This window comes from Streptomyces sp. NPDC003284, assembly GCF_053589675.1.
Genome location: NZ_JBSFSI010000003.1, coordinates 1 through 57671, shown reverse-complemented (window position 1 = coordinate 57671; position 57671 = coordinate 1). Strand labels below are relative to the sequence as shown.

General features: G+C 72.8%; 36 protein-coding genes, 8 tRNA genes, 1 pseudogene and 1 riboswitch (1 of these 46 running past the window's edge). Of the genes and pseudogenes, 21 read left to right on the top strand and 24 right to left on the bottom strand.

The window, feature by feature from the left end:
- Nucleotides 1-142: the final stretch of a hypothetical protein gene (locus tag ACWDYF_RS07250; RefSeq protein ID WP_381739070.1), read on the top strand. Its footprint begins 743 nt before the window's first position; only the last 142 of its 885 coding nucleotides appear in the window; its start codon lies off the left edge, out of view; it ends in the stop codon at nucleotides 140-142.
- A gap of 534 nt (nucleotides 143-676) precedes the next feature.
- Nucleotides 677-883: a developmental transcriptional regulator BldC gene (gene bldC, locus ACWDYF_RS07245; protein ID WP_003949541.1), complete on the top strand. Its 207-nt coding sequence runs from the start codon at nucleotides 677-679 to the stop codon at nucleotides 881-883.
- 466 nt (nucleotides 884-1349) lie between these two features.
- Here the strand turns inward: bldC and ACWDYF_RS07240 are convergent, their stop codons facing one another.
- The 16 genes and pseudogenes from ACWDYF_RS07240 to ACWDYF_RS07165 form a co-directional block, all read right to left on the bottom strand.
- The gene (locus ACWDYF_RS07240) at nucleotides 1350-1646 is read right to left on the bottom strand and encodes a DUF6274 family protein (RefSeq protein ID WP_389462850.1); all 297 of its coding nucleotides are present in this window, start codon (nucleotides 1644-1646) and stop codon (nucleotides 1350-1352) included.
- 217 nt (nucleotides 1647-1863) lie between these two features.
- Nucleotides 1864-1938, bottom strand: a tRNA-Asp gene (locus tag ACWDYF_RS07235).
- 92 nt (nucleotides 1939-2030) lie between these two features.
- Nucleotides 2031-6020 (bottom strand): ATP-dependent RNA helicase HrpA, encoded by a 3990-nt coding sequence (hrpA, locus tag ACWDYF_RS07230; protein WP_389462851.1) that lies wholly within the window; start codon nucleotides 6018-6020, stop codon nucleotides 2031-2033.
- A 117-nt stretch (nucleotides 6021-6137) separates the two neighbouring features.
- Entirely contained in the window at nucleotides 6138-6557 is a 420-nt protein-coding gene (locus ACWDYF_RS07225; RefSeq protein ID WP_389462852.1) for a hypothetical protein, read from the bottom strand.
- Between the two features lie 112 nt (nucleotides 6558-6669).
- Nucleotides 6670-7338 carry a histone deacetylase gene (locus ACWDYF_RS07220; RefSeq protein WP_389462853.1) on the bottom strand — a complete coding sequence of 223 codons (669 nt, stop codon included), beginning with the start codon at nucleotides 7336-7338 and terminating at the stop codon, nucleotides 6670-6672.
- 78 nt (nucleotides 7339-7416) lie between these two features.
- Nucleotides 7417-7490 (bottom strand) — tRNA-Phe (locus ACWDYF_RS07215).
- Between the two features lie 24 nt (nucleotides 7491-7514).
- Nucleotides 7515-7589: transfer RNA gene (locus ACWDYF_RS07210), tRNA-Asp, on the bottom strand.
- Between the two features lie 198 nt (nucleotides 7590-7787).
- Nucleotides 7788-10817: a tetratricopeptide repeat protein gene (locus ACWDYF_RS07205; protein ID WP_389462854.1), complete on the bottom strand. Its 3030-nt coding sequence runs from the start codon at nucleotides 10815-10817 to the stop codon at nucleotides 7788-7790.
- A gap of 285 nt (nucleotides 10818-11102) precedes the next feature.
- Nucleotides 11103-11447, bottom strand: coding sequence for a trypco2 family protein (locus ACWDYF_RS07200; RefSeq protein WP_389462855.1), 345 nt, complete (start codon nucleotides 11445-11447; stop codon nucleotides 11103-11105).
- A gap of 491 nt (nucleotides 11448-11938) precedes the next feature.
- On the bottom strand, nucleotides 11939-13309 hold the full coding sequence (locus ACWDYF_RS07195) for a protein kinase domain-containing protein (protein WP_451584264.1): 1371 nt from the start codon (nucleotides 13307-13309) through the stop codon (nucleotides 11939-11941).
- A 23-nt stretch (nucleotides 13310-13332) separates the two neighbouring features.
- Nucleotides 13333-15471: an AIPR family protein gene (locus tag ACWDYF_RS07190; protein ID WP_389462857.1), complete on the bottom strand. Its 2139-nt coding sequence runs from the start codon at nucleotides 15469-15471 to the stop codon at nucleotides 13333-13335.
- 387 nt (nucleotides 15472-15858) lie between these two features.
- Nucleotides 15859-16448 (bottom strand): annotated as a pseudogene (locus ACWDYF_RS07185) (IS5 family transposase); the annotation flags it as partial.
- A gap of 578 nt (nucleotides 16449-17026) precedes the next feature.
- Nucleotides 17027-17100: transfer RNA gene (locus ACWDYF_RS07180), tRNA-Phe, on the bottom strand.
- Nucleotides 17101-17124: 24 nt separating this feature from the next.
- Nucleotides 17125-17199 (bottom strand) — tRNA-Asp (locus ACWDYF_RS07175).
- Nucleotides 17200-17238: 39 nt separating this feature from the next.
- A tRNA-Glu gene (locus tag ACWDYF_RS07170) sits at nucleotides 17239-17311 on the bottom strand.
- Nucleotides 17311-18969 (bottom strand): metallophosphoesterase family protein, encoded by a 1659-nt coding sequence (locus ACWDYF_RS07165; protein WP_389462858.1) that lies wholly within the window; start codon nucleotides 18967-18969, stop codon nucleotides 17311-17313. Before ACWDYF_RS07165 ends, ACWDYF_RS07170 begins: the two co-directional genes overlap by 1 nt.
- 105 nt (nucleotides 18970-19074) lie before the next feature.
- Here ACWDYF_RS07165 and ACWDYF_RS07160 point away from each other — a divergent pair, with 105 nt between their 5' ends.
- The 6 genes from ACWDYF_RS07160 to ACWDYF_RS07135 all read left to right on the top strand — a co-directional run bounded on the left by ACWDYF_RS07160 (nucleotide 19075) and on the right by ACWDYF_RS07135 (nucleotide 26592).
- On the top strand, nucleotides 19075-19425 hold the full coding sequence (locus ACWDYF_RS07160; RefSeq protein WP_018566395.1) for a metallopeptidase family protein: 351 nt from the start codon (nucleotides 19075-19077) through the stop codon (nucleotides 19423-19425).
- A 121-nt stretch (nucleotides 19426-19546) separates the two neighbouring features.
- Complete coding sequence (locus ACWDYF_RS07155; protein WP_389462859.1) at nucleotides 19547-20077, top strand: hypothetical protein; 531 nt, start codon at nucleotides 19547-19549, stop codon at nucleotides 20075-20077.
- 218 nt (nucleotides 20078-20295) lie between these two features.
- Nucleotides 20296-22509, top strand: a complete 2214-nt coding sequence (locus ACWDYF_RS07150) for a DEAD/DEAH box helicase (protein ID WP_389462860.1) — start codon at nucleotides 20296-20298, stop codon at nucleotides 22507-22509.
- A gap of 122 nt (nucleotides 22510-22631) precedes the next feature.
- A complete protein-coding gene (locus tag ACWDYF_RS07145; RefSeq protein WP_381739085.1) occupies nucleotides 22632-24161 on the top strand; it encodes an amino acid permease in 1530 nt (509 codons plus the stop codon).
- A 112-nt stretch (nucleotides 24162-24273) separates the two neighbouring features.
- Nucleotides 24274-24346 (top strand) — tRNA-Lys (locus ACWDYF_RS07140).
- Between the two features lie 233 nt (nucleotides 24347-24579).
- Complete coding sequence (locus ACWDYF_RS07135; RefSeq protein WP_389462861.1) at nucleotides 24580-26592, top strand: tetratricopeptide repeat protein; 2013 nt, start codon at nucleotides 24580-24582, stop codon at nucleotides 26590-26592.
- A 41-nt stretch (nucleotides 26593-26633) separates the two neighbouring features.
- On the opposite strand, the gene ACWDYF_RS07130 is transcribed toward ACWDYF_RS07135, so the two are convergent.
- Nucleotides 26634-28385: a translation initiation factor 2 gene (locus ACWDYF_RS07130; RefSeq protein WP_389462862.1), complete on the bottom strand. Its 1752-nt coding sequence runs from the start codon at nucleotides 28383-28385 to the stop codon at nucleotides 26634-26636.
- 275 nt (nucleotides 28386-28660) lie between these two features.
- Between ACWDYF_RS07130 and ACWDYF_RS07125 the strand changes: the two genes are divergently transcribed.
- The 8 genes from ACWDYF_RS07125 to ACWDYF_RS07090 all read left to right on the top strand — a co-directional run bounded on the left by ACWDYF_RS07125 (nucleotide 28661) and on the right by ACWDYF_RS07090 (nucleotide 36049).
- The gene (locus tag ACWDYF_RS07125) at nucleotides 28661-29131 is read left to right on the top strand and encodes a hypothetical protein (protein WP_389462863.1); all 471 of its coding nucleotides are present in this window, start codon (nucleotides 28661-28663) and stop codon (nucleotides 29129-29131) included.
- A 125-nt stretch (nucleotides 29132-29256) separates the two neighbouring features.
- Complete coding sequence (locus tag ACWDYF_RS07120; protein ID WP_381739107.1) at nucleotides 29257-29763, top strand: SigE family RNA polymerase sigma factor; 507 nt, start codon at nucleotides 29257-29259, stop codon at nucleotides 29761-29763.
- An 11-nt stretch (nucleotides 29764-29774) separates the two neighbouring features.
- Nucleotides 29775-30254 (top strand): cellulase, encoded by a 480-nt coding sequence (locus ACWDYF_RS07115; RefSeq protein WP_389462864.1) that lies wholly within the window; start codon nucleotides 29775-29777, stop codon nucleotides 30252-30254.
- 93 nt (nucleotides 30255-30347) lie between these two features.
- Nucleotides 30348-31787 carry a mannosyltransferase family protein gene (locus tag ACWDYF_RS07110; RefSeq protein WP_389462865.1) on the top strand — a complete coding sequence of 480 codons (1440 nt, stop codon included), beginning with the start codon at nucleotides 30348-30350 and terminating at the stop codon, nucleotides 31785-31787.
- Between the two features lie 152 nt (nucleotides 31788-31939).
- Nucleotides 31940-33148, top strand: coding sequence for a dihydrofolate reductase family protein (locus tag ACWDYF_RS07105; RefSeq protein ID WP_389462866.1), 1209 nt, complete (start codon nucleotides 31940-31942; stop codon nucleotides 33146-33148).
- Between the two features lie 46 nt (nucleotides 33149-33194).
- Nucleotides 33195-33268 (top strand) — tRNA-Met (locus tag ACWDYF_RS07100).
- Nucleotides 33269-33678: 410 nt separating this feature from the next.
- Nucleotides 33679-33836: riboswitch (cyclic di-AMP (ydaO/yuaA leader) on the top strand.
- 11 nt (nucleotides 33837-33847) lie between these two features.
- Nucleotides 33848-34927 carry a M23 family metallopeptidase gene (locus ACWDYF_RS07095; protein WP_389462867.1) on the top strand — a complete coding sequence of 360 codons (1080 nt, stop codon included), beginning with the start codon at nucleotides 33848-33850 and terminating at the stop codon, nucleotides 34925-34927.
- Between the two features lie 177 nt (nucleotides 34928-35104).
- Nucleotides 35105-36049: an aldo/keto reductase gene (locus tag ACWDYF_RS07090; protein ID WP_389462868.1), complete on the top strand. Its 945-nt coding sequence runs from the start codon at nucleotides 35105-35107 to the stop codon at nucleotides 36047-36049.
- A gap of 7 nt (nucleotides 36050-36056) precedes the next feature.
- Here the strand turns inward: ACWDYF_RS07090 and ACWDYF_RS07085 are convergent, their stop codons facing one another.
- The 4 genes from ACWDYF_RS07085 to ACWDYF_RS07070 form a co-directional block, all read right to left on the bottom strand.
- A complete protein-coding gene (locus ACWDYF_RS07085) occupies nucleotides 36057-37526 on the bottom strand; it encodes a PrsW family intramembrane metalloprotease (RefSeq protein WP_389462869.1) in 1470 nt (489 codons plus the stop codon).
- A 46-nt stretch (nucleotides 37527-37572) separates the two neighbouring features.
- Entirely contained in the window at nucleotides 37573-38439 is an 867-nt protein-coding gene (gene trmB, locus ACWDYF_RS07080) for a tRNA (guanosine(46)-N7)-methyltransferase TrmB (protein WP_389462870.1), read from the bottom strand.
- A 239-nt stretch (nucleotides 38440-38678) separates the two neighbouring features.
- A complete protein-coding gene (gene lhgO, locus ACWDYF_RS07075; RefSeq protein WP_018566416.1) occupies nucleotides 38679-39899 on the bottom strand; it encodes an L-2-hydroxyglutarate oxidase in 1221 nt (406 codons plus the stop codon).
- A 236-nt stretch (nucleotides 39900-40135) separates the two neighbouring features.
- Nucleotides 40136-41560, bottom strand: coding sequence for a hypothetical protein (locus ACWDYF_RS07070; protein WP_026252295.1), 1425 nt, complete (start codon nucleotides 41558-41560; stop codon nucleotides 40136-40138).
- 692 nt (nucleotides 41561-42252) lie between these two features.
- On the opposite strand from ACWDYF_RS07070, the gene ACWDYF_RS07065 reads away from it, so the two are divergent.
- Together ACWDYF_RS07065 and ACWDYF_RS07060 are read left to right on the top strand one after the other, a co-directional pair.
- Complete coding sequence (locus ACWDYF_RS07065; RefSeq protein ID WP_389462871.1) at nucleotides 42253-44331, top strand: asparagine synthase-related protein; 2079 nt, start codon at nucleotides 42253-42255, stop codon at nucleotides 44329-44331.
- 546 nt (nucleotides 44332-44877) lie between these two features.
- Nucleotides 44878-48327 (top strand): AfsR/SARP family transcriptional regulator, encoded by a 3450-nt coding sequence (locus ACWDYF_RS07060; RefSeq protein ID WP_389462872.1) that lies wholly within the window; start codon nucleotides 44878-44880, stop codon nucleotides 48325-48327.
- A 66-nt stretch (nucleotides 48328-48393) separates the two neighbouring features.
- On the opposite strand, the gene ACWDYF_RS07055 is transcribed toward ACWDYF_RS07060, so the two are convergent.
- The gene (locus tag ACWDYF_RS07055; RefSeq protein WP_389462873.1) at nucleotides 48394-50358 is read right to left on the bottom strand and encodes a sigma-70 family RNA polymerase sigma factor; all 1965 of its coding nucleotides are present in this window, start codon (nucleotides 50356-50358) and stop codon (nucleotides 48394-48396) included.
- A gap of 329 nt (nucleotides 50359-50687) precedes the next feature.
- Nucleotides 50688-51482: a TetR/AcrR family transcriptional regulator gene (locus tag ACWDYF_RS07050; RefSeq protein ID WP_026252296.1), complete on the bottom strand. Its 795-nt coding sequence runs from the start codon at nucleotides 51480-51482 to the stop codon at nucleotides 50688-50690.
- 395 nt (nucleotides 51483-51877) lie between these two features.
- Here ACWDYF_RS07050 and ACWDYF_RS07045 point away from each other — a divergent pair, with 395 nt between their 5' ends.
- Together ACWDYF_RS07045 and ACWDYF_RS07040 are read left to right on the top strand one after the other, a co-directional pair.
- Nucleotides 51878-53254 carry an NAD(P)/FAD-dependent oxidoreductase gene (locus tag ACWDYF_RS07045; protein WP_018566422.1) on the top strand — a complete coding sequence of 459 codons (1377 nt, stop codon included), beginning with the start codon at nucleotides 51878-51880 and terminating at the stop codon, nucleotides 53252-53254.
- A 231-nt stretch (nucleotides 53255-53485) separates the two neighbouring features.
- Entirely contained in the window at nucleotides 53486-55195 is a 1710-nt protein-coding gene (locus ACWDYF_RS07040; RefSeq protein WP_381739123.1) for an ATP-binding SpoIIE family protein phosphatase, read from the top strand.
- 94 nt (nucleotides 55196-55289) lie between these two features.
- On the opposite strand, the gene ACWDYF_RS07035 is transcribed toward ACWDYF_RS07040, so the two are convergent.
- Nucleotides 55290-56561, bottom strand: a complete 1272-nt coding sequence (locus tag ACWDYF_RS07035) for an MFS transporter (protein ID WP_381739141.1) — start codon at nucleotides 56559-56561, stop codon at nucleotides 55290-55292.
- 186 nt (nucleotides 56562-56747) lie between these two features.
- Between ACWDYF_RS07035 and ACWDYF_RS07030 the strand changes: the two genes are divergently transcribed.
- On the top strand, nucleotides 56748-57299 hold the full coding sequence (locus ACWDYF_RS07030; RefSeq protein WP_018566425.1) for a MarR family winged helix-turn-helix transcriptional regulator: 552 nt from the start codon (nucleotides 56748-56750) through the stop codon (nucleotides 57297-57299).
- Nucleotides 57300-57671 lie beyond the last annotated feature (372 nt).

Genomic DNA, 57671 nt, shown 5'->3' with positions numbered 1-57671 from the left:
GCTGGAGGGCGACCACTCGGCCGCGGACGTGGCCGAGGGCGTCGAGGCGCTGCGCCGGGGGGACGGGGCGGCGGCCGCGGAGGCGTACGGACGGCTCGTGGAGCGGTGGCGCGCGGTGCGTGACCGGCGGTCGGCCAACTGACGCTGTGTCAGAGAGTGACCTGCATCACGGCTCGAAAGGCGTCGAACAGCGTACGGTCAAGGGTCTTTAGCGGAGCTGACGGGACGTACGGCACGATCCGGGCGTATGTGTCAAGGGTGATGGACTGCACTTACCTGACCCTTGCCTAGGTTGCCCCCCCTCATGCCAAAATAGGACAAGGAGTCCGGGGAGGGCTCCTTCCGCCCGCTTATGCTCCGTCTTGGGTGGGATCTCAGCATTGCACGCTTTGGGGGGTCTGGTGACTTCCTGATCGCCCTGTGACTGATCGTCACAGTGGTGTGACTGTCCGCTATGGCATGGTCCATCGGCATCCGTCGCTGATGAACACCTGGGAGGGCAATTCCATCGGTTTGGCCGACGCGGCTGGACAGATGGTGTAGTTGTAGTGCCGAGGACAAGCCGTTCGTCCTATAACCGACTCGACTCGCGTCCGCCATTTCGGGCAACGCGGGTCAAGGTGCAGAATTTAGAGGAAAGAACCGAGAAGGTTCGGTTCTCCCGAGGAGGCCGCTCATGACCGCTCGCACCCCTGATGCCGAGCCGCTGCTGACCCCGGCTGAGGTCGCCACCATGTTCCGCGTCGACCCCAAGACGGTCACGCGCTGGGCGAAGGCCGGCAAGCTCACGTCGATCCGCACGCTCGGCGGGCACCGCCGCTACCGCGAGGCCGAGGTCCGCGCTCTGCTCGCGGGCATCCCGCAGCAGCGCAGCGAGGCCTGAACAACTTCATAACCGGGCAAACCGGCTGGTCCCCCAACCAGTCGTCGCGTCCGGGACCAACAGCTCCAAGCGACGCGGGTCCTGCCCCAACAGGTCCCACGCCCAAGCCTTCAGAGCTTTGTCGGGCAAGTGAACAGGGTGCGTCGTCGATCGCGCTGGACTCCGCCGGGTCCAGCGCGATCTTTTTTGTGCGGTCGGCGGGGGTGCGGGCCGGGCCGGTGAGCGGCCTTGTCCGAGGCTGGGGAGGCGTGTCGGATCCCTGGTGGGGAGCCCTGGAGTGCGGTGCAATTGCACATATTAAATTGACTGCTTGTAGGCGGGGTGTAAGGACAGGGCTTTCAGAAACTCGTGCGGTGACACCCGTCACATCGCAAGGCGCTTGTTGCCGGCCCTCGCCGTGCGCTAAAGAAGCCTCCGGTCTCATCGCGCCCTGCGCGGACGGGAGTTCGGGAACCGGGGCGTTCGCTCACCCGGCCGAGGAGCGGTCGGGTTCCACGGCCTCCGGCGCGCCGGGCGCCTCCGGCGGTTCCAGCACCCCGACCGCCTCCCGGGGCGTCAGAGCGCCGCTCAGAGGCTTCTGCCGGGCGTCGGGGAACCGCGGGGCCTTCGCCGCGGAGGCCGGCGGCCCCGGCGCGCTCTCCATCGCCAGCCGCAGCAGCCGGTGGCAGGCGGGGCAGCGGCTGGTGAGATGGCCGTACGAGGACGCGGCCGCGAGGTGCGCGCGGAGGAGTGCCCGGGTCTCGTGCCTGGCCGACGCCGCCATACGCCACCTCCAGCGGGCCGTGCCGCGACGGACCCTGCCTCTGGGGTACCGAGGGAATGTGACTCCGTCAAGAGACCGCGGAGCGGGCCGCGTCGGCGCGGAGGGCGGCGCGGGCACGGTCTGCCGCGTACCCGAGGGGTGCGGCGGGCGCGGCCTGCGGGGTCGTGCGCCCGGACACGAAGAAGGCCCGCATCCACCGGGATACGGGCCCTACTTGCGGTCCTGACGGGATTTGAACCCGCGGCCTCCACCTTGACAGGGTGGCGAGCACTCCAAGCTGCTCCACAGGACCTTGTTCGCGGCGCCGAACTCGCGTTGCGCTGCGAGAAGAGACTCTACAGGAGGCGGGCCGCCTGGTCGAACTCACTCAGTGTGCCGGTGGCATCACGGTGCCGCGGCGTCGATCGCCTTCACGATCCGCTTGTCGGAGACGGGGTACGCCGTGCCCAGCGCGTGCGCGAAGTAGCTGACCCGCAGCTCCTCCAGCATCCAGCGGATGTCGCGCACCTGCTGCGGCACCGGGCGGCCCTGCGGCAGCTGCTCCAGCAGCCACGCGTACTCGTCGCGCATCTCCCGGACCTTCTCCATGCGCGTGGTGTCCCGCTGGACGCTGGTCGGCATCTGCTGGAGCCGCCGGTCCGCCGCGACCAGATAGCGCATCAGGTCGGGCAGCCGCCGTATCCCCGCCTCGGTGACGAAGCCGGGCTTCACGAGGGCGTCCAACTGCTGCCGTACGTCCGTCAGATTGGCCAGCAGCGCGGGGCTGCGGACCGCCTTGAGGCGGCGTTCGCACGCCTGCCAGGCGGCCAGCACCTGCTGCACCTGGCCCACGGTCCGTACGGTCAGGTCCACGATCTCGGACCGTACTTTGTCGTAGAGCTTGCGGTACGACTCCTCGTCCCAGGCCGGTCCGCCGAAGTCGGCGATCAGCCGGTCAGCCGCCGCCGTGGCGCAGTCGTCGAACAGAGCCTGGATCGACCCGTGCGGATTGGCCGACAGTCCGATCTTCTGCTGGTTGGTCAGCTTCTCGGACGCGAACTTCGCCGGGTTCACCGGGATGTTGCGCAGGATCAGCCGGCGCGTGCCCCGCCACATGGCCTCGGCCTGCTCCGCCTCGGTGTCGAAGAGCCGCACCGAGACGGTGCCCGCCGCCGGTCCGTCGTCCACCAGCGCCGGGTACGCCTTCACCGGCTGACCGGCCCGGCGGGTCTCGAAGACCCGGGTGAGCGAGCCGATCGTCCAGTCGGTCAGCCCCGAGCGCTCCAGCGACTCGCCGCCGCTGCGCTCCGCGGTCGCCGCGGCGGCCTGGGACAGGGCCTGGCGCGCCTTCGGCCGGAGCTTCAGCTTGAGCGCTTCGAGGTCCTTGTCCTCGGCCAGCTTGCGGCGCCGCTCGTCGACGATCCGGAAGGTGATCTTCAGATGGTCGGGGACCTTCGCCCAGTCGAAGTCCTCGGCCTCGAACGGCACCCCGACCCTGCGCTTCAGCTCGCGCGCCATGGTCGTGGTCAGCGGCTCCTGGAGGGGCACCGCCTGCTCCAGGAACGCCTTCGCGTAGTTGGGCGCGGGGACGTAGTGCCGGCGGATCGGCTTGGGCAGCGAGCGGATCAGCTCGGTGACGACCTCCTCGCGCAGGCCCGGGATCTGCCAGTCGAAGCCCTCGTCGGTGACCTGGTTGAGCACCTGGAGCGGGATGTGGACGGTCACTCCGTCCGCGTCCGCGCCCGGTTCGAACTGGTAGGTCACCCGGAACTTCAGCGCGCCCTGGCGCCAGGAGTCCGGGTAGTCGGCCTTGGTGACCGCCTGCGCCGACTCCCGGACGAGCATCTCCCGCTCGAAGTCCAGGAAGTCGGGCTGCTCGTGCCGCTTGTGCTTCCACCAGGAGTCGAAGTGGGCGCCGGAGACGACGTGCTCGGGCACCCGCTGGTCGTAGAAGTCGTACAGCGTCTCGTCGTCGACGACGATGTCCCGGCGCCGGGCGCGGTGCTCCAGCTCCTCGACCTCGCTGAGCAGTCTGCGGTTGTCGGCGAAGAACTTGTGGTGGGTGCGCCAGTCGCCCTCCACCAGGGCGTTGCGGATGAACAGCTCACGGCTGGCCTCCGCGTCGATCCGGCCGTAGTTGACCTTCCGCTGGGCCACGATCGGCACGCCGTACAGCGTCACCTTCTCGTACGCCATCACCGCGGCCTGGTCCTTCTCCCAGTGCGGTTCGCTGTACGTCCGCTTCAGCAGGTGGCCGGCCAGCGGCTCGACCCACTCGGGCTCGATCTTCGCGTTGACCCGCGCCCACAGGCGGGAGGTCTCGACCAGCTCGGCGGACATCACGAACCGCGGCGGCTTCCTGAACAGCGCGGAGCCGGGGAAGATCGCGAACTTGGCGTTGCGGGCGCCCAGGTACTCGCCCCGGCCGCCGTCCCTGCGGCCCTGCTGCGGTGCGGAGTCCTTGGACTCCTTCACGTCCTTCATGCCGATGTGCGAGAGCAGACCGGCCAGCAGGGAGACATGGACGCGGTCGCCGGGGGCGTCGTCCTCGTTGAGGTGGATGCCCATCTGCTTGGCGACCGTGCGCAGCTGGGAGTAGATGTCCTGCCATTCGCGGATGCGCAGGAAGTTGAGGTACTCCTGCTTGCACATCCGGCGGAAGGACGAGGAGCCGCGCTCCTTCTGCTGCTCGCGCAGATAGCGCCAGAGGTTCAGGAAGGCGAGGAAGTCGCTGGACTCGTCCCGGAAGCGGGCGTGCTGCTGGTCGGCCTGGGCCTGCTTGTCGGCGGGGCGCTCGCGCGGGTCCTGGATGGACAGCGCGGCGGCGATCACCATGACCTCGCGCGCGCAGCCGTTCTTGTCGGCCTCCAGGACCATCCGGGCAAGACGCGGGTCGACGGGGAGCTGGGCCAGCTTGCGGCCGGTCTGGGTGAGCCGCTTGCGCGGGTCCTTCTGCGCCGGGTCGAGCGCGCCCAGCTCCTGGAGGAGCTGCACGCCGTCGCGGATGTTGCGGTGGTCCGGCGGGTCGATGAACGGGAACTTCTCGATGTCGCCGAGGCCGGCCGCGGTCATCTGGAGGATGACGGAGGCGAGGTTGGTGCGCAGGATCTCCGCGTCGGTGAACTCCGGGCGGGCCAGGAAGTCGTCCTCGCCGTAGAGCCGGATGCAGATGCCGTCGGACGTACGCCCGCAGCGGCCCTTGCGCTGGTTGGCGCTGGCCTGCGAGACCGGCTCGATGGGCAGCCGCTGCACCTTGGTGCGATGGCTGTAGCGGGAGATCCGGGCGAAGCCGGGGTCGATGACGTACTTGATGCCGGGGACGGTCAGGGAGGTCTCGGCGACATTGGTGGCGAGCACGATCCGGCGGCCGGTGTGCTGCTGGAAGACGCGGTGCTGCTCGGCGTGCGAGAGGCGCGCGTACAGCGGCAGCACCTCCGTGGAGCGGTACTGCTTCTTGGTGAGCGCGTCGGCGGTGTCGCGGATCTCCCGCTCGCCGGAGAGGAAGACCAGGATGTCGCCGGAGCCCTCGGCCATCAGCTCCTCGACGGCGTCGGTGATCGCGGTGATCTGGTCCCGGTCGGCGTCCTCGGAGTCCTCCTCCAGGAGCGGCCGGTAGCGCACCTCCACCGGGTACGTCCGCCCGCTGACCTCGACGATCGGGGCGTCGCCGAAGTGCCGGGAGAACCGCTCGGGGTCGATGGTCGCCGAGGTGATGACGACCTTCAGATCGGGCCGCTTGGGCAGCAGCTGGGCGAGATAGCCCAGCAGGAAGTCGATGTTGAGGGACCGCTCGTGGGCCTCGTCGATGATGATCGTGTCGTAGGCGCGCAGCTCGCGGTCGGTCTGGATCTCGGCGAGCAGGATGCCGTCCGTCATCAGCTTGACGAAGGTGGCGTCCGGGTCGACCTGGTCGGTGAACCGCACCTTCCAGCCGACGGCCTCGCCGAGCGGTGTGTCCAGCTCCTCGGCGACCCGCTCGGCGACCGTGCGGGCGGCGATCCGGCGGGGCTGGGTGTGCCCGATCATGCCGCGCACGCCCCGGCCCAGCTCCATGCAGATCTTCGGGATCTGCGTGGTCTTCCCGGACCCGGTCTCACCGGCGACGATGACGACCTGGTGGTCGCGGATCGCCGTGGCGATCTCGTCCTTCTTCTGGCTGACCGGCAGTTGCGCGGGATAGGTGACGGCGGGCACGCGCGAGCGCCGCTCGGCCATGCGCCGCGCGGCCTTGTCGGCCTCGGCGTCGATCTCGGCCAGGACGGCGGCGCGCGCCTCGGGCTTGCGGATCTTGCGCGCGCCTTCGAGCCTGCGCCCGAGCCGGTGCGCGTCACGCAGCGTCAGCTCGGTCAGACGGGTGGCGAGGGCGCCGAGGGCGGGGGCGGGATGCGTAGACATACGCATCCCAGGATCTCACCTCGGGGAAATCTCGCGCGAATGATTTGTCGCGAATGATTTGTCCGGCCGCGGCGGACGGGGAGGAGACCGGCCGGGGCCGGACGCGGGCGGCCGGGGTCAGCAGTTGCGGTGGCCCTGCTTGAACCCGGACTTGAAGCCGTCCTTGTAACCGCGGTTGTAGTCCTTCCCGGAGTCCTTCTTGAGGTCCTTCCTGGCGTCCTGCTTCAGGTCCTTGTGCAGGTCCTGCTGGAGGGCGGCGGGCTTCATGTGGTCGCCGGGGAACGAGCGCCCGTCGTGGTCGCCGCGTCCGTTGTGGTCGCAGCCGCGGTGGCCCTGTTTGAAGCCGTCCTTGAAGCCGTCCTTGAAGCCGCGCTGGTAGTCCCGGTCGGACTGGGGGACCTTGGCGCTGGTGCCGGCGTGGGTCTCGCTCGGTGCCGCGGCGGCTGCCTGCTGGAAGCTCACCGGGCCGAGAACGACCGATGCGGCGATGAGGGCCGAGCCCAGAACGACGGCCCTTCGTCGGTGCGTGGCGGACATGAGTGCCCCCTAGGGTCGGTGGGGCGAGGGATCGATGAGCGGCCTATGTGGCCTTTCTCACGTTTCACGCTAGTCCGTTGTGGGGATGGCGCAACCGCGGCAGCGGCCTTCGCTACGGCGTGGGGCGCAGCAGTCCGCGGACGGCCCGCTCGGACCACTGCCCCGCCGCCCCCGGACAGGCGGCGAGGTACGAGGCGACCGCGTCGGTGTCCCAGGCGCCGGCCGACAGCAGCCCGTCGGCCAGGAGCCGGAGATAGGCGGCCGACGGCGCGTTCCAGGGCACCTCGTCCATCGCCCAGGGCGCGGTGAACGTGAGGACGGGCAGCCCCTCCAGCCGCCCCGCGCAGACCAGGGTCTCGTAGCGGCCCCGGCCCAGTACGGACCGGCCGCGGGCGAGCACGTCGGCCAGGTCGAGGCGCCCGCCGGGCTCCCGGTACATCTCCTGGGCGGCGACATCGGAGAACTGCTCGGCCGACAGCAGGTGCGCCCTGGCCAGGACGCGCCCCTGGGCCCGTGGGTCGTAGAAGGCCCGGCCGCCGCCCCACACCGGCGACTCGGTGGCGAAGTAGAGGGCGCCGGTGAGTTCGACGGCGAGGGACCGCGCGGGCAGCCGCGGATCACGGCATCCCGGGCAGTCCCGTCCGGCCCCCGGCGGACGGCCGCCGCGCAGATAGAAGGCGAGCCGCTCCAGCTGCATGTTCGAGCCGTAGGAGGTGTACCAGACCTGCTCCGGGCTCGGGCCGGTCGGCCGCACCGGGTCGATGGGGTGCAGAGCATTCACGCCGGTCCGCTCCTCACACACGAACGAGCCCCTCTCCGAGGACTTCGGAGAGGGGCTCGATGCCCTGAAGGGCTGCGGTGGCTGGGGCCGGGGTCGAACCGGCGACCTATCGCTTTTCAGGCGATCGCTCGTACCAACTGAGCTACCCAGCCACGAGGTTTCACGTGAAACCTCAGCGGTCCTGACGGGATTTGAACCCGCGGCCTCCACCTTGACAGGGTGGCGAGCACTCCAAGCTGCTCCACAGGACCAAGCTGTTTGTGTGCAACAGTGTTGCACACGATCTTGCGCGCCCCCAACGGGATTCGAACCCGAAAACGTTACCTTTCTGACCTGCGGATTCGCCAGAAAATCGGATATTAGACCTTGTTTTCATCCCTCTGCGTCTTGTTCTGTCTGCCTCGATCAAGCCCTCGCGCTGACATGTCAGCACGGCTCAGAGGGCATTGCTATAGCGAATAGAACTCCCCATCGCTCGGTGCTACCCCTCCAATACAAGGAGAGAAGCGCCTACCGGCAGTCGCACGACCGGAGACATCGGGTTGAGACTGACCCCTCCACCGAGGTGACCACTTACGTTCGCCCTGGACTAACGGCACCCATCCGGCGATGACATCCGGGGCCGACAAGGCCATACTCAGGACCGCTTCGGTCGGCTCCACAGGAGCAAGCCCAGATGTGATGATGAGTAGCACTCCGCCTTGCCGTTTGCACAAGCGTTCCATGTCACGCGAGACCTCGGACGACCACTCCTCAAGGCCCAGCTTCACAGTCAGTTGCCGTCGAAGCACGGTCGCCGCCCCAGGGATGGCGTTCAGCGCATGTCCGGCAGGCATCATTCCTTGGCGCTGATGGATGGCAGACGGCGCCATACGCCATTGCCCGTCCTCGCTCTGAGCCAGCTCTACGGATTCCACGCCCGCGTTCACCAGCAGGATCAATGGGTTCTTGTCGTCCAAGGTGATCTGAGGCGTGTGAGTCGCGCTCGCCGTCCAGGTCAGACGAGGTTCTGATGGGCCAATGATCTTGAAAATGCCGACGCTGCTGTCGCGACGAGTGCCGTCGTTCTCAGTCCATTCGGGGTAGCGGCACATGCCCAAGTGGTAAAGGCTGGCGGTGGCACCCCAAGGTTGCTCGAACACGCGCAGCGCCGGCACCCCCGCTCCTAGCGAAAGCCCACAGTACTGACAGTCAAGCGGCCACAACCCCTCCATTACGTCGGCCAGTTGCCCTTCCGCCAACTGCTCCTCGGTGCTCCTGCTCACCGCCAGGGCTTGGAGCCCGCCCCTGTCGGCTTCCGCGCGGACAATCCGCCAGTCCGGCATCAACAAGGGTGTACGCTGCCGTGCTTTGCGGAACCATGACTCGGCGCTCGCCGCATTGCCCTCCCAGGCCAGTACGGTGCCAAGCGTGATCATGGCATCAGGATCGCCCTCCTTAGCGGCGGCCAAGGCGCTTTCCCGTGCCTGAATCAGGTAGTAAGCCGCTGCTTCTTTCTGCTCTCGGTACGCAAGCCAGCCAGCAAATGACAGCGCCGCTGCGGACAAGCCTCGATCGGCCGCCTTCTGCAGCCAGGTCCCTCGATCGTCCAGCACCGTGTATCGCTGCCGAAGCAAGTTGCCGTACTTCACTGCACACTCATCATCGCCCTGCTCCGCGCCACGTTCCCAAAGCTCGGCAGCGGCTTCGTCCTCACCGTCTTGCGAAGCCAGATCACCGAGCAGCCGGAGTGCCTGCGTCCGGCCCGACTCGACTGCCTTCTCCAGCCACTCCCTGCCCTGACTGGAGTCGTCTGCGGCCACGAGGAGAGCACCGAGATGCAGCATGGCGGTTCCATCACCATGCATAGCGGCTTCTCTCAGCCACCGCTCCCCAGCGCTCCGCTCCCCGCTCTCAATGAGTACGGCAGCAAGGTTCACCATCGCCGTAGTCTCGCCCGCTGCAGCCAGAGGCAGTAGCGCTTCTTTCGCGATGTCAGAGCGTTCCGCAGTCAGCGCCGTCCAGGCAACTAGGGACCGACCTTGTCCCTCTGCGAGATCCAACGCCTTGCGCCATACCGACTCGTCCAGTTTTACGGACGTCTCCTGTCCCTGAGGGGCTCCAGCGACCAGGTAATCGAAGGGGCGCCACCCACCGCCCTCTGAGGGAACCAGCAAGCTTGTGATGCCGAGAGATTCACGAGTTGCCCACTCCCACGCTTCCTTGATGGGCTCGGGCCGCAACGCTGCGCCGCCGGCTCGCTGCAAACAGGCACCGTGCAGTTCCTCAATGGCATCAGCAGGCAAGGGGCCCGCAAGGCCGGTACGCGCGAGATCCACCGCAGCAGCCACCAGTGCCGCTCCTCGGGGATGACGGTCGTCACCTGCCTTCCACCTCTCCAGCAACTGTGGACCAGCAGCGAGATACTCAGCGAGCCCGTACCCTTCACCCGCTTCAAGAGCCTGAATGACCCGCGGGTCCTTCGACCGACCCGCTTCCACCCGCTCCGCTTCGGACCACGTACGTGGTACCTGTACATGGCGAGCCTGACGCAGAAGACGACCAGCCGCCCTTGAGCCGTACGTGGGTCCGCCCAGTGATACCGCAGCACTGTCCAGCTGCAGTAGATCGTCGTACAAATGCGACCGCAGTGTGGCCACCACGACCACACCCCGCCGTTGAAGCTCTGCCAGCAGGCCCGCCGTAAGGCCTGTGCTATGCAGGTGCCCCTCCAGGTCATCGAGCCACACCAAGTGCCGGGCGCCAGTACGACAGGTCGCAGTCAGTCCGCTCAAGTCCGTGGCTGGCTCAGGACGGCAGACAAGCCAGTCCGGACAGACTCGCTGGACGGCTTCGAAGGCCGACCGGGTCTTGCCCGCTGCAGAAGGGCCGGTGAGTAGAACAAGGCCTCCGCTCCCAACCGCCTCGGCAAGTTGACTCTCCAACTCGTTGTCGAAGTCTCGCGGAAGCCAGTCCACCATCCTGGGGAATCCGGACACTTCCCGTACCCGGTGCACCCCAAAGTGGGCAGCTGAAGCTGCCGACACCTCTTCCCAATCGATCGTGCCGCCCATGGCCGTGGCGACGTTGACGGAATCGGTCACGTCGTGCAACGAACTGCCGGTGGCGCTCCGTACTAAGGGTTCGAGCGCCGGGTGTACTCCCGTATGGCGCTGTACGAGATCCACGAACACTTCGTCTTCCAACAGCAGGCGAGCAGGCACGACTTCTAGTCGGCCATGTCCCCATCCCCCTGGGTCTTGGACGGCAACACCGATCACGTGGCCGTGCAGCATCGCAGCAGCTCCGGACATGCCCTGCCACGGCGAGCCGTCCGCTACCGGCCGCGGGGCAGAGTGCTCCCCATCAATAACGTAGCGTCCCCGTAATAGGGCCGAACCCGGCTTGAGCATGCCGACAAACTGCTCCGTGTCCGGCCGGTTTTCCCGGCGCTGCACCCGAGGAAAGCCAAGAACTTCACATCCAGACCATGGGTTCATGTCTCCCGGCTCACCCCACCGAACGGTTTCAGGTCCGTCACCGACAAGGTCTGACTACGCCAACAACAGTGCAGCGTCAGATCGTTCGCCATCGCCGCACCACAGCACATCGCAGATACGGGGCCCTAGCCCGCGCGGTACCGCGACACGCACAGGCTTGTCGCCCAACAAATGTGCTGCAGTCAGCACGAGCCTGGCCCCTAGCAGGAGCCCGGTGCCCTGCCCCTCCCCCTCAACGACTGCGATGTTCAGCCGCGCAGAGGTTCCCATGAGCGCCCCTCACCCCTAAGATAGCCGCGGCCCGTCATCGAACTCCGAAAGATCAGCGGCTTCGGGGTTGCCGATGACCCAGCTGCTGCCATCCGCTGCGTTCTTCGGCGCAAGAGTGAGCGTGACCCGGTGCGATTTGTGCCTACTCACAGCGGCACCGGTCTCGCCAGACACCACCCAGGCACGAAAACCCGCCTTGGCCTGGGCATCCCTGCGCAGCTCAACGGAGAACTCCATGGTCAGTTCCCGTACATCAAAGAGAGGCGCCTGGCCACTGGCCGCAGTCGCAGCAGCAACCAACTGCTGCCGCAGAACGGCGACTGCCTGCGTGAGTTCGATCTCGGAAAACGGCTCGCTCATACTCTCCCCCACGCCACGACTCCCCGGATCCCTAACCCTACCTGCGGCCACCTCGGCAGCCGACTCCTTTACCGACTCCCATCGAGCTCACGAGCATTTCGTCCCACGGCTCACGCCGGCTGCCCTCAGCGCGGCGGATGCGGACTGGGCATGGTTGCCGGTGGTCCAGGTGTCGTCGATGAGCAGAATGTTGTCGCCCCATGGGCTGGCTGAGGTGTACCGGGCGGGCGAGACTGCACGGCAAAGGGTCGCCGCTTCCGGGGCCGCCGTGAGCAGGTCTCGGTAGCGAGGACGAGTTGGGCCGACTATCTCGGCCGCCATGTCGCGCAACGGAGGAGCACTACGCTTACTGGTGCTGGGAGCGGTGGTGACGTGCCAGCAGAAGGCCCCGCAGTTCTCCGACCAGCCGTAGCCGGGCCCTTCAACCGCCTCGCTACTGCCCCGGCGTTGTGTCGGGGGAGTGCCGACGGGCTCGGCGACCGACTGCAGTGTCAGCTGGACCGCATCTGACGGCGCAGCTGATTCAGTGCCGCGCGTACGCGATCCGTCTCCGGAGACTCCGCCCCCAGGGTGTGGAGTAGGTCGTGGTAAAGGGCAACCAGTACGTTGAACGCCTCCGACAGTCGGCCCGCAGAGTGCAGCAGCAGACCGTGCCGACGACGGGTGGTCAGGACGAACGTGTCAGTGGGCGATAAGGCACCATCCACCGCCTTCAGTACGGCTTCGAATGCCTCCAACGCTTGCGCCATCTCGCCCAGCTTCATTAGGCAATAGGCGATCTGACCACGGGCCTTCAGCCCTTCCGTGCTGTTCTCCGCTCCTCGGGCGGCGAGCGGGGCCACGTACTTGCGGTACAGCAGCAGCGCACGCCCGTATTCCTCCTCCTCGAACACAGCGTCCGCCTCCCGGAGACTGTCCGCGTCCGCAGCCGGTGCCCCCTTACTGGCCGAAGGCACGGCGAACCACGCGGGCTCCGGATGTACGAGACGGCTGAGCCCAGACTGCTCCCCTCCTGCCACCCCTATGCCAACCCATCGGTGCCCTCTCGGGAAGAACGGAAGGAGACGCTTGAAGACCTCCTGAGCAGTCGCAGGCCGGTCTTCTGGGCGCTTGGCGAGCAGGTCCAGCACCAGAAGGTCCAGATCGGGACCAGCCTCCGGACGCAGCTCCCGCACGGGAACGGGAGGCTCGTGCACATGGTGGTAAAGAAGACTGGCCGCATTGTCCTGCGTAAACGGCGGTCGCCCGGTCAGGAGTTCGTAGAGGATGCAGCCCAGTGCGTAGAGATCGCTCCGTGGGGTGACCTCGACCGCCCGCGCCTGCTCGGGGGACATGTACCGGGGCGTGCCGACGGGAAAGCCCTCCGGGGTCAAGGGGGTGTGGTCGCCTTCGAGCAGCGCGGAGACACCGAAATCCAGCACCATCGCGAGACCGCTGTCCGCAACCATGATGTTGGCGGGCTTCAGGTCGCGGTGGACGAGCGGCACACTCCCGGTGTAAGTCAGCACCGAGCACAGATGGGCCCCCAGGCAGGCCGCCCACGGGATGGGCAGTCGGCCAAAGTCCCGGCAGATGTTGTTGAGCGGGGATCCGAACAGCCGCTGCATGACGATGTAGAGGCGCCCACCGCCCGCAGGATCGGTGACGATGTCATAGATCTGCGGGATACCTGGGTGGGCGAGCCGCGCCATGATCTGGGCCTCGCGGCGGAAACGGGCGACTCCGGCATCGGAGCGAGTGGAGCCCTCCCGGGGGTGAATGAGCTTGATGGCGACGTGCCGGCTCAGTTCAGGGTCGCGTCCCGCCCAGACCTGTCCCATCCCTCCCCTGCCAATGAGTTCTCCGAGTTCGTAGCGTCCCACGCGACGGTGTACCCCCGGCACGCTCACTCGCCCGTGTCCCGGGGAACCTCGGCATCCTGAAGGGATTCGGAGTCCCAGAGCGCTTCGGCGAGGTCGGAGAGGCAGCCTTCGCCGGGGACCAGCCAGTAGCGAGGTCCCTGGACAGCACTCCATGCCTCGCGCCAGTCGGCACGCTGCCAGATGTGACGGATCAGTCCGTTGATCGAGTACAGACGCCCGTCCGCTGCCCAACGCAGCGGCTGCCGGGCGTCATTGTTCCAGGTCGCGAGGTAGCGAAGAGGGTCCTCGTCGAGCCAGTGGCCGATGGCCGCTTCTTCCACTGCCCCTGGCTGGTACAACACCTGCGTCCCGTCAAGGATCCGTCGGTGGGCGACGAGAATCCGGGCGGATCCCGGCCTCCTCCGCGGTTTCGGCGGGGACGCGACCACAAGCTGTGGGGTCCGCTCCACGTCGGCGAGGGTGTGCAGGGCCGCCTCTGCGAGGTGGCGGCACCGCCCGGCCTCCCGGAAGGTCGTCGCTACGAAGGAGTTGCGGCCGAAGAGGTCGTCCACCAGCGGGATCAGAGCTGCCAGCACCGAGCGTACGAGACCGGGCACCTCGTCCAGAAGCTGTTCCCACTCGGCGTCGGGATCGTCGATCCCCTCGGCTCCGCGGAGCCGGAAAACAAGATGGGTGACGAGCAGGGTTCCGCGCTCCGCGATGGCGGCCGAGCGCCCGTTTAGACGGGGTCTCAGTTCGTGGAGGGCTTCACGGACGGCGCGGAGCAGGAGGACGGAGCGCCAGATCTGAAGTGCGCTCGGCTGTCGTCCGAACAGGCGGGTGTAGGCCCCCTCCGATGGCGCTTCCCACAGGCGCTCCGTCGACGCATTGGCCAAGGCGCTGAGGGAGGCGTCGGGATGGCCGCATGCGAGCGCCACGGCCGCCTCCTCTACCGAGCAGCCCGCAGCAGGAGTGGGGACCAATTCGCCCCGCCTGAAGACGTACTCCTTGTCGAGGCTGGTCCGAAAGTCGTCCCGGATATGTCCCTGCACCGGGTCGAGGGCAACAAAGTCCCTCGACCCGGTGTGGTGTTGGGTATTTGTCGCGGCACCGACGGAGCGGGCGAAGCCCTCGGGTGCGTTCGCTAGGGAGATGAACCGTACCTGGACACTGGCCCGCACGACGTTCTCCGGATGTATATCGTGCGCGTAGTAGATGGAGGCGACAGTCTGGGCGCCGTTGACGACCGTGGCACCTGTGAGCCGCAGTCGTACGGGAGCGCCTTCGGCGGGGCGGGAGAAGAATTCAGTCTCGATGGAGTCGCACAGCACTGTGATGCCGTTGTTGAAGCACCAGAAGTTTTCGGGGGCGGTCCGCAGCGTCTCCACGATCCCGAGGTTGGGCGGGGTCATGCCGAGGGGGTTCCGGATGTTCCGGTCGAACAGGCGGGCACCGTGCTCCTCGTACCAGAGCGCGACCTCGCCGGCATCGATCAGCCCGACGACCGCCCGATGGGGGAAGTCCCGCGCGAGCCAGCTGCCGGGCAGGGTGGCGACGAGTTCGACGCTCCGAGGCAGGGAACTTTGGTGTGCGGCGGAGTGGAAGTCGGGGAGCGCCAGGACGTGACACTCGACCTCGGAGCCGAAGTCCGCGGCGGCTTGCTCGATCAGTCGGCGGGCCTGTTCCTTCGTCGCCTGTTCGCCCATGACGGCCACGACCAGGTGCACACGGCACTCCGGTGATTCGAGGATGTCCCGGACACGGGCGGCGTGCCGCTGCACCCGGTTGTTGAACCGGTCGAAGTCGCGGTTGTCCAGTTGCCGAAGACCGTGCAGCAGTTTCAGGGCACCGTCCACCCCGAAGCTAGCGGTGCCCTTGTCGCTCCACTTGGCCTGGACGAGCCACAGGTCGGGTGCCGATGAGGAGTACCCGATGGCATCGATCCCCTGGTCGTCTCGCCCGTCGGTGACCGATGCAGCGGCCTCGTCCGGCGTGCAACCGGTGAGCAGTTGGAGCGACACGGCGGCCAACGCGCGCGAGACGAAGACCCGTTCGGACTCGAAGGCCGACCGCTGGTGCATGTCCCCGAGGTCGATGAGACCGGCGTACTCGCGGGTGAGGAAGTCCCGGACAACCTCGGCGGCCTGACCGCGTGCCGTCCCCGCGTTTTCGCCCGCACCCATAATTTCCCCCGGTATGGTCCGACGGCCGCAATCCTACGTGCGCGGGGCGACCTGGCCTGCATATAGTCGGTAGGCGTGGACACGACATCGCCACAGCTGACATCTCGTACGGAGCCAGCCGCTCCGGCAGTCCGGGCTCGATCTGCACCCGCAGGCGCCGATTGGTGTCCTCGTGCTTGCCACGCGGGGTGCTGGACCTACGAGATCGCCTCTCCGATGGTCTCGACACGCAGAACACCGGGAACGTGTGAGTCTGCTCAGCAGCCTCACGCAGATTTTCGGGGCACCGACGCATCACGGGTAGGGTCATCGCTGCCCGTCTCCTCGACGGCGGCCTGCCGGTCACCGCGGTACCGCGACGTGTCACTACGAAGGGAGTCGAGGGGTGCGGATCTTCGTGGACGAGTAGCCCTTGTCCGCGGCGACCCGCTCGGGCCGGGTCCTGGGCCGGCCGGGCCCGCACCGGCGGACGCTGATGCGGGCCATGACCTGCTCGAACTGGGTGCAGTCGTTGACGTTGCCCGCGGTCAGGGTGAAGGCCAGGGGGCGGCCCTGTCCGTCGCAGGCGAGGTGGATCTTCGTGGTCAGCCCGCCGCGGGACCGGCCGATCGCCTCGCCCGGCCGGTCCTGCCCCCTTTTCGGGCACCGGCCGCATGCTGGTGGGCCCGCACAGCCGCGGAGTCCACGCACACCACCGTCCAGTCCACAGCGCCGACCGCGTCCGAATGCTGCTGGACATGGGCCAGGAGCCGGTCCCAGGTGCCGTCGGCCGACCAGCGGCGGAAGCGCTCGCAGACCGTCTTCCACGGCCCGTACCGCTCCGGCAGATCCCGCCAGGCAGCCCCGGTGGACAGCTTCCACAGGATCCCGTTGACCACCTGGCGCCGGTCGCGCACCGGACGGCCCATCCGCGGCGGAGCCAGCAACGGCCCGATCACCGCCCACGACTCATCAGTCAGCTCATGACGACGCACCACGAACACACCAACGACCCAACCACTTTACGGACACGCCCTAGGAGCTCCACCAGGGGATCACACGGGCTAGCGAACCGCAGAAGTCACTGGGTTCTCCGCATCCCGACGGGCACCGATGTGCCCACTGATGGCCACAGGAAAATAGAACAAAAAAGACCCTTCGTCTGTATTTTTGCAGGGCAAATGGGTCTTCTTCGCTGTGGAGCTTAGGGGAGTCGAACCCCTGACATCTGCCTACCCGCACGGATGGGCCGAATGGGCTGCACACGTAAGTCTTTGCGATCGGAGGCAGTGTGGGCCACGGTGCCGGAACGATTGGCGAACCCCAACGCGGATTCTTGTGCCTCGTGCACTGTCACCCTGCTGTGTGCCTGACGGGCGACATGTGTTGCGGTCTGAAGGAGACCGGGTTCTGCGCGGGTGAGGGCGGTTTCGGCAGCCTGGAACCGCGACAGCACGGTGCTGACATGTCAGCACACAAAGCCCCGGGGAGCGGATTGCGGCCAGGGGCGATCTTTGCTCGGGCACACAACGAGAACGTCCCGGACGGCATGCTGTCCGGGACGTTCTCGGGGTAGTGGCTGGGGCCGGGGTCGAACCGGCGACCTATCGCTTTTCAGGCGATCGCTCGTACCAACTGAGCTACCCAGCCACGAGGTTTCACGTGAAACCTCAGCGGTCCTGACGGGATTTGAACCCGCGGCCTCCACCTTGACAGGGTGGCGAGCACTCCAAGCTGCTCCACAGGACCAAGCTGTTTGTGTGCAACAGTGTTGCACACGATCTTGCGTGCCCCCAACGGGATTCGAACCCGTGCTACCGCCTTGAAAGGGCGGCGTCCTAGGCCGCTAGACGATGAGGGCTATCGGCCCGCCTGGGCGCTTCTCAGCGCGTCGGGGACGTGAGAAGCATATGGGATGCCGGGGGGTATCGCCAAAACCGTTGACGAGCCCGGCGGGGAGGCGGCCCGGGAGGGTGCCGAAGCCGGTGGCGGGGGCGGTGACGAGGAGGGCGCCGAGGGGGTGGGAGCGGCGCCCGGCCGGTTCTCCTCGGGCAGATGGCGGCTCACCTCCGCGGTCGTCAGGCCCAGCCCGCCCAGCTTGATCGCGTCCCAGGCCTGGAGGCGGCGGCTGTCCCGGTCGACGTAGAGGACCGACGCCTCCACGGGGGCGGGATGCTCCTGCTCGACCGCGCGCAGTCCGCTGCCGCCCGTCGAGCCCTCCCTGCGCAGCCGGGTGCCGTAGGGGAGGATCTCCGTGCCCTCGTGGTGCAGATGCCCGCACAGCACCAGCGGCACCGCGCCGTCCGTCTCCCGGGCCGCCAGCGGTTCATGGGCGACGGCGATGTCGACCGGGGTGCCGGCGGCCCGCTGGTCCCGCAGCGCCGACGCCAGCCGGGCGCCCGCCAGCCGCTCCGCCGCGTCACCGCCCGTCGCCGCCGAGCGGTCCGGGGTGAACTGCGGGTCGCCGATCCCGGCGAAGCGCAGTCCCGCCACCGTCTCGGCCCGGCCGTCGTCCAGCACATGCACGTTCTTCATCCGCTCCAGACGGTGCTGCGTGGTCCGCGAGTCGTGGTTGCCGCGCACCCAGACATAGGGCACGCCCAGGTCGGCCACCGGGTCGAGGAAGCCGTTCTCCGCCGCCGTGCCGTGGTCCATCGTGTCGCCGGAGTCGACGATCACGTCCACCTTGTACTGCTCCACCAGCGAGCCGATGATCTTCCAGCTCGCCGGGTTGAGATGGATGTCGGAGACGTGCAGCACCCGGATGGTCGTCGGGTCCGGCTGGTAGGCGGGGAGCGTGGAGGTGACGTCGTACAGCTTGGTCACGTTCGTCACCAGACGGGCCAGCTCCCGCTGGTACACGTCGAACTCGGTGACGATGCTGCGGGCGTCGCCCACCAGCGAGGGCGCCGAGGAGAGCAGCCCGGAGAACCGGGGCTCCAGCACCGACTTCGGGTTCCAGGTGGCGTACGCGCTCGCCCCGGACGCGGCGAGCAGGGCCAGGGCCAGCCCCCCGGCCGCCAGCGCGCGGCGCGGGCGGCGGTAGACGGCCAGGCCCAGGGCGGTGGCCCCGGCGACCACCGCCACCGTGGAGCGCAGTGCCAGGTCGAAGGTGCCGTGCTCCACGTCGTGCGCGACCTCGTCCTGGAGCCCGGAGAGCCGTTCGGGGTGGTCGACGAGGGCCTGGGCGCGCTCCGGGTCGAGCTGGTCGACGTTCACGTCCAGCCGGACCGGGGCGGTGTGGCTGTCCAGGCGCAGCGCGCCCAGCGGCGAGACATTGATCTTCGTGCCGCCGCTCAGGGAGGGGCGCAGCGTCATCGTCGTGTTGACGGGGCCGACCGGGACGCGTACGTCGCCGACGGTCAGCAGCCCCAGCCAGGCACCGGTGATCACGACGGCCGCCAGGCCCAGGGCCCGGAGCCAGGGGTGCGGCGCGGTGGCGGTCAGGGGACGGGCGGCGCCGCGCCGGGCGCCGCGGCGGTACGGAAGGTCCAGGTCTGCGAGGCGGACGCGAGCCATTGGGCGCGTATGCCCGGCCGCGTCGGCGGATATGCGCGCTCCGGTCCGCGCACCGGCCGGGGCACGGCCCGGACACGGGACCTCGCCGTACCGGACAATGGGCGTGTGCTGGAGATGACGCGCGAGGAGTTCGAGGAACTGGTCGCCGAGGCGCTCGACCGGATCCCGCCGGAGCTGACACGGCTGATGGACAACGTCGCGGTGTTCGTCGAGGACGAGCCGCCCGCCGACGACCCCGACCTGCTCGGGCTCTACGAGGGCACCCCGCTGACCGAGCGCGGCGAGTGGTACGCGGGCGTGCTGCCCGACCGGATCACCGTCTACCGGGGGCCGACGCTGCGCATGTGCGACACCCGCGAGGACGTCGTCGCGGAGACCGAGGTGACCGTGGTGCACGAGATCGCGCACCACTTCGGCATCGACGACGCCCGGCTGCACGCCCTGGGCTACGGCTGAGGTCCGTCCGGCGCTCCGGCGTGTCCTCGCCGGGGCGCCGGGAGTTGGGCACGGCGACTTCTCCCTCCCGGAGGTGGCTTCCGTGCGCCCCTTGCCCGTGTCCGTCCGTCCCGCTGTGCCCGTGTCCGTCCGTCTCGCCGCCGCGCTCGCCGCACTCGCCGCCGCCACCGGCTGTGTGAGCGTGGGAGAGGAGGCCGGCGGCGGGGCCCGGCCCTCGCACTCCGCCGGGCACGGCGGCGGTGAGGTGTCCGGCGGCGCGGCGGCGGTGTCCGGCGCCGCCGCGGACCGGGCCGGGGGCGGCGACGGCAAGCACGGGCACGGGAAGAAGGAGAAGGGGTCGCCGAGCGGGGAGCCGTCCGGTTCGGCCCCGGCCACCGGCGCCCCGAGCGCGTCGGCCACGGCACCCGGCCGGCCCGGCGGCCCGCCGCCCGCGGGGGACCCGGCGCCCACCGAGGTGGTGCCGGAGCCGCCGCAGACGTCCGCGCCGCCGCCGGAGCAGCCGCCCGCGTCGCCGCCCCCGCCGGCCTCGCCCGATCCGACGGTCGCCGAGCCGTCGTCCTCGGCGCACGAGGGCACCGGGACCCAGCTGGCGCAACGGGAGCCGGCGCCCGCGCCGGGCAGTCTGCGCCGCCCCGGCCGGGCACACGTCTGACCTGCGGCTCCGTCCGCCCCCGGGCTCGGTTTGCCTCAAGGGGAGGAAGGTGCGTATGCTAGTAGATCGTTTGATCCCATTTGCCCGGCGCCCATGAAGAGCGCGCCGTGTGGCGCGTACTCTCCCTTGCCGTGGCGGACCGCATCGAGGCGGTCGTGGTGCGAAACACGGAGTTGACGGGCGCGTGCCGACGAGACTCCGGAAGGTTTCGCATTCGCATGTCCATTGCCAGTACTGATCACGTCGTCGTGCCCGAGAGCACCGAGGACACCCCCGAGAACCCGCAGCTCCTGGCCGACCAGGCCGGTGCCGAGGCTCCCGAGGGCACCGAGGACCGGGCCCCCGAGATCACCTTCGCCGACCTCGGCCTGCCCGAGGGCGTCGTGCGCAAGCTCGCGCAGAACGGCGTGACCACCCCCTTCCCGATCCAGGCCGCGTCCATTCCGGACGCCCTGGCCGGCAAGGACATCCTCGGCCGCGGCCGCACCGGCTCCGGCAAGACCCTCTCCTTCGGTCTGCCCACCCTGGCCACCCTGGCCGGCGGCCGCACCCAGAAGCACAAGCCGCGCGCCGTCATCCTCACCCCGACCCGCGAGCTGGCGATGCAGGTCGCCGACGCGCTCCAGCCCTACGGCGACGTCCTCGGCCTCAAGATGAAGGTCGTCTGCGGCGGCACCTCCATGGGCAACCAGATCTACGCCCTGGAGAAGGGCGTCGACGTCCTGGTCGCCACCCCGGGCCGGCTGCGCGACATCATCAACCGCGGTGCCTGCTCCCTGGAGGACGTGCGGATCGCCGTCCTCGACGAGGCCGACCAGATGTCCGACCTGGGCTTCCTGCCCGAGGTCACCGAGCTGCTCGACCAGGTCCCGGCGGGCGGCCAGCGGATGCTGTTCTCCGCCACCATGGAGAACGAGATCAAGACCCTCGTCGACCGCTACCTCACCGACCCGGTGAGCCATGAGGTCGACGCCGCCCAGGGCGCGGTGACGACCATGTCGCACCACATCCTGGTCGTGAAGCCCAAGGACAAGGCGCCGGTCACCGCGGCCATCGCCTCCCGCAAGGGCCGCACCATCATCTTCGTGCGCACCCAGCTCGGCGCGGACCGCGTGGCCGAGCAGCTGCGCGACGCCGGGGTGAAGTCCGACGCGCTGCACGGCGGCATGACCCAGGGCGCGCGCACCCGCACCCTGGCCGACTTCAAGGACGGTTACGTCAACGTCCTGGTCGCCACCGATGTCGCCGCCCGCGGCATCCACGTCGACGGCATCGACCTCGTGCTGAACGTCGACCCGGCCGGTGACCACAAGGACTACCTGCACCGGGCCGGCCGCACCGCCCGCGCGGGCCGCACCGGCACGGTCGTCTCGCTCTCCCTGCCGCACCAGCGCCGCCAGATCTTCCGCCTCATGGAGGACGCGGGCGTCGACGCCACGCGCCACATCATCCAGGGCGGCGCCGCCTTCGAGCCGGAGGTCGCCGAGATCACCGGCGCCCGTTCGATGACCGAGGTGCAGGCCGAGTCCGCGGGCAACGCCGCGCAGCAGGCCGAGCGCGAGGTCGCCCACCTCACCAAGCAGCTGGAGCGCGCGCAGCGGCGCGCGTCCGAGCTGCGCGAGGACGCCGACCGGCTGGTCGCCCGGGTCGCCCGCGAGCGCGGCGAGGACCCCGAGGCGGCGGTGGCCGAGGCGCAGGCCGAGGCCGAGCGGATCGCCGAGGTGTCGGTGCCGGAGCAGCCCGCGGCGCAGGACGTCGACCGCGCGGAGCGCGAGGAGCGCACGGCGCCCGCGTCGTCCTCCTCCCCGTCCTCCTCGGCGCCGTCGTACGACCGCCGGGAGCGTCGCGACGACCGTGGTGGTGACCGTGGCGGTTTCCGCCGTGACGACCGCGACCGTTCCTTCGACCGTGACCGTGGCGGCCGTTCCTTCGAGCGCCGTGACGACCGCGGCGGCGACCGTGGCGGCTTCCGCCGCGACGACCGGGACCGCGGTGACCGTGGCGGCTTCCGCCGTGACGACCGTGGCGGCCGTTCCTTCGACCGCAACGACCGCAACGACCGGGGTGGCGACCGTGGCGGTTTCCGCCGGGACGACCGCGACCGTTCCTTCGACCGTGACCGTGACCGTGGCGGCTTCCGCCGCGACGACCGCGACCGCGGTGAGCGCGGCGGCGACCGCGCCCCCCGCTCCTTCGACCGGCGTGACGACCGCGGCGGCTTCCGCCGGGACGACCGTCCGGCCCGCCGTGACGAGCGCGGCGGACACCGCGGCAGCGACCGTCCGTTCAACCGCGACCGCCAGGGCGGCGACCGCCCCGGCTTCCGCACCGGCGGTCACGAGCGCCCCTACGGCCGCCGTGACGACCACCGCGGCGGCGGCTCCTCCTTCGGCCGCCGCGAGGACAAGCCGCGCTGGAAGCGCAACGGCTGACACCGTGTGAGCCGACTGTCCGGAAGGGCCCGTACGACATCGAGTCGTGCGGGCCCTTCCGCATCCCCGTGCGATCCCCGCGTGAGGCATGTCACACCGCCGGTGAGGGAATTGCTGGGGGCATGACAGATGATGACGCCAGTGCGCACGGGACCGCCGGGCCGTCGGACGAGGAACGGCTGGCCCAGCTCGGCTACACGCAGGTCCTCGCCCGCCGCATGTCGGCCTTCGCCAACTACGCGGTCTCCTTCACGATCATCTCCGTCCTCTCCGGCTGCCTCACGCTGTACCTCTTCGGCATGAACACCGGCGGCCCCGCCGTGATCACCTGGGGCTGGGTGGGCGTGGGCCTGATGACGCTGTTCGTGGGCCTGTCGATGGCCGAGATCTGCTCGGCGTACCCGACCTCGGCCGGTCTGTACTTCTGGGCCCACCGGCTGGCGCCGCCGCGCTCGGCCGCCGCCTGGGCCTGGTTCACGGGCTGGTTCAACGTGCTGGGCCAGGTGGCGGTGACGGCGGGCATCGACTTCGGCGCCGCGTCCTTCCTCGGCGCGTATCTGAACCTCCAGTTCGGCTTCGGGGTCACCCCCGGCCGCACCGTCCTCCTCTTCTCGGCGATCCTGCTGCTGCACGGCCTGCTGAACACCTTCGGCGTGCGCATCGTCGCCTTCCTCAACAGCGTCAGCGTGTGGTGGCACGTGCTCGGCGTCGCGGGGATCGTGGCCGCGCTCGCCCTGGTCCCCGACCAGCACCGGTCGACGTCGTTCGTCCTCACCCACTTCGTGAACAACACCGGCTGGGGCAGCGGCGTCTACGTCGTCCTGCTCGGCCTGCTGATGGCCCAGTACACCTTCACCGGCTACGACGCCTCCGCCCACATGACCGAGGAGACCCACGACGCGGCCACGGCCGGCCCCCGGGGCATCGTCCGCTCCATCTGGACCTCCTGGATCGCCGGGCTCGTCCTGCTGCTCGGCTTCACCTACGCCATCCAGGACTACGGCCGCGCCCTGGACTCCCCGACCGGCGCCCCGCCCGCCCAGATCCTGCTGGACGCCCTCGGCGCGAGCGCGGGCAAGCTGCTGCTGCTCGTGGTGATCGGCGCCCAGCTGTTCTGCGGCATGGCGTCCGTGACGGCCAACAGCCGCATGATCTACGCCTTCTCCCGCGACGGCGCGCTGCCCTTCTCCCGCCTGTGGCACACCGTCGGCCCGCGCACCCGCACCCCCGTCGCCGCGGTGTGGCTGGCCGCGCTCGGCGCCCTCGTCCTCGGCCTGCCCTACCTGATCAACGAGACCGCGTACGCCGCCGTGACGTCGATCGCGGTGATCGGCCTCTACATCGCCTACGTCATCCCCACCCTGCTGCGGGTCCGCAAGGGCGACGCCTTCGAGCGCGGCCCCTGGCACCTGGGCCGCTGGTCCCGGCCGATCGGCGTCGTCGCGGTGGTCTGGGTCGGTGTCATCACGGTCCTCTTCATGCTGCCCCAGGTCTCCCCGGTCACCTGGCAGACCTTCAACTACGCCCCCGTCGCCGTCCTGGTCGTCCTCGGCTTCGCCGCCGTCTGGTGGCTCGCCTCGGCCCGCCACTGGTTCCTCGACCCCACCCGCACCCGCCGCCCCGCCCCCGCTCCGGCCCGAGACCCGCACTGACCCCGCCGGTGCCCCCGGCACACCCCCGTACGGTGCACTTCCGGCCCCGCTGTCCGATACCCGATCGGCGCCACGGCCTCCTACGGCTATGCTCAGGGATGCACCATCGCCAGGGCCCTTAGCTCAATTGGCAGAGCAGTGGACTTTTAATCCATTGGTTGTGGGTTCGAGTCCCACAGGGCCTACGGGTGCGGGGGAGGGGAGTACCCCTCCGGCCCGCGGGGAAGCGCCCCGACCGGTTCCGACCGGTCGGGGCGCTTCGGCGTGCCGGGGGCTCCGTGCCTGCTCGCGGGGGCGGGCCGAGGATCCGCCGTGCGGTCCGGCGTGCCGTGGTGACACGGTGTGCGGCGGCAACTACACCTCTAGAGTGGGGTGTTAGGCGACCGAGGACGCGAAGGGCTGGGACGGATCCGTGAGAGTGCAGCTTCCCCCTGAACCGGCGTGCTTCGTCGACCGTGAGGAGCAGCGGGAGCGGGTGCTCCGTGCGGTGCGGGAGCGGGCGGCCGGTGGTGACCGGCCGCTGCTCGTGACGCTCAGCGGGCCGCAGGGCATGGGCAAGACGGAGCTGGCCCGGCTGCTCGCGCGGGTGCTGCGCGACGAGTTCCCCGACGGGGTGCTCTCCGTCGACCTGGACGACTTCCGGATGGGCGGCGCCGCCGATCCCGCGGACGTGCTCGCCCAGTTACTGGAATCCCTGGACGTGGAGCCGGCCTTCCTCGCGCCGCAGTTCAAGGCGCGGTGCAACCAGTACTGGAGCAAGACCGCCGGCGCGCGCCTGGTCCTCATCGTGGACAACGCGCGCTACGCCTCGGAGATCGTCCCGCTGCTGCCGGCGTCGGGCGGCAGTCTGGTGATCGTCACCAGCCACAGCCCGCTGCGCGACCTGGAGGACGGGGCCGCCCTCGGGATCGCGCTGCCCCCGCTGGAGGAGCGGGCCGCCACCGAACTGCTGGAACTGGTCGTACGGGACCCCCGGCTGGCGGCCGACCCCGACTCCGTACGGGCGCTGGTGCGGCTGTGCGAAGGGCTGCCGGCGGCCCTCCATGTCGCGGGCGGCTGGGTGCGCGGGCACCGGCTGCGGCCCCTGTCCCGGCTGGTCCCGCAGCTGCACAGCACATGGGAGGAGAGCGGCGTCCCCGGCGTCGAGCGGTTCTGGGACACCGTGTACGACGGTCTGTCCCCCACCGCGGCCCTGCTCTACCGGCTGCTGCCGCACCACCCCGCGCTGACCTTCACCGCGGATTCGGCGACCGCGCTGCTGGGCCGCGGGCCCGAGGCGTGCGAGGACGCGCTCGAAGAGCTCGACCGGGCCGGACTGCTGGACCTGAGCGAGGTGCTGTCCGCGGCGGACGGCCGGATGCGGCTGCCCGGTCCGCTGCGCGCCCACGCCCGGCGGCGCTCGCGCCGGGACGCCGGCGGCGGCGAGGCGGAGGAGGCGCTGACCAGGCTGCTGCGCTGGCTGGTACGGCAGTTCCAGCGGGCCGACCGGTTCGCCGCCGGGTCCCGGCTCCTCGTCGGTGACGCGTTCCCCGCCCTGGCCGGGGCGCCGGACGCCCCGCTGGCCGACCCGGCGCAGGCGGACGGCCCCGAGGAGCGCGCGGCGCGCTCCGACCGGGCCTCGGCCTGGCTGTACGAGGAGCGCCACGCGCTGTTCGCCGCCGTACGCCTCGCCCATGAGCGCGGCCTGGACGCCGAGGCGGTGGCGCTGTCCGAGCCGGTGTGGACGTATGCGCTGGACCACCCGCACCAGTCGGATGTGATCGGGGCGCTGCGGCTCGCCGTCGCCTGCGCGGTCCGCGACGGCGGCCGCCCGGCCTGGCTGGTGCGCACGCGGTGCCAGCTCGCCCGGCACCTGTGGGAGGCCGGGCTGCTGAGCGAGGCGGCCGAGCAGCTCGACCACGCCGAGGCGGCCCTCGCCGGGCTCGGCGGCGGCGAGCGCGATCGCAAGCTCGGCGCGTCGCTGGTCGAGTTCCGCGGCATGCTCCACGGAGCCGGTGGCGACTGGGCGCGCGCCGCGGCCGAGTTCGCCCGGTCCCGCGCGATGAACCTGGCGATCCCCAACCCCTACGGGGCCATGCTCCAGACGTACCGGCTGGGCGAGGCCCGCGCGAAGCTCGGTGAGCTGGAGGAGGCCCGGGAACTGCTCGCCGAGGCACACGGCATGGCGGTCGAGGAGAAGCGCGAGCGGATGACCCGCCGCACCGGCTTCGCGCTCGCCGGTGTGCTGCACCGGCTCGGCCGCACGGCCGAGGCCCGCCCGCTGTACGAGGACTCGCTGCGGGCCGCCGTCCGGCGGCGCTCCGGCTTCGACGAGGCCCGGGTCCACGACGCGCTGGCCGGGCTGGCCCAGAACGAGGGCCGCAGCGCCGAGGCCGCCGAGCACCGTACGGCCGCCCGTGACATCCGGCGGCACAACGGCCTGGACGCGTAGGGCGTCCGGCACCCGCGGGGTACGGCGGCGCGGCGGCGCGGTCAGAAGGGCGCCGCCGCCTCGGCGTCCGTGGCCGGGCGCAGGGCGAGGGCGAAGGCGCGGTCACCGATGACGCAGCTCAGCCGGACCGGCGCGGGGGCGAGGGACACCGGGTCCGGGTCCGGGGAGTCGCCCAGCAGCCAGGCGTGCACGGCCGACACCGCGGCGGCCGGGTCGGCGCGCGTCACCCGGCCGTCCTCGGCCAGCGGGGCGACCTGGACGACGTACGCCCCGGACGCCTCCGCCGCGCCGGTGGAGGCGCGGGTGCGGGTGCGGGGTCGGGTGCGCAGCAGGAACAGGTCCGGCGCCAGGACCGCCGCGGCCGTACGGCAGCCCGGGTACGCGGACAGCGCGTGGCGCATCCAGCCGTCCGCCGTCCAGGCCGATCCTGACGAGGCGTCGGCGGCGGGCAGCGGGCGCCGGTAGAGCACTCCCGCCGAGCGGACCAGGGCCTCGCTCGCGGATCCGTCCTCGGCGGCCAGGTGGTCGCCGGGGGCGCCGAGCCCGACCGGGCGCCGGGCGACGCGGACGCGGGCGGCGACGCCATCCGTGCCGGTGCCGGTGCCGGTCGCCACCGCGGTGTCCACGTCGAACGCCGCGGGGACGCGCTCCGCGGGCCGGGGCTCGGGCAGCAGCCGGGGCGGGGCGGTCCGGGCGGGCGGGGTCAGGCCGAGGAGGGCGTACAGCTCGGTCCGCAGCAGCCGCAGGGCCCGTCCCTGCTGGGCGAAGGCGGTCCCGGCGGCCTCGCGGCCGGTCCCGGGGCGGTAGGCGCGCAGGGCCTCTTCCACGGCCGCGGGGGCGGCGTCCGGCGCGCCGAGGCGCGGTATGCGGTCCAGGAGCGTGTGCATGGGGCTGCCCGGTATCAGTTCGGCGCCGTCCTGGTGGACGCCGACGACGGGCCGGTCCTCGGTGGCGCAGTAGTACAGCGCGGTGGAGCCGTGGTCCGTGACCAGCGCGTCGGCGGCGACCAGCACGGACGCCCACTCCTCGTGGGGGCCCGCCAGGACCAGGCCCGCGTCGAGGGCGGGCGCGAGGCGCTCGGTCAGGTCGTAGGTGCCCAGCAGGCTGTGCTCGTTGGGGTGCACCACCAGGGCCAGTTGGTACTCGTCCTGCGGGAGCCGGGCGGCCAGCCGGGCCGGCAGCTCGGGGAAGCGGCGCAGCAGCGACTCCGGGCCCCAGGTGGAGACCAGTACGAGCAGTCTGCGGGCGCCGGTGCCGAGCGCGGCGCGGTAGCGCTCGCGCAGCGGGCGGGAGGCGAGCAGGCGGTCGAGGGTGGGGTCGCCGACGACCTTGGCCCGGTCGGCGGCCCGCCGGTCGGCCGCGGCGATCCTCGCCACCTGGTCGGGGTGGGCGACCGCGTGCAGGGCCACGGGGGCGGGCGCGGCGCCGGTGCCGTCGTCCGCGCGCAGCAGGAAGGCGGGGTCGAGTCCGGACGCGGAGTCCGGGTCCGAACCCTCGCCGGGGATCGACTTGTTGTAGCCGGCGCCGTGCGGCAGCAGCACGTGGCGGCCGCGCAGCAGCCGCAGGTCGCCCTTGGGGCTCGCGGTGAGGATCAGATCGTAGGAGCGGGCGCGCGCCTCGCTCCACGGCACCAGCCGCCCGCCCACCGCCTCGACGGCGGCGAGCACGTCGACGCCGAAGTCCGAGCCGGGGACCAGGGTGAACAGCCGGGTGATCCGGTCATCGCCCGACAGCGCGGGGACCGTGTCCAGCAGCCGGTGGAGCGCCACCGTCGAACGCGCGGCGAGCAGCACCGTCGCCCGTCGCCCGTCGCCCGTCGCCCGTCGCCCGTCGCCCGTCGCCCGTCGCCCGTCGCCCGTCGCCCGTCGCCCGTCGCCCCAATGGTCAATCTTATCCGAGGACGGGCGGCCGGAAGAGCTGTTTGCGCAGGTCGGCGCCGGTTTTTCGGTGTCCTCGACAGACATGGTCCGATCGTACCGGGCACGACGCCCCGGGGCGCCGAGTGATCCCTGCCGCACCTGTGGCCGGAGCGGGGTCCGTGGCCGGGCGCGACCGCGAGGATGGCGGCATGGGTGAATGGGGTATCGCGCTGATCGCCGCGGGCTCGGCGATCGTGGGCAGTGTGGTCACGGGCTGGTACGGCAGGAGCGCCGGGGTGCGGCAGGCCGAGGCGGCCCGGCACGCGGGCGACCGGCAGGCGGAGGCGCTGCTGGAGTCGGTGAGGATGACGCTGCGGGGCGCCGACGGCCAGCGCGCCGTCGCGCTCCGCAGGCAGGTCTACGCCGAGTTCCTGGGCGCCGCGGAGGCCAGGCTCCTGACCGAGCGGTCCGGCCGCGGCGGCGGTGGCGGTGATCACGAGCTGTCGCTCCAGCGGGCGTACGCCGGTGTCGTGCTCGAAGGGCCCCCGGAGGCGGCGGCCGCCGCGAACGGGCTGCTGGAGGGGCTGCGGCGGCACGACTCGCCGGACGAACTGCACCGCGCGAAGGCCGCCTTCGTCGAGGAGGCGCGGCGGGCGGTGGCCGCGCTCGGCAGCCCCTGACCGGCCCGGGGGGACACGGCTCCTTACCCCGGTGACCCGGATCACAGCGGGCGGGTGCATAGAACCGGACCTGCCACTGTCTTGTTCCCAGGTGTAGGCGACTGGCGGGAACGGGGACGGTGGGGATGCGGCAGGCTCTGGCCGGTGAGTTCGACGAGTTCGTGGCGGCCCGCTGGTCGGCGCTGCTCCACCTCGCCCGGCTGCTCACCGGCGGTGACCGGCACCGTGCGGAGGACCTGGTGCAGGACGCCTTCGTCAAGCTCTGGTTCGTGTGGCCGAAAGTGGCCCACGAGGCGCCGGAGGCGTACGTACGCAAGGTGATGGTCCGGGCGGCGGCCCGTTCCGCGCGGCGGCGCTGGTGGGGCGAGCGCCCCGTCGACCAGGTGCCCGAGACGGCGACGGCGGGCGATGTGTCCGCGACCGTGGCCGAGCGCTCGCGGCTGGAGGCGGCACTCGCCCGCCTGCCCCCGCGGCAGCGGGCCGTGGTGGTGCTGCGCTACTGCCAGGACCTCTCCGAGAGCCAGGTGGCGGACGCGCTGGGCTGCCCGCTGGGCACGGCCCGCTCGCACGCCGCGCGCGGAGTGGCGCGCCTGAGGCAGCTCCTGGACGACGTCAGCGAGTCGGTGGGGTGAAGGAGAGGACCATGGACGACGACTTCGAACGGCGGCTGGCGCGGCTGATGCGCGCGCCGCAGGAGTACACCCCCTTCGAGCCCCGGCACCGCGCACGCCTGTGGGAGGGCGTACGGGCGCGCCGCCGGGCGCGTGCGGCGCAACGGGCCGTCGGCTCGCTGCTGGCGGTCGCCGGAGCGGGCCTCGGACTGGTCCTCCTGCCCGGCAACCGCGTCGGCGTGGAACCCGGCGCGCCCCCGCCGCGCCCCGCGGTGAGCCCCCTGTCCTCGCCGTTCTCCCCGCGGGCGCACCCGGACCGGACACCGGCGCCCGGCCTCTCCCCGAGCGATCCCCCCTCGGGAGCCTCCTCGGGCACCCCTTCCCGGGCCGCCACGACCCGCCCGCCGTCCACGGCCGGGAACTCCTCCTCGCCCTCGTACGCCCCGGCGTCCCGGACCACGCCCCCGTCCGGCGGCACCAGTGGCACCAGTGGCACCGCCGGGCACGGGTAGCCCACGCGCGTGTCCCGCGCCCAGCCGCAGCGCCGACCGCAGCCGCCTCCCGCACCGCCCGCCCGCCCGGCCCCTCTCAGGAACGGACGCCCGATGACCACCACCCTGCCCACGACCGAGACCCCGGGCGCCCCCGGGCCGGGCGGCGGCCCCCGCGGACCGGGCTCCGCCCCCGCCGCCGGAGCCGAAGCCGGCCCGGGAGGCCGGCCGCGCGGGCGGCGGCGGACGCCCGGCCGGGTGGCGGAGCGCATACGCGGCCGGATACCGGAGCGGATACCCGACCGCACACCGCACTGGCTGTCCGGCCGCCTCACCCCGGCCGACCTCCGCGTCCTGCGCCTCTACCTCTTCACCCGCCTCGGCCTCGGCCTCGTCGCCTACGCCAGCGCCTGGCTGGCCCCCAGCGGCACCGCCGACCGGACCCCCGCCGGCTGGCTCTCCCGCTGGGAGCAGTGGGACTGGGTCCACTACCGGCGGATCGCCGAGTACGGCTACTTCGACGCGTTCCCGGGCATCGACGTCCCGCACGACAACCGGGTGGCGTTCTTCCCCGGCTTCCCGCTCCTGCTGCGCGCCGTCCACACCGTCGTCCCCGACTGGACCGCGGCCGGGCTGCTGATCTCCCTGGTGAGCGGGGCGGTGGCCGTGGTGGCGCTGGGCCGGATCGCCGCTCTCGGCCGCCCGGACGGCGGCGAGGCGGGCCCGCGGGCCGCGACCTTCCTGCTGTTCTCGCCCGCCGCGGTGTTCCTGGCCGCCGGCTACACCGAGTCGCTGTTCCTCGCCCTGGCGCTCCCGGCCTGGCTCGCGGCCAAGCGCGGCAACTGGCCGCTCGCCGGACTGCTCGGCGCGGCGGCCACCACCGTCCGGGTCAGCGGTCTGTTCCTGGCCGCCGCGCTCGCCGTCGAACTCCTGACCGCCGTACGCGCGCAGGCTCGGGCGGACGGCTCGGACGGCTCGGACGGCTCGGACGGCTCGGACGGCTCGGACGGCTCGGACGGCTCGGACGGCTCGGGCGGCACGCCGCTCGCCCGTCGGCTGCTCCCGCTCGGCTGGTGCCTGCTGCCCGCCGTGCCCGCCGCCGTCTACACCGGCTACCTGCGGGCGCACACCGGTGACTGGATGGCCTGGAAGCACGCCGAGGAACGCGGCTGGTACCGGGACTTCCACACCCCCGCCGAGTCCCTCCGCAACACCTGGCACAACGCCTTCGGCCACCTCCAGAGCACCGGGTACGCCGTCGAGTTCCAGCTGGAGCTGGCGGCCATGGCGGTCGGGGTACTGCTGCTCGCCGTGCTGCTGGTCCGCCGCCGCTGGCCGGAGGCCGTGTTCATCGCCCTCAACCTGTGGGCCCTGGGCACGTCCTACTGGTACCTCTCCGTGCCCCGCGCCACCCTGATCTGGTGGCCGCTGTGGACCGGCCTGGCCCACTGGAGCCTGCGGCGGCGCTGGGTGAAGGACGCGTACGTCGGGGTGGTCGCGCCGCTGACGGCGGTGCTCGCGGTGACGTTCACCTCGGGACACTGGACCGGGTGACGCCACCGGGCCGGTGCTCCGCCGGGGGACGTGCGCGCCCGGACCCAGGGGCGGACGGTGAGGTTCCGGACGGGGCCGCGAGGATGGACGGGTAGAAACCGAGCGCCCCCACGCCTCCGAGTCCGTCCGCCTCCGAGAAAGAGTGCGCCCCGATGCCCCTGCCCCATGTCCTGCTGTCCGCCGCCGTCTCCCTGGACGGCTGCCTGGACGACACCGGCCCCGACCGCCTGCTGCTGTCCGGCGCCGCCGACTTCGACCGGGTCGACGCGGTGCGGGCCGCCTCCGACGCCATCCTCGTCGGCGCCGGCACCCTGCGCGCCGACAACCCCCGCCTGCTGGTCAACGCGCCCGAGCGCCGCGCGGCCCGGGTCGCCGCCGGCCGGCCGGAGCATCCGCTGAAGGTCACGGTCACCGCCACCGGCGAGCTGGACCCGCGGGCGCGCTTCTGGCACACGGGCGGCGAGAAGGCCGTCTACACGACCGACGAGGGCGCCGAACGGCTGCGCCGCGCGGGCGTCGGTACGGCCCCCGGATCCGAGGATCCCGATGCCGCGTCCCCCGCCCCCGGCGCCGCCCCCGCCCCCGCCCCCGGCGCCGCCTCCGTCTCCGTCGTCCCGCTGGGCGCGGCGCTCGACTGGCGGCGCCTGCTGGAGCACCTGCACGACGTGCGCGGGGTGCGCCGGCTCATGGTCGAGGGCGGCGGCACGGTGCACACCCAGTTGCTGAGGCAGCAGCTCGCCGACGAGCTCCAGCTCGTGGTCGCGCCGCTGATCGTCGGGGACCCGGCGGCGCCCCGCCTGTTCGGGCCGGGCGCGTACCAGGCCGGACGGCTGCGGCTGCTGGAGACCCGGGCCCTCGGGGACGTCGTCCTCATGCGCTACGAGCCCACGGCCCCCGGCACCGGGACCGGCGCCGTGCCCGCTGACCGGCACTGGCTGCGGATCGCCTGCGAGCTGGCCGCGCAGTGCCCGCCCTCGCGCACGGCGTTCAGCGTGGGCGCGGTGGTGGTCGCGGCGGACGGCACCCAGCTGGCCCGGGGCCACTCGCGGGAGGCCGGTGACCCGGTGGTGCACGCGGAGGAGGCCGCGCTCGCCAAGATCGACCCGGCGGACCCGCGGCTGCCCGGGGCCACGGTGTACAGCAGCCTGGAACCGTGCGCCCGACGCGCCTCCCGGCCGCGGCCGTGCGCCCGGCTGATTCTGGACGCGGGGGTGCGGCGGGTGGTCACGGCGTGGCGGGAGCCGGACACCTTCGTGGAGTCCGCCGACGGCTCCGGGGTGCTGGCGGCCGGGGGCGCGGACGTCGTGGTGCTGCCGGAGTTCGAGGCCCTGGCCAAGGAGCCGAACCGGCACCTGCCGTAACGCGTGTGCAATCCATCCCGCAGGTGATGTACAGTTATCTCAACGACGCGGGGTGGAGCAGCTCGGTAGCTCGCTGGGCTCATAACCCAGAGGTCGCAGGTTCAAATCCTGTCCCCGCTACTGAAGACTCAGGGCCGGAATCCGGAAACGGATTCCGGCCCTGAGTGTTTTCCGGGCTTCCCGCAGTCTCCCGAGGTCTCCCGCAGTCTCCTGCGGTCTTCCGTGGTCTCCCGCGGCATGCGTTCCCGCTCTCGGTCGCTCCTTGATCGATGTCACCTCGTGTGACCGTCCTGTGTCCGTCCGCATAACAACTGACACACCATCACTTCTCTCGTGGGCGCCCGCGCCGTCGTCGCGCGCCGGAAATGGCCTGAAGTTCAGTCAACTCGCCCTGGTTTCGTCACCTCTGGGGTGTACGTCTTGGCCAAAAAGGTTTAATGATCAAGGCGGGCGGCTTGGAATCGGAGGCCCGGGTCTATTAACGTTCGATAACGCAGCGCGGTCGTCCCAGCCGTCATCAGAGGCGGCTCCGTGCGCGCGCGCCGAATCCCGCAAGGGAACCGGGGAACCACCAACTTGGGGTGAATCGGGCATCATCCGCCGTATCCGTACGGCCGGTTGACGCGCGTAGGAGACCTTCCCGCTCCGAACCCGTCAGCTAACCCGGTAGGCGAGACGGAAGGAAAGGAGCACGCCCGCGTGGCGTCCAACCGGCCTGCCCCAGAAGCCCCGTTCGTGCCGAGCCAGCGCACCGAGTCCTTCGGCTACGGCGGCCGGACCCCCGACGAGGGCCCCGTGGAGGAGTGGAACCCCACCGAGGACTCCCTCCGCCCCGTGCGCGGCCGGCACCGCGTCGCCAAGCAGCGCGGCGGCGGGCTGGCCCGCAGCTCCACCGTGCTCGGCGTGGGCGTCATAGCGGCCGTCGGCGCGGGCGGCATGGCCAGCGCCAACACCGGCAAGCCGCCGGTCGCGATCTCGCTGCCCGACGTGCCGGACCTGCACGCGCTGCCCGCCTCCGTCGGCTCCCTCTTCGACGGCGGCTCCGCCAAGGAGCACCACGAGGGCTCCGCCACCGCGCTCAGCGACGTCACCGCCGCACCGGCCGGGACGGCGGCCGCTCCCCGTGCCGCGTCCGGCGCGGGCGAGGCGCTGCGCAACCGGATCATGGCCCAGGCCGAGCAGCAGCAGGCCCAGGTCGTGGCCAAGGCCGAGGCCGCCACCGAGCAGGCCGCCGTCCAGCGCGCCGCCCGGCAGGCGGACGAGGCCGCCGCCGAGGCGAAGCAGAAGGCCGAGGCCAAGGCCGCCGCCGAGAAGAAGAAGGCGGAGGAGGAGGCCCGGAAGAAGGCCGAGGCGGCGCGGCTGGCGGAGCTGGCCAAGCAGTACACGCTGCCGACCTCCTCGTACACGATCACCTCCACCTTCGGCCAGGCCGGCTCCATGTGGTCCTCCGGGCACCACACCGGCCTCGACTTCGCCGCGCCCACCGGCACCCTGATCAAGGCGATCCACAGCGGTACCGTCACCGAGGCCGGCTGGGCGGGTGCCTACGGCTACCGCACGATCCTCACCCTGGACGACGGCACCGAGCTGTGGTTCTGCCACCAGTCGTCGATCAGCGTGAGCGCCGGGCAGAAGGTCGCCACCGGCGAGGTCATCGGCCGGGTCGGCGCCACCGGCAACGTCACCGGGCCGCATCTGCACCTGGAGGTCCACCCGGGCGCCCAGGCGTCCGGCATCGACCCGATGGCCTGGCTCCAGGCCAAGGGCCTCAACCCCTGATGCCGCTGATGCCCGGTCCATCCGCCTGATTCCCTGATCCCCCCGCTCGCCTGATCCCCCGGGCGGGGGCCCCGCTGCGGGCGCGCCGCCAGCCGTCCGGGTGGTTTGCGCAAGCTTTGCGCCCGGGACCGGCGGGGCGCGGAATGGGCTGCTCCGCCGGGGGCGTTGATGGATCACATGACTTCTCTGCACAAGCTGGGCTCGTCCGACCTCCAGGTCTTCCCGCTCGCCCTCGGCGGCAACGTCTTCGGCTGGACCGCCGACCAGGAGCGGTCCTTCGCCGTCCTGGACGCCTACACGGCGGCCGGCGGCAACTTCCTGGACACAGCCGACTCCTACTCGGCCTGGGTGGAGGGCCACCAGGGCGGCGAGTCCGAGACGATCATCGGCAAGTGGATCAAGGAGCGCGGCAACCGCTCCGACATCGTCATCGCGACCAAGGTCAGCCAGCACCCCGACTTCCAGGGCCTGTCCGGCGCCAATATCAAGGCCGCGGCCGACGCCTCCCTCAAGCGGCTGGGCACCGACCACATCGACCTGTACTACACGCACTTCGACCGGCCCGAGGTGCCCGTCGAGGAGATCATCGGCGCCCTGGACGAACTGGTGCGGGCGGGCAAGGTGCGGTACATCGCCGCCTCCAACATCTCCGCCGAGCGCCTGAAGGAGTCCCTGGACTTCTCCGAACGCGAGGGCCTGGCCCGCTACGTCGCGCTCCAGCCGCACTACAACCTGGTCTCCCGGGACACCTACGAGGGCGCTCTGCGGGACCTCGCCGAGCGGGCGGGCCTGGCGGCGGTGCCGTACTACGCGCTGGCGGCGGGCTTCCTGACGGGCAAGTACCGGCCCGGTACGACGGTCGACAGCCCGCGCGCGCAGGGCGCGGCCAAGCACCTGGAGACCGAGCGCGGGCAGAAGGTCCTGGCCGCGCTCGACGAGGTCGCCCGCGCCCGCGGCGCCGAGACGGCCACGGTCGCCCTCGCCTGGCTCGCGGCGCAGCCCACGGTCGTCGCCCCGATCGCCTCGGCGCGCACCGTGGAGCAGCTCCCGGCCCTGCTGGGCGTGGCGGAGCTGCGGCTGACCGACGAGGAGACCGCGAAGCTGACCAGCGCCTCGGCCTGACCCGCCCTCACGGCTGGGCGCGGTACGGGGGCTGTCCTTGAGGCGGCTGTCCGTACGCGGGCTGCCCGTACGCGGGCTGTCCGGCGGCGACGCCGTACCCGCTGTGTCCGTGTCCGTAGCCGTAGCCGTACGCCGGCATCTGCGCCGGTATCTGACCGTGGCCCTGTCCCTGTCCCTGCCCGTACCCCGGCCCGGGTCCGTAGCCGTACAGGCCGTACGCGGGCCAGGGGGCGGGGACGACGCGTACCGGCGGTGCGGTCATGCGGGCCGCGTGGTCCAGGGCGGGCTGGGCGGTCTCGCGCCGCCGCCACAGCTCGTGCAGCAGCTCCCGCTCGCGCAGGGTGAAGTCGGCGCCCGCCCGGCCCAGGCGTCCCCGGCGGCGCAGGAACGCCAGCGAGGTCGCGTACGCCTCGTACTGGGCGACGGTGCGGGCGGCGGGCTTGCCCAGGTGCCGGGCCGCGTACTCGCGGGCCAGCCGCCGGGCGCGCAGGGAGCCGAGGGCGAACGGTTCCGCGGGCGTCAGCCACCCGGCGGCCGCGTAGGCGGGCAGCTCCTCGCGGACGGTGCGCAGCTCGCGCTGCCTGGTCCACACGACCAGCCAGGTGAGCAGCCCGAACGCGGGCACCATGAAGCCGCCGTAGACCGCGAAGAAGCCGTACTCGCCGAAGGTGGACGAGCCGTTCCAGAAGGCGTGCATGCCCATGGCGAGCAGCAGTCCGGCGGGCGGCACCAGGAGCCGCCGCGCGCGCTGGCGCTGCCCGGCCAGGGCGGCGACGCCGAACCCGATGCCGGTGCAGACGGTGAACAGCGGGTGCGCGAACGGGGACATGATCACGCGCACGAAGAAGGTCGCCGCGGTGACGGAGGCGATGCCCTGGTAGCCGCTGGTCTGGTCGGTGCCGAAGGCGGTCCCCAGGTACAGGATGTTCTCGGTGAAGGCGAAGCCGGTGGCGGTGGTCCCGGCGATGACCACGCCGTCGACGACACCGGTGAAGTCGCGTCGGCGGAAGAGGAAGATCAGCAGGATGGCGGCGGCCTTCGCGGACTCCTCCACGATCGGGGCTATCACCGTCGCCCCCAGGGTGTCCGCGCCGGCCGGGTCGGCGGTCGCGGTGGCGATCCACTTGGTGGCGAAGCTGTTGGCGACGATCGCGATGAGCGCCGCAGCGCAGGCGCCCCAGGCGAAGGCGAAGACCATGTTCCGCCAGGGGCCGGGGTCGACCCGGTCCAGCCAGCGGAAGGCGGCCGTCAGCAGCGGCACCGGCAGCACGGCCAGGCCGAGGCCGACCAGGAAGCCCTCGGTGCCGGTCTGCCGGCGGACCAGGGCGAGGATGACCAGCCCCGACAGCGCGAGCAGCGCCGCGAGCGCGCCGTAGCGCACCCACCGCCTGTGCCACCAGTGCGCGTGCCGCGGCCGGCCGTCGGCTATCGGCGGGGGACCGCTGGGATACGTCGGGTACGGGGGACAGGTGGCCACGTCATTGACCCTAACGAGGGAAGGTGCCGGTCGCGACGGTGTCTCGTCAGCCGCGGCCGGGATGCGGGGCGGGGTCCTGGGCGGACTGCCCGGACCCGTGCGGTACGCGCCGGAAGAGCAGGTCGTTCACGACGTGCCCCTTGTCCAGGCCCTGGCCCTCGAACCGGGTCAGCGGACGGAAGGCGGGGCGGGGCGCGTAACCGCCGCCGGGCCGGGTGTTCTCGAAAGCGGGGTGCGCGCTCAGCACGTCGAGCATCTGCTCGGCGTACGGCTCCCAGTCGGTGGCGCAGTGCACGAGCGCGCCGGGCCTGAGCCGGGCGGCGGCCAGGGTCAGGAACTCCGGCTGGATCAGCCGCCGCTTGTGGTGCCGCTTCTTGGGCCAGGGGTCGGGGAAGTAGACGCGCAGCCCGTCGAGGGAGTCGGGGGTGAGCATCTCGCGCAGCAGGATGATCGCGTCGCCGTTGGCGACCCGGACGTTGGTGAGTCCGCCCCGGTCGGCGAGGGCCAGCAGGTTGCCCTGGCCGGGGGTGTGCACGTCGACCGCGAGGATGTTGGTGTCCGGGTCGGCGGCGGCCATCTGCGCGGTGGCCTCGCCCATGCCGAACCCGATCTCCAGGACGACCGGCCGGTCGTTGCCGAACAGCTCGGCCAGGTCGAGCACCCGCTGTCCGTCGATGTCCAGCCCCCACTGGGGCCACAGCCGCTGCAACGCGTCCGCCTGCCCGGTGGTCACCCGGCTGCGCCGCGGCTGGAAGCTGCGGATCCGCCGCTCGAAGTGCGACCCGGCCGGGTCCGCCTGGGGACCGTCGGGGAACCGCGGCTCGCCCTTGGCCCGGGTGTGCCGGTCGGGCTCACCGGGAGTGTGCGGGGGAGTGGGGGCGGCGGAGGCGGGGGTGTTCACGGAGTCAGACACAGTGCGCCCCATTTTACGGGCCGGACGGCGCCGGACGGGCCGCCCGGCGACCGCGGACGGCACACAGGACGACAGGACCGCCCGGCCCTCTCGCGGGGCGTCCCCGGCGGTCGTGGCCCTGTTCGGCCCGCGGGGCGAGGCGGCGCGGTGCGCTCGGGCGCCGTCCCCCGCCGCCGTGACTCCGGCGGGCCTCGCCGTCGTCCTCGTCGTCGGCCTCGTCGCGGTGCGGGGTGCTTCACTCACTCCGTGGCCGCCAGTGCGGCCAGGGCCCGGCGGGCCACCTCCCGGCCGATCGGCAGGGAGGCCGTGGCCGCCGGGGACGGGGCGTTCAGCACATGCACGGTCCGAGGGCCCTCGCGGATCAGGAAGTCGTCCACCAGCGTCCCGTCCCGCAGGACGGCCTGGGCCCGGACCCCGGCGGGCGCGGGCACCAGGTCCCGCTCCTCGACGGCGGGCAGCAGCCTGCGCACCGCCTCGGCGAACGCCGCCTTCGACACCGACCGGCGCAGCTCCCCCGCCCCGTACCGCCAGTGCCTGCGGGCGATCCGCCAGGAGCCGGGCCAGCTCAACGTGCCCGCCAGCTCACGCGGCCGTACGACTCCCCAGCCGTACCCCTCGCGGGCCAGCGCCGGCACCGCGTTCGGGCCGACGTGCACTCCGCCGTCGATGCCCCGGGTGAGGTGCACGCCGAGGAAGGGGAACGCCGGGTCCGGCACCGGATACACCAGTCCCCGCACCAGCTCCGGGCGCGCCAGCTCGTAGTACTCCCCACGGAACGGCACGATCCGCACCTGCGGGTCGTCCCCGGTCCGCCGCGCCACCTCGTCGCAGTGCAGCCCGGCGCAGTTGACCAGCACGCGGGCGCGGACGATGTCGCCGCCGGACGTCAGGACGGCGACGCCCCGCTCGGGCCGCCGGTCCACGCGGACCACCTCGGCGCCGTAGCGGATGTCGGCGCCCGAGGCGTCCGCGAGATGGCGGGCCACGGCGGTGTAGTCGCAGATGCCGGTGGTGCCCACGTGGATCGCGGCCAGGCCGCGCACCTCCGGTTCGTACTCCTCGATCTGGGCGGCGCCCAGCTCGCGCACCGGTATGCCGTTCTCCCGGCCGCGCTGGACCAGGGCGTGCAGGCGGGGCAGCTCGTCGCGGCCGGTGGCGACGATCAGCTTGCCGGTGACGGCGTGCGCGATGCCGTACTCCGCGCAGAACTTGACCATCTCGGCGGCGCCCCGCACCGCGTACCGCGCCTTGAGCGAGCCGGGGCGGTAGTAGATCCCGCTGTGGATCACCCCGCTGTTGCGCCCGGTCTGGTGCCGGGCCGGGCCCGGTTCCTTCTCCAGCACCGTCACCCGGGTGCCCGGCGCGGCCCGGGTGATCGCGTACGCCGTCGACAGACCGACGATGCCGCCCCCGATCACCAGCGCATCGCAGTCGTGAGCGCTCTTCCGCACCTGCTCCACCTCCCGCTCCCGATAGTGCACTGCGCCACTGACAATGCCTTCAAACCGGGAGACGGCAAGATCACCGGCATCACCTCGGTCACCGGGGCCGCGGGGAGCGCCGGGCCGGGCCCCTCGGGCCCGCGGCGGACCTCAGGCGGAACCCCTCGGCGGACCCCCGGCGGAATCCCCCGACTGAATCCCGCGGCGGGGACGGGACGGGGACGGAGCAGGGAGCCGCCTGCCGCCCGTCCCGCTCAGGCCGTCGTCATCAGCAGCGGTCTGGCCCGCTCGCGCAGCTCGACCACGCGCGGTTCGTCGCCGTAGGGCTCCAGCCGGTGCAGGAGGTCCCTGACGTACTCGGTGGTGCGCGCGGAGGAGATGCGTCCGGCGACCTCCACCGCCCGCACGCCCTGCTCGCAGGCCGCGTCCAGGTTGCCCGACTCCAGTTCGGCGACCGCCGAGACGACGAGTCTGAGGCCGTGCGAGCGCACGAACTCCTCCGTCGGTTTGGACAGCGCCTGTTCGGTGAAGCGGCGGACCTGGCGGGGTGCCTTCAGGTCGCGGTAGCACTCGGCGGCGTCGGCGGCGAACCGGTCGTAGCCGTAGAAGCCGAGCCAGGTCGGGTCGTTGTCGCCCTCCCGGGACCGCTCCAGCCAGCCCTCGGCCGCCTTGAGCGCGGCGCCGGCCGCCTGGGCGTCACCCGCGCGCGCGTGGGCGCGTGCCTCCACCAGCCGGAAGAAGCTCATGGTGCGCGCGGTGGCCAGACCGCGGTTGCGCTCCAGCGCGGCCTGGGCGAGGTCGACGCCCTCGTCGCCGAAGCCGCGGTAGGTCGCCTGGAGGGACATCGACGCCAGGACGTATCCCCCCAGGGGCACGTCGGCCGCCGCGCGGGCCAGGCGCAGCGCCTGGATGTAGTACCGCTGGGCGGCCTCCTGCTGGCCGGTGTCGAAGGCCATCCAGCCCGCCAGCCGGGTCAGTTCGGCGGAGGCGCCGAACAGCGCACGGCCGACCTCGTCGGAGTAGCAGCCCAGCAGCAGCGGCGCGGCCTCCACCCGTAAGCACTCGGGCACCATGGACGAACGCCAGTCGCCGCCCCCGTACTTGGAGTCCCAGCGCCTGGCGTCCTCGGCGGCCTCCCGCAGCTTGCGCACATCGCTGTGGCCGACTTTGAGCGGTGCGGCCGAGCCCTCGGTCCCGCCGGCCTCGCGCGCCACCGAGCTGTCGGCCGGGGTTATCAGCCAGCGGGAGGCGGGGGTGGCGTACGCGGTGACGGCGAACGAACCGGCGAGCGACTGCCAGATGCCGCCGGACCCGGCCCGGCGCCCCGCCAGGTCGAGCCGGTACAGCTCGGTGGCCGACTTCACCGCCTGGTTGACGTCGCGGGGGAAGGCGAGGCCGACCTCGGGCGCGGGGTCCGCGTCCGCGAGGCCGATCTCGTGGAGCGGCACCGGACGGCCGAGTTTCTGGCCGATGGCGGCCGCGATGAGGTGCGGCGCCGCTCCCTGCGGCACCATCCCCTTCGAGACCCAGCGGGCCACCGACGTCTTGTCGTAGCGAAGCGTCAACCCGCGCTGGGCGCCGAGGTCGTTGACGCGTCGTGCGAGTCCGGCGTTGCTGATTCCCGCGAGGGCGAGAACGGCGCCGAGTTTTTCGTTCGGCCCGCGTTGCTCCCTGGACATGCGCCACCCCTCGACACAGACGGCTGCCGCGCTGGCATAACCACGCGGCATTCGTAAACCCAGCGTAGTTCGCCGCATCCCAAGCGTTAAGGGGCATTCTTCCGGTTGGCGGGATTGTGGTCCGCACGGGAGTACGGGCCCTGCACGCACGGTTGCCACGTGCTCCCGATGTGTGGCCGTGCGCCCGCCCGTGCGCTCTTCTCCGGCCATCGGCGCGACGGTTCCATGGTTCTGCGTGGGTCGGCCCGCTGTACTGGATCCAGTGGGCTGGGGGACACCGCCGCCTTCATCCCCGCGGGCGGCGGAACGGTCCGGGAGGCCAACCGCGCCTCCCGGACTGCGCGTTGACCGCACCCGGCGCAGACTGTGTACGGAGCGTGCGCACATCCGCTCCCGCCGCGCCAATTTGGCTGAAAATCATCTCTGCTTCCTGCCGGGTATTTCCCGTTCCCACCACGGGAGTTGACGGCGCACAGGGTGCTACGGGGAGCGCATCAGGGGGCGCATTCAGGTCGAGATGTCCGTGCCCGGCACGGCCGTTGGCCATCTCGCGGCAATCTCGCCGACCGGCGCGCGAGGGCGCGCGGCACGGACCCGAGGCGGCTCCGCCTCCGCTCCGCCACGCCTGCTTCGTGGCAGCATGGACCCGGTTCGTGCGGTGCACTGGTGAATCCCGGTCCGTGGAGGCGTCGATGCGGTGGTTGGTGGGATGGAGCAGCGCCGCCGCGGGCATCGCCGGGACCGGTTCCGCGGGCGCCACCGGGTACGACGGCGAGACCGTGCAGCCGGTCGGCTCCCAACTGCTGTGGGGCGACCCCGATCCGCTGTGGGCGGTCGGCGACTGGCGGCCGGACGAGATCCGGCTGGTGCGGGCCGACGCGCAGACCAGGATCGCGGTGCTCGGCGTCTGCGGCGCCTCCGACGAGCAGTTGCGCGTCGGCCTGCTGGCCGCGCGCGGTGGCGCGCTGCGCCACCTGACCGCCTGGCCCGGCAGCTACACCGCCGTCGTGCAGGTCGGCCGCCGCATCACCGTCTGCGGCGATCTCGCGGGCGCCCGGCCGGTGTTCCACACCCCCTGGGCGCGCGGCACGGCGTACGCGACGGCCGCGCTGCCGCTGGCCGACCTCGTCGAGGCCAACCTCGACTTCGGGCACCTCGCCGCGCTGCTCGCCGCCCCTGCCGTACCGGCCGCGCTGGACGACTCCACCCCGTACGAGGGCGTACGGCGCATTCCGCCGGGGCACGCGCTGATCCTGCGCGCCGGGGCGCGCGAGGTCGCCGGGTACGAGCAGGTCGCCTCCCTCGCCGTGGCCGCGCCCCCCGCCGACCCCGACAGCGCGGTCGGCGCCGTCCGGGACGCCCTGGTCGAAGCCGTCCGGGCCCGGCTCTCCGCGCCCCGGCACGTCCCCGACATCGACCCCGGCCCGGTGCCCGGCATGGGACCGGCCGAGCGCCGCGCCGCCCGCGGCATGCCGGTGCCCGGCATCGGCGCCGACCTGTCCGGCGGCCCGGCCTCGGGCACCCTCGCCCTGCTGGCCGCGGGCCTGCCGGGCAACCCCGGCACCCTGCTGGGCCACGGCACCGGCGCCGGTGAACGCCTGCTCGCCGTCACCTTCAACGACCTCGCCGTCGGCGGCCGCGAGGAGGAGATCGAACGGGCCGGTGCGCTCGCCGCCAACCCGCGCCTGCACCACGTCGTGGTGGCGGGCGGCGAGGACGTCCTGCCCTACGCCGACCTGGAGGGCCCGCTCACCGACGAGCCCGGCCCCTCCCTGGTGACCGCGGCCCGCCACCGGGCCCGCCTCGCGTCGGGCAGCGCCGACCACTTCACCGGCCACGGCGCCCGCCAGGTCCTCGACGCCCACCCCGCGCGCCTGGCCGACCTGCTCATGGACCGCAGACGGCGCCATCTGGTCCGGCCGGTGGCCGCGCTCGCCAGGGCCGACGGCTCGGTGATGGTCCCCGCGCGCGTGTACGGCGCGGCGCGCAAGCTCGCCCGCACCCCCTACCGCGCCGGTCTCGAAGACCTCGCGGGACGGCTGCTCCAGCGCCGCTTCGACGAGCCCAGGGGCGCGGTCGGCGCCTCCCTGGCCGCGCTCACCTGGGCCGGGGCCGGGCCCGCCGCCCGCTGGCTGACCGGTGAGGCGCTGGCTGAAGTATCGGTTCGCCTCCAGGCCGCGACCAACCGCTCGACGACCGGCCCGGGACAGCGGCCGGGCGACCACCGCGCGCGTGCCGCCCTGGCCCGGCACGCCGCCGACCTCCGCGTCCTGGAGCAGGCCGCGGAGATCCGCTCCCAGCGGCTGCACGCCCCCTTCCTCGACAACCAGGTCGTACGGGCCTGCCGCGCGCTCCCCGAGGCCCTGCGGGTCCGGCCGGGAGCCCGCGCGGCGATCCTGCGCACCGTCCTGGAGGGCGCCGGAGTGGGCGGCCTGCCGCCCGGCTGGGGCGCGCCCGCGCAGGCCCCGGGCGGGTCCGCCGAGCGCGCGGGCCTGCGCCTGGCCGCGGACGGCCTGATGGCCCTGTTCGCCACCCCGCTGCTCGCCGAGGCGGGCCTGGTCGAGGCCCGGGTGGTCCGCAAGGCGCTGCGCGCGGCGGCCCAGGGCGAGCCCCTGCCCCTGGACGGCCTGGCCGACCTGGTCTCCCTGGAGATCTGGCTGCGCCGCCTGCTGGCCCGCCGCGGCACCTGCTGGACCGGCACCCCGGCCCGCGCCCGCGCGGTCCCCGGCGGCATCGCACCCCAGCGGGGGGCACTGGCCTCCGGGGCGTGAGGGGGCGGTCGCCCGCCTGGGGAGGCGCGTACGGGGCGGCCGCGCTGTACGTACATAGGCCCGTGGTCGACGTACATAGGCCCGTGGTCGGGCCGCTTCGCCCGCTCCTTCTGCTCCTTCTGCTCCGGGCGAGTGTTCTGCTCCCTCTGCTCCGGGCTGCTCCGGGCGAGTGCCGCGCTGCGTCGGGACGCGGGAGTCATGGCGGAGCCCTGGGGCGTACGTCGGCATCGGCGTCCCGGCCGCGCGCGGGCCCCGCGTCCGCGCTCCGGCCGGCAGCGCCCGAGGGCGGGCTGCCCCGGCGCCGGGGCACGCGCCTCGCGCCTCCGCCTCGGTCGCCCGGTGGCGCGTCCGGGCTCCCGGGCCTCCGCTGCGGCTTGCCTCGGCCGCCCTCGCGTTCCCGCGACTGCGACGGCTTCCCCACCCGCTCGCGGATGCTCCGCCCCGGCCCCGCGCTGCCGCCGTCCGCGCGCCCTCACCCCAGCCACCGCCCCGCGGCGCGGCGAGAAACCCCGTGCCCCGCTTCCGCCGCCCGGCGACAATGTCCCGGTGCAGTACAGAATCCTGGGCGTCACCCAGGCGGAGGACGACCGGGGCACTGCCCTGCCCGTGGGCGGTCCGCGCCTGCGGGCCCTGCTCACCGCGCTCGCCCTGCGGCCCGGACGGGTCACCGCCCCGGGCGCCCTGATCGACGAGGTGTGGGGCGAGGACCCGCCCCAGGACGCCCCGGCGGCGCTCCAGGCGCTGGTGGGCCGGCTGCGCCGCACCCTCGGCCGGGACGCGATCCGTTCCGAGACGGGCGGGTACCGGCTCGCCGTGGCCGAGGACGGCGTCGACCTCTTCGCCTTCGAGGGCCTCGTACGGCGGGGCACCGCCGCCCTCGGGCGGGGCGACGCGTCCGCCGCGGCCCGCTCCCTCGACGACGCGCTCGCCCTGTGGCGCGGCCCCGCCCTGGCCGACCTGCCCGACCGTACGGCCGCCGCCCGCGTCGACACGCTGCGTCTGGAGGCGGTCCGCTCCCGCGCCGACGCGCGGTTGCGGCTGGGCCGCGCCGCCGAGGTCGTACCGGAGCTGACGGAACTGACCGTCGCACACCCGTACGACGAGTCGCTGCACGCGCTGCTCATCCGCGCGCTGCGCGACACCGGCCGCGGCGCCGACGCCCTCGCCGCCTACGAACGGGCCCGCCGCGCCCTGGCCGACGGCCTCGGCACCGACCCGGGACCGGGACTCCGCGCCCTGCACGCCGGTCTCCTCGCCCCCGCGCCATCTCCTCCCGGCCCCGCGCCCGCCGCGTCCACCGCCCGCCCGTCGTCCGCCACGGAACCGCCGCGCCCCGCGTACCCCGTTCCCCCCATCCCGGCCGTTCCCCCCACCCCGGCCGTGCCGGTCGTCCCGGCCGCCCCGGCCGTCGTCCCGGATGCGGCCCGCACCGGCAACATCCGCCCCCGCCTGACCTCCTTCGTCGGCCGGGAGCCCGAACTCGCCGCCCTCCGCGCCGACCTGCACGGGGCCCGGCTCGTCACCCTCATCGGACCGGGCGGTTCCGGCAAGACGCGGCTCGCGGAGGAGGCCGTCGCCGGGCTCCCGCAGCCCTGGCTCGTCGAGCTGGCGCCGCTGGACCGGCCGGAGGCGGTGCCCGGCGCCGTGGTCAGCGCGCTGGGGCTGCGCGAGACCGTACTGAAGACCAACGACCTGGTGACCCCGCAGGACGACCCGCTGACGCTGCTCGTCGAGTACTGCGCCCCGCGCGCCACCCTGCTGGTCCTCGACAACTGCGAACACGTCATCGGCGCCGCCGCGGCCCTCGCCGAGACGCTGCTCACCCGCTGCCCCGGCCTCACCGTCCTCGCCACCAGCCGCGAACCCCTCGGCGTCCCCGGCGAACTGGTGCGCCCGGTCGAACCGCTGGCACCCGACCAGGCCCACCGCCTCTTCGCCGAACGCGCCGCCGCCGTCCGCCCCGACGGCGCCGGTGTCCTCGACGACAAGGAGGCCGTGGCGGAGATCTGCCGCCGTCTGGACGGCCTGCCGCTCGCCATCGAACTGGCCGCCGCCCGGCTGCGGATGCTCACCCCGCGGCAGATCGCCGACCGGCTCGACGACCGCTTCCGCCTGCTCACCGCGGGCAGCCGCACCGTCCTGCCCCGCCAGCAGACCCTGCGCGCCGTCGTCGACTGGTCCTGGGACCTGCTCGACGAGCAGGAGCGGACCATGCTGCGCGAGGCGTCCGTCTTCGCGGGCGGCTGGGACCTCGCCGCCGCCGAGGCCGTGTGCAGCGGCCCCGCCGCCGGCCTGGTCGGGGCGCTCGTCGACAAGTCCCTGGTCATCGCCACCCCGGCCGGGGCGGAGGGCGGCGGGGACGGCGGCGGCATGCGCTACCGCATGCTGGAGACCATCCACGAGTACGCCACCGAGCGCGCCGCCGAGATGCCGGGGCTGCGCGCCGCCGCCGAGGAACGGCACCGCGCCTGGGCGTACGCGCTCGTCACGGAGGCCGATCCGCAACTGCGGTCGGCCGGGCAACTGGCCTGGATCGCCCGGCTGGAGGCCGAGCTGGACAACATCCGGGCGGCCCTCGACCGGGCCCTGACCGCCGGGAACGAGCGGGCGTCCGCCGAACTCGCCCTCGGCATGGGCTGGTTCTGGTGGCTGCGCGCCTACCGCTGGGAGGCCATGGAGTGGGTCCACCGGGTGCTGGGCCTGGGTATCGCCCTGGACACCGGCGCCCCGCCCGCGCCCGTGCGCCCGTCCTCGTCCGGGCTCACGCCCGCGACCGCCCCCGGCACCGTCGACCTGGTGGACGCCCTCCTGAACGCCCCGGACGGCGAGCGCGGCCACCCGCTGCACGCCCTGCGCATGGACCTGCGCATGCTGCACCTGTTCCTGTCGACGGAGACCGAGGCGGCCGAGGCGGTCCGCGACGAACGGGTGCTGCGCTACATGGCCCGGGTCCAGGACGCCTTCGCGGACGGCGGCCCGCACGCCGCCCGGATGCCAGGACTGCTGTGGCCGCTCAGCTCCTATCTGACGAACACCCCTGACGACATGCGCCGCGTCCTGGACAGGGCCATCGCCAACTGCCGTGTGTACGGCGGCGACTGGGAGGTCGGCGTCCTCCTCATGTTCCGTACGCACATGGTCGTCGACTCCCCCGGCAACCTGCACGGCGTCGACGAGGACCTCGCCGAGCTGCGGCGGCTCAGCCACCGGGTGGGCGACCGGTGGATGCGCGCGCAGGTGTGCAGCGCGGCCGGGGAGGCGGCCATGGCGCGCAGCAGGCTGGCCGAGGCGCGCGCCGAGTACGAGGAGGCGCTGCGCCTCGCCCACGAGGTGGGCGCCCACGCCGAGACGCCGTTCCTGCTGGCCCGGCTCGCCGAGATCTCCTATCGCTCGGGCGACCGGACCGGCGCCGTCGTGACCCTGGACGAGGCGAGCGAGGTGGCCGAGCGGCACCGGGTGGTGGACTCCCGGGCGTTCGTGCTGATGCTGCGCGCCCAACTGGCCCTGGACGACGGCGATGTGCGCGGTGCGCGCGCCCACTGCGACGCGGCACGGGCGGAGAGCGGACGCGGGACCCCGCCCCCGCAGTTCGAGGCGGCGCTGCGCGGGATCGACGCCCTCGTCACCGCCGCCGAACGCGGCCCGCGGTACGGACTCCCGCTGCTCGTCGAGGCGCTGGGCATCGCCGCCGAGCAGCACTGCTCCGAGGTGGTGACGGCCTCGCTCGCGGACATGGCGGCCGAGGTGCTGTCCCGGCTCGGCGAGCACGCCCGCGCGCTGCGGCTGCTCGCCGCCGCCGACGGCTGGCGCGGCGGCCGTCCCCGCCCGCAGCCCGAGCGGCGGTGCGCGGAGCGCGCCGAGGCGGCCGCGCGCGCCGCTCTCGGCGCCGAGCGCTGCGCCGCCGAACTCGCCCGGGGCGCGGCCCTCGCCGTGGACGGCGTCCTCGCCGAGGTCGCCGAAGCCGTGCGGGGCCGCCCGCCCGCGGCCCGCGCGTGAGCCCGGCCCCGCGGCCGTCCGTCGGCGCTCCGCGCGTGAGCCCGGTCCCCCGGCCGTCCTTCGGCGCTACGCGCAGGTGAACCGCGACTCCGCCCAGTCCGCGAGGGTCACCGCGTCGAAGGCGCTGCGCGGGGTGACGACCAGCTGCACGGTCCGGCGGCCGACGAGGCTCACATGGACCGGGACGGCGGCCTGGCCGCCGGTGACGGTGGCGGACTGCCACAGCCGCACACCGTCGGCGTACACCGAGAAGGCGACCTCGCCCAGCCCGGCCGCCAGGTCGTCGACACCGGCCACCGCGTCGTAGGCGGAGCAGGCGCGGTTGAGGTCGATGGTGACCGAGGACTCGCCGTGCACGCTCACCCCGTGCGGATACCGCTTCCCGGCGATCTCCACGCCGTCGCGCTGCCACACCCAGCCGCTGCCGCCGAGCCGCATCTCCGGCCCGGTGCCGTCGCCGGTGACGTCGTAGCTCAGCTCGCTCCACCGGTACACGGCCGGGGGAGCGGGCGGCGGCGTCGGCGTTGGTGTCGGCGTCGGTGTCGGGGACGGGGTGGGCGTGGGGGACGGAGACGGCGGTGCGGGCTTCGGGGTGGGTTTCGGCGACGGCTCGGGCTTCGGGGTGGGTGTGGGCGTGGGGGTCGGCTCGGGCACGGGCCGGGGCGCGACGACGGGCTCCGGCGGCTTCCGGCTGGGGCGGGGAGCGGGCGGGGCGCTGGACGGCGGCTGCGGTTCGACGACCGGGGCGGGGGGCGGAGCGGCCCGGGGCTTGTCGGCGGGGGCGTCGTGGCCGACCAGGGCGAAGGCGAGCCCCGCCGCGGCCACGGCGACGACTCCGGCCGCGATCCCGGCCTTCACCGGCGCGCCGAGCCCCTCGGAGGCCGCCGCGCCCCCGGCGCCCGCGCCACCGGAGGACCCGCCCGCGGCCGCGCCCGCGGCGCCCGCGGCACCGGCCGCCCCCGCGCCGCCCGCGAGCAGCCCGAACGCCTTGGCGTACCCGGCGGCGCCGAACCAGCCGAGGACGGCGACCGGCACGACGGCCGGGATGCCGCCGGCGACCTCCTCGATCTGGAGCGCCGCCACCCGGCACCTGGCGCACTCCTCCAGGTGCTTGCGCAGGCCCCGTTCGGCGCGGGTGCGCAGCTTGCGCCGGGCGTAGCCGCCGAGCTGGTCGGCGTACCGGGCGCACTCCGCGTCGCCGGTCAGGGACGTGCTCACATGGGCCTGGAGATAGGCCTGCTTGAGACCCTCGCGGGCCCGGCTGGCCAGCACCCGGGTGCCGTTGGCGTCCAGCCCGAACAGGGTGGCGACCTCGCTGGGCGACTCGTCCTCGACCTCGGTGTGCCACAGCACGGCCTGCCACCGCTCGGGCAGCGAGCGGAACGCCCGCATCGCCATCGACTGCTCGGCCTCGTGCATCGCCCGCACGTCCGCGCCCAGGTCGAGCGTGTCGTCGTCGGAGACCTCGGAGCTCCGGACCGCCTGCGCGGCGAACACGGCGAAGTCGTCGACCAGTTGCTCGCGCCGCGCGGTCTTCGTCCAGTGCGCGGCCACCCGCCGGACGCTGGTCAGCAGATAGGCGCGGACGGCGTGCCGGGGGCCCGCGCCGCCCCGCACGGCCTGGAGCATCGCGGCGAAGACCTCGGCGGTGAGGTCGTCGGCGGTGTGGGCGTCCCGGCAGCAGCTGCGGGCGTACCGGCGCACCGCGTCGGCGTGGCGCCGGTACAGGTCCTCGTACGCCGTGTCGTCCCCGGACCGCATCCGGTCGACCAGCTCGGCGTCGGACGGCGGCACCTCGCGCGGCGGCGGCAGCACGCTGTCCTCGCGCCACTCGCGCTGGGCCGGCACCCCGCCCTCGCCCACCGGCCTCAGGCCGTCCCGGTCCAGGGAGTCCGGGCCCGGGGCGTCCTTCGGGTCCGCCCGGTGCGGGACACCGGCCGGACCGCCCTGGCTCGGCACCTGGGGCGGGCGCGGCCCGCCGGTGCCCGCCCCGCCGTCACCGACCGACTCACCACGTCCGTCAACGCCCATCGCCGATAGCCCCCGCCGCCAGCCCAGCCGACCCGATCACCGGGCCAGACTGCCACAGCGGCTCTTGTCAGGACTCGGCAGGAAGGATCCTCCACCCGTCCGTGGGGGACGCACCGCCCCCCGGAATCGACATCACCCGTACGGGGCATGCTCCCCGGAATGCGGCGGAACCCGCGCCGGCGCGCACGCCCCCGGGCGCAACGCCCCCGCCCGAGCCCCGTCCGAGCCCCGCCTGTCCCTCGTACGGGCCTGCCGTACAGGCATCCCCTGCGCGGGCGTCCCTCACGGCGTCCCGTCGCCGTGTCGCCCGGAGAGCCCGCCCCGCGCGCTCACACCGGCCGGGACCGCAGCCCCTCCAGCAGAATGTCCAGCAGCCGTGCCGAGGCCGCCGCCTGCTGGGCGGCGTCCGGCAGCGAGGGCGCCGCCGTGGCGATCACGAGCAGCACGTCCGACACCGAGACATCGGTCCGCAGCTCACCCGCCGCACGGGCCCGCTCCACCAGCCGGCCCACGACCTCCAGCAGCTCCGCGGCTCCCGTGTCGTCCACCGCCTCCGGCGCGAGCCCGGTGTCCTGGTCGGACACCAGCCGCAGCTCGCCCGCGCCCGGCTCGGACCGCTGCTGCGGCACCCGCGCGCCGTCCGTGCCGTCCGCGCCGTCCGTCTCGCCGGTCCGCTCCTCCGCGACCCCGACGCGCAGCACCTGCGGCGGCAGCAGCCGCCCGGCGCCGGACGCCACCGAGGTGCGCAGGAACCGGGAGAGCGCCGACCACGGCTCGTCCTCCTGGCCGAGCGCGGCCCGTGCCTGGTCGGTCAGCCGGGAGGTCTCCTCCTCGGCTATCCGCCGCACCAGGACGTCCTTGCTGGGAAAGCGCCGGTACACCGTGCCCACGCCGACCCGGGCGCGCCGGGCCACGTCCTCCATCGGCGCGCCGTACCCCAGCTCGCCGAAGACCTCGCGCGCCGCCCGCAGCACGTGTTCGAGGTTGCGCTGTGCGTCCACGCGCAGCGGAGTGGTCCGCACCGACCGGGGGTCCTCCCCGCGTCCGCCCACCGCCGCGCCCATCGCCCCGCCACCGGCCGCGACAGCGGACGCGGTGGACCAATGAGTGTCCTGAATGTGCATAGCCGATCCCCCGGTAATGACGTCTCCCCCCGGAGACTCTCCCCGCCACTGAATTCCGGGATGCGCTGAACGGGGACCGCGCACGACCGAGCCGTTCCGCGAGACCAGGCGGGACCCGCCGACTCGTCCGGTCACTTCCCCCACACCCCGACGACACACGAACATAGTTGAGTGGGAGTCAATTCAGAAGGGGCAGTTCCGCACGGACCGCCCCCCGATCGGAGTACGAGCCGCCCCGGCGCGCCCCACGGCCCGCTCCGCACCCCCACCCACCCGCGCTGACCTGCGCACCTGACCCGGCCCCCGGTGATCAGGCCAATCCGGCGCCCGGCCGCCCGGCGGTCACACAAATCGCCGGGGCTGTGGACAAACGAGAGTCACGGGTGCGTCATGGGATGGTGAAGGAACGTGCGCGCATTCTCGTTGTCGGCGGCGGCTACGTCGGGATGTACACGGCTCTGCGCCTCCAGCGGCGGCTGAAACAGGAGCTGCGGCGGGGCGACGCCGAGATCACCGTCGTCACGCCCGACCCCTATATGACGTATCAGCCGTTCCTGCCCGAGGCGGCGGCCGGCGCGATCTCGCCCCGGCACGTCGTCGTACCACTGCGCCGCGTCCTCGGCGGCTGCCGGGTCGTCGCGGGCGAGGTGAAGTCCGTCGACCACGCGCACCGCACCGCCGTCCTCGCCACCCTCGCCACCGAGGAGAAGGGCGGCACCGAACACCTGGCCTACGACGAACTCGTCCTCGCCCCCGGCTCCGTCGCGCGCACCCTGCCCGTCCCCGGTCTCGCCGACCACGGCATCGGCTTCAAGACCGTCGAGGAGGCCATCGGCCTGCGCAACCACGTCATCGAGCAGATGGACATCGCCTCCTCCACCCGCGACCCCGCCATCCGCGACGCCGCCCTCACCTTCGTCTTCGTCGGCGGCGGCTACGCGGGCGTGGAAGCGCTCGGCGAACTGGAGGACATGGCCCGCTACGCCGCCCGCTACTACCACAACATCCGGCCCGAGGACATGAAATGGATCCTCGTCGAGGCCTCGGACCGCATCCTGCCCGAGGTCGGCGAGGAGATGGGCCGCTACACGGTCACCGAACTGCGCCGCCGCAACATCCAGGTGCTCCTGCGGACCCGCCTGGAGTCGTGCGCCGACCGCGTCGCCGTGCTCAGCGACGGGCAGCGCTTCCCCACCCGCACCGTCGTATGGACCGCCGGGGTCAAGCCGCACCCCCTGCTGGCCGCCACCGACCTGCCGCTCGACGCCCGGGGCCGCGTCCGGTGCACCGCCGAGCTGACCGTCCAGGGCACCGAGCACGCCTGGGCCGCGGGCGACGCCGCCGCCGTCCCCGACGTCACCGCCGCCGAACCCGGCAAGGAGACCGCGCCCAACGCCCAGCACGCGGTCCGCCAGGCGAAGGTCCTCGGCGACAACATCGCCCACGCGCTGCGCGGCGAACCCCTGGAGACGTACGCGCACCGCTACGTCGGCTCGGTCGCCTCCCTCGGACTGCACCAGGGCGTCGCCCAGGTCTACGGCCGCAGGCTGAAGGGCTACCCGGCCTGGTTCATGCACCGCGCCTACCACCTCAGCCGGGTCCCCACCGTCAACCGCAAGGCCCGCGTCCTCGCCGAATGGCTGCTCGCCGGCCTCTTCAAACGGGAGATCGTCTCCCTCGGGTCCCTGGAACACCCCCGCGCCGAATTCGAACTCGCGGCCGGGGGAAAACACCCCCTCGACCCGGACACCGACCCGAAAGGGTCGTCCTGACCGGAGCGCGGAACTCCACCGGGCGCGACGGCGTCCCACGGATGCCGTCGCGCGGCGCCCGCACTGCCAGACTGGTCCACGACCGGAGGCGGAAGCCGCCCGCCCCGGCCGCCGTATCCGCACGGACACCGTGCCGCACCCGGGGCCGGAGAAGGCCGGCCGCCCCGCGCGGCCCCGCACCCCGGCCGGGCCCGGAGCCGGACCGACACCACCGACACGAGGCAAGGATTCGTGAACTTCACGCGCTGGAGCGCCCGGCTCCCCCCGATCCCCGGAACACAGCGCCGTGCCGCGGCGCGGACCGGTCTCGCACCGGACCGGCGGCCCGACGGCTCCGCGCCCGGCCCGGACCGGCGCTCCGACGGCTCCGTGCCCGCCGCCCGCGGCGAGCGGCAGGCCGACGGGGACCCGCCCCCGCCCGGCGTCGACGGGCTCCCCGCCCGTGAGGTCCTCGACCGCGTCCCCGCCCTCGTCGCCCTCGTCCACGGCGGCGACCACCGCCTCGCCTACCTCAACGACGCGTACACCACGGCCTTCGGCGCGCGCCCGCTCGGCGAACCCGCCCGCGACGCCCTGCCCGAACTGCGCGAACTGGGCCTGCTCCCGCTCCTCGACCAGGTCCTGCGCAGCGGCAGACCCCGCACCCTGAAGTCCCGCAGAGCACCCGACGGCCGCTCCTACACCTTCACCTGCACCCCGGTCCGCGACCCCGGACCCGGCGAGCGCGCCACCGCCCCGGGCGGCGCGGGCGTGCTCGTCTTCGCCACCGACGTCACCGACCACGCCGAGGCCGCCGACCGCCTGCGCGCCAGCGAACGCCGCCAGCGCGAGACCGCCGTCACCCTCCAGCGCTCCCTGCTGCCCCAGGTGCTGGAACAGCCCGACGACCTGCGCGTCGCCGCCACCTACCACCCCGGCGGCACCGAAGCCGCCGTCGGCGGCGACTGGTACGACGTCATCACCCTCGGCGGCGGACGCACCGCCCTCGTCATCGGCGACGTCATGGGCCGCGGGGTGCGCGCCGCCGCGGTCATGGGCCAGCTCCGCACCGCCGTGCGCGCCTACGCCCGTATGGACCTCCCGCCGCACGAGATCCTCCAGCTCCTGGACGGCCTCGCCGCCGAGATCGACGCCAACCAGATCGCCACCTGCGTCTACGCCGTCCATGACCCCAACGAGGGCCGGCTGGTCTACTCCTCCGCGGGGCACCTGCCGATCCTCGTCCGCGACGAGACCGGCACCGTCGTACGCGCCGACGAACCCACCGGCCCGCCCCTGGGCACCGGCGGCTGGATGCACGCCTCCGGCTCGGTCCCGCTCGCCCCCGGCTCCACGGCCGTGCTCTACACCGACGGCCTGGTGGAACGCCGCGACGCGGACCTCGACGAGGGCATCGCCGCCCTGGAACGCGCCCTGGCCGGCGCCACCGGCACCCCCCAGGTCGTCTGCGACCGCCTGGTCCGCTCCGCCGGGGTCCAGGCCGACCACGACGACGACGTCGCCGTCCTCGTCCTCCAGCACCCCGCCCGCACCGGCCCGGACCGCGAACTCTTCCGCAACGCCGCGCTGGAACTCCTCGGCGGCGTGGAAGCCGCGCCCCGCGCGCGTGCCTTCGCCTCCGGCGTCCTGGCCAGCTGGCGCTTCCCGCCGGAACTCCACGACGCGGGCGTCCTCGCGGCCAGCGAACTCGTCGCCAACTCCCTCCAGCACGGCACACCGCCCATGCGGCTGCGGCTGCGCCGCACCGACCGCCGGCTGATCGTCGAGGTCACCGACGGCGACGACCATCTGCCCCGGCGCCGCCGCGCCGAACCCGTGGACGAGTCCGGCCGGGGCATCGCCATCGTCGCCACCATCGCCGACCACTGGGGCGCCCGCCGCACCCCGGACGGCGGAAAGGCCGTCTGGTGCGAGTTCACCCTGCCTGCCCGGCGGCCCTGACCCCCGCGGCGAGGCCGGCCGCCCGCACCCGGCCGGGGGATACGGCAAGGCGGCCGTCGCCCGAGGACGACGGCCGCCTTGCCCACACGCACGCTCAGACCTCCGCGGTCACCGGCTCCGCCGCGGCCCCACCGCGCGCCACCACCCGGGTCCGCGCGGCCCACGGGTGATCCTGCACGGAGCTCAGCCCCCGGCCCAGCCGCAGCGCCAGCACACTGATCCCCAGCGAGAACAGCAGGAAGGTCACCACGTACGGCCCCGGCAGCGACGCCGCCAGCGGACCGCCCACCGCCGGACCGACGGCCAGCGCGAGCTGCTTCACCAGGGCGAACGCCGAGTTGTACTGACCGGCCAGACCCTCCGGGGCGAGGTCCGCCACCAGCGGGGCGAGCGTCGGCGACAGCATCGCCTCACCCAGCCCGAACAGCGCGTACGTCGACACGAAGGCGGCCGTCGCCATCGTCTGGCTGCCGTGCCCCAGACCCGCGTACGCCGCCGCGGCCCAGGCCACCGCCCAGATCACGCCGACCGCGGCGATCACCCGCGAGCGCCGCCGCCGCTCCACGAACCTCAGCACGGCGAACTGCGCCACCACGATCATCAGCGTGTTCGCCGCCAGCGCGGTGCCCAGCGCCGACGTCGAGATCCCCGCGGCCTCCACGCCGTACGCGCTCAGACCCGACTCGAACTGCCCGTAGCAGGCGAAGAACAGCACGAAGCCCAGCACACACAGCTGCACCATGGCCCGGTTCCCCAGCAGCGCGCGCCAGCCGGTGCGGCCCGCACCCGGTCCGGCGTCCGCGGCCGCCTCGACGCGCGGCGCGCGCGGCACGCGCACCGTCGCCATCACCGCGACCAGCAGCAGGAACACCGCCGCCTCGATCGCGAACAGCAGGGTGAAGGAGGAGACCCGGGAGGTGTCCACGAGGTGCCCGCCGATGAGGCCGCCGACACCGAGACCCAGGTTCTGGAGGAAGAACTGCATCGCGAACGCCCGCGAGCGGGTCTCCGACTCCGAGCAGTCCACGATCATCGTGGCCAGCGCGGGCTGCATCACGGCCTGTCCGGCGCCCAGGGCCGCCGCCGACAGCAGGACGGCCGTCGCGCCGCCCGCGAGCCCCAGGCTCAGCGCTCCCAGTGCGGCGGTGACCAGGGCGGCGAGCAGGACCGGCAGCGGGCCGCGGCGCACGATCGCCCGGCCGGCGAACGGCAGCACTATCAGCGCGGCCACGGCGAAGACGGCGAGCACGAGCCCCGCCGTCATGGCTCCCAGTCCCCGCACCTGCGCCACATAGACGTACAGGTAGGGGACGGTGAAGCCGAGCCCGAACGCGCTGAGTGCGTTGCCCACGTGGATCCGGCGCATCGCTGCGCCCATCGCCCTGGTCACGTTCACCTCTCTCATCTCTCAAGCCGAAGCTCTGCATCGTGTGGCGGTCGGTCATTGAAGTGATTAGGAGTTAACCCTGAAGACTTCAAGACTAAAGTTCGAAGCTAAAGAGTACACCTGGAAGGACTTCAATGCCAAGCCGGTCCGTGCCATACTGCGGACATGGGTGACACCCCCGGTCTCGGCAGCGAGCCGACACTCGAAGAGCAGATCGCCGCCTACCAGCGCGAGTTCCAGGACCTCGACCCCCAGGTCGAGAAGATCGTCTCGGCGCTGTCCCGCCTGAACCGCCGGATGAACGTCGCCTACGGCCGCCAGACCTCCGAGCTGGGCATCAGCAACGCCGAGTGGGAAGTGCTCAAGGCGCTCGTCCTCTCCGGGGCGCCCTACCGCCTCGGCCCGAGCGACCTCGCCAAGCGCCTCGGCCTCACCCCGGCCGCGATGACCCACCGCATCGACCGCATGGTCGGCGAGGGCCTGGTCACCCGCGAGCGCGACGAGAACAACCGCGTCCGCGTCATCGTCGAGCTGACCCCGGAGGGCCGGGAGAAGTGGATGGAGGCCATGCGCCTCGCCACGGTCTTCGAGGGCGACCTCCTCCAGGACCTCTCCCCGGCGGAGCGCGCCGTGCTCGGCGAGGTGCTGACCCGGCTCCTGCGCCGGGTGGAGCACGCCCAGCCGGACGCCGGCGGACGCCTCAGCGACCTCGACTAAAAGATCTTGACAGGGGCTCCTTGACACGCCTCTGGTCGATCCGTAGAGTTCTTCGGGTTGCCGCGGAGCCGTAACGGTTCCTCGACAACACCTCCGCCGCACTGCGGCACCCACACCATCAGCACGATCTCCCGGCCGGGTTGATTTCGGCGTGCCCGAATTCAATTCGAATGGAACTCGTCGATGCCGAACGGATCCGCCAAGGGCCCGATTGGGAATCAGCGAGCGGATCCGCTAAGGTTTGGAACGTCGGAACGGCCCAACGGCCGGGAAGACTGACCCCGCTGACTGGGGGTCAGGTCGAGAAAAGATCTGATAGAGTCGGAACCGCCGGAAAGGGAAACGCGGAAGCGGGAACCTGGAAAGCACCGA

Bases quoted from the DNA above. Each gene is read 5' to 3' on its own strand.
- ACWDYF_RS07105 (WP_389462866.1), top strand. From the start codon at position 31,940: ATGCCCCTGCCCCATGTCCTGCTGTCCGCCGCCGTCTCCCTGGACGGC.
- ACWDYF_RS07205 (WP_389462854.1), bottom strand. From the start codon at position 10,817: ATGAACCCATGGTCTGGATGTGAAGTTCTTGGCTTTCCTCGGGTGCAG.
- ACWDYF_RS07045 (WP_018566422.1), top strand. From the start codon at position 51,878: ATGGTGAAGGAACGTGCGCGCATTCTCGTTGTCGGCGGCGGCTACGTC.
- ACWDYF_RS07150 (WP_389462860.1), top strand. From the start codon at position 20,296: ATGTCCATTGCCAGTACTGATCACGTCGTCGTGCCCGAGAGCACCGAG.
- ACWDYF_RS07190 (WP_389462857.1), bottom strand. From the start codon at position 15,471: ATGGGTGCGGGCGAAAACGCGGGGACGGCACGCGGTCAGGCCGCCGAG.
- ACWDYF_RS07055 (WP_389462873.1), bottom strand. From the start codon at position 50,358: ATGGGCGTTGACGGACGTGGTGAGTCGGTCGGTGACGGCGGGGCGGGC.
- ACWDYF_RS07225 (WP_389462852.1), bottom strand. From the start codon at position 6,557: ATGTCCGCCACGCACCGACGAAGGGCCGTCGTTCTGGGCTCGGCCCTC.
- hrpA (WP_389462851.1), bottom strand. From the start codon at position 6,020: ATGTCTACGCATCCCGCCCCCGCCCTCGGCGCCCTCGCCACCCGTCTG.
- ACWDYF_RS07200 (WP_389462855.1), bottom strand. From the start codon at position 11,447: ATGAGCGAGCCGTTTTCCGAGATCGAACTCACGCAGGCAGTCGCCGTT.
- ACWDYF_RS07070 (WP_026252295.1), bottom strand. From the start codon at position 41,560: ATGTCCAGGGAGCAACGCGGGCCGAACGAAAAACTCGGCGCCGTTCTC.
- ACWDYF_RS07035 (WP_381739141.1), bottom strand. From the start codon at position 56,561: ATGCGCCGGATCCACGTGGGCAACGCACTCAGCGCGTTCGGGCTCGGC.
- ACWDYF_RS07240 (WP_389462850.1), bottom strand. From the start codon at position 1,646: ATGGCGGCGTCGGCCAGGCACGAGACCCGGGCACTCCTCCGCGCGCAC.
- ACWDYF_RS07125 (WP_389462863.1), top strand. From the start codon at position 28,661: ATGGGTGAATGGGGTATCGCGCTGATCGCCGCGGGCTCGGCGATCGTG.
- ACWDYF_RS07115 (WP_389462864.1), top strand. From the start codon at position 29,775: ATGGACGACGACTTCGAACGGCGGCTGGCGCGGCTGATGCGCGCGCCG.
- ACWDYF_RS07110 (WP_389462865.1), top strand. From the start codon at position 30,348: ATGACCACCACCCTGCCCACGACCGAGACCCCGGGCGCCCCCGGGCCG.
- ACWDYF_RS07030 (WP_018566425.1), top strand. From the start codon at position 56,748: ATGGGTGACACCCCCGGTCTCGGCAGCGAGCCGACACTCGAAGAGCAG.
- ACWDYF_RS07165 (WP_389462858.1), bottom strand. From the start codon at position 18,969: ATGGCTCGCGTCCGCCTCGCAGACCTGGACCTTCCGTACCGCCGCGGC.
- bldC (WP_003949541.1), top strand. From the start codon at position 677: ATGACCGCTCGCACCCCTGATGCCGAGCCGCTGCTGACCCCGGCTGAG.
- ACWDYF_RS07090 (WP_389462868.1), top strand. From the start codon at position 35,105: ATGACTTCTCTGCACAAGCTGGGCTCGTCCGACCTCCAGGTCTTCCCG.
- ACWDYF_RS07050 (WP_026252296.1), bottom strand. From the start codon at position 51,482: ATGCACATTCAGGACACTCATTGGTCCACCGCGTCCGCTGTCGCGGCC.
- ACWDYF_RS07065 (WP_389462871.1), top strand. From the start codon at position 42,253: ATGCGGTGGTTGGTGGGATGGAGCAGCGCCGCCGCGGGCATCGCCGGG.
- ACWDYF_RS07120 (WP_381739107.1), top strand. From the start codon at position 29,257: ATGCGGCAGGCTCTGGCCGGTGAGTTCGACGAGTTCGTGGCGGCCCGC.
- ACWDYF_RS07145 (WP_381739085.1), top strand. From the start codon at position 22,632: ATGACAGATGATGACGCCAGTGCGCACGGGACCGCCGGGCCGTCGGAC.